Source organism: Pseudomonas sp. rhizo25 (assembly GCF_031931935.1).
In the GTDB taxonomy this organism is placed as follows: domain Bacteria; phylum Pseudomonadota; class Gammaproteobacteria; order Pseudomonadales; family Pseudomonadaceae; genus Aquipseudomonas; species Aquipseudomonas synxantha.
In genome coordinates this window covers 172,573-230,243 of sequence record NZ_JAUJXA010000008.1, presented here as the reverse complement: position 1 = coordinate 230,243, position 57,671 = coordinate 172,573, and the positions used below count along the sequence as shown (strand labels likewise).

Below are 57,671 nucleotides of genomic sequence, written 5' to 3'. Positions count from 1 at the left end.
GACCCCAGAAGCACTCGCTACCTTGCACGCCCACCTGCTCACCACCCTGGCCGACGCGCCGGTGGAAACCCGGCGCCTGTTCCATGGCCGTGGCCGCTGCTGGCCGGGGTTGGAACAACTGACAGTGGATTGGCTGCAAGGCGTGGTGCTGGTGGCCTTGTTCAAGGAAACCGAGCAACTGGAAGCCTTGAGGCAGATGCTGCTGCAGATCGACTGGGCCGGCGTTGGTGTACGTACCGTGGCCCTGCAACATCGTTACCTGCCGCAAAGCACCACCGAGTGGCTGGTGGGCGATGCCATTGACGAGCTGACCATCACCGAAGGCGGCCTGCGCTATTTGATCGACCTGGGTAGAAAACAGAACAGCGGGCTGTTCCTCGACATGCGCTACGGGCGCAACTGGGTGCGTGAACAGGCCAAGGGCCAACGCGTGCTCAACTTGTTCGCCTATACCTGTGGCTTCTCGGTGGCTGCCATCGAGGGCGGCGCTGACCATGTGGTGAACCTGGACATGGCCCGTGGCGCGCTCAGCCGGGGTCGCGACAACCATCGCCTGAATGGGCATGACTTGGGCAAAGTCACCTTCCTGGGCCACGACCTGTTCAAGTCGTGGGCAAAGGTCACCCACAGTGGCCCCTATGACCTGGTGATCATCGACCCGCCGTCGTTCCAGAAAGGCAGCTTCCTGCTGACCAAGGACTACCAGCGTGTGCTACGGCGCTTGCCGGATCTGCTCACGGCACAAGGTACAGTGCTGGCGTGCATGAACGATCCGGCGTTCGGCGAAGACTTCCTGATCGACGGCGTAACCCGCGAAGCGCCGGGCCTGCGCTTTGTGCAGCGCCTGGAAAACCCACCGGAATTCCCCGACATTGACCCGCAGAGTGGCTTGAAGGCACTGGTTTTCCGTCAGGGTTGATGCCGAAATGTCCTACCCTTGCTACCCTAACGGATACGCCGGGGTGGTGAACCTTATCCCCCCCTTCCCGGTCGATACCTGCATTCCCTGGCCAGACTCGACGGCGTTACGTTGTCGGCTGCCCCGTTTGACCTTTTGGAGAACCGCCCGTGATATCGACCCTGCATGTAGCCAGAATCAAAGCCTGGGGCGCCCACGGCTTTACCGCCACGGGTGTGGTCTTGGCCTTCCTGGCCACCCTGGCGCTGCTGGAAAACTCCCCCAAGGCATGCCTGCTGTGGCTGGGCCTGGCGCTGGTAGTGGATGGCGTCGACGGCTCCCTGGCCCGCCGGCTCAATGTCAGCACGGTACTGCCCAGCTTTGATGGCTCGGTCCTGGACCTGGTGATCGATTACCTCACCTACGTATTTATCCCTGCACTGTTTATCTACCGCTACATCGACCTGCCGGAATTTACCCATCTGTTTACGGTGTCGGTGATCCTGGTGTCGTCGCTGTTCTGCTTCTGCAATGTGAACATGAAGAGCAAGGACAACTACTTCGTCGGCTTCCCCGCCGCCTGGAACGTGGTCGCCCTGTGCGTGTACATCATCCAGCCAGACGCCTGGGTCACCCTGCTGACGGTGATCGGCCTGGCATTACTGACCGTGACGCCGATGAAGTTCCTGCACCCGTTTCGGGTCAAGCGCTTCATGCCGATCAATATTGCAGTGACCACGATCTGGCTGTTGTGCAGCTTCCTGATGGTAGTGGATTACCCCAACACCAACCCGTGGACGTTTGGCTTGTGGTCGCTGATGTCGGCGTATTTCCTGGGGATTTGTATCTGGCGTACGGCGCTGGAGTGGATCGGAACCCACAAATAACCAAGCGGGCACGGTAAAAAATGTGGGAGGGGGCTTGCCCCCGATAGCGGTGGATCAGTCAGCGTATTGGTGACTGACACACCGCCATCGGGGGCAAGCCCCCTCCCACATTTGGTTATGCGTGCATTCGGCAGGTAAGATGGCAGCCTTTCGCATAGCGCACCCCCAACAATAAGCCCTGCCCATGCCCTTCGAACTCAGTGTTGACCTCACTACGCTGGCCATCCTGGCCGTCGTCGCCTTTATCGCCGGTTTCATCGACGCCATTGCCGGCGGTGGCGGCTTGCTGACCACCCCCGCGTTGCTCACCGCCGGCATGCCGCCTCACCTGGTACTGGGCACCAACAAACTCAGCTCCACCTTCGGCTCGGCCACCGCCAGTTTCACCTTTTACCGCCGCAAGCTGTTCCACCCGCGCCAATGGGTGCACGCCATCGTCGGCACCTTGGTCGGCGCGCTGACGGGCGCAGTGGTTGCCCACTACCTGCCCGCCGAGGCCTTGAACAAGATGCTGCCGGTGATCGTCTTCGCCTGCGGCGTGTACCTGTTGTTCGGCGGCACGCCAAAGGCGCCACTGGACGTGGATGCGCCGATCAAGAAGAAGTGGCAAGCCACCCAGGGTTTTGGCCTGGGCTTCTACGACGGCGTGGCCGGCCCCGGCACCGGGGCGTTCTGGACCGTCAGCACCATGCTCCTGCACCCCATCGACTTGGTAAAGGCCAGTGGCGTGGCACGCAGCATGAACTTCGTCAGCAATGCGGCGGCGCTGACGGTGTTTATCATCAATGGTTCGGTGGATTGGATCGTCGGCCTGGCGATGGGTGTGTCGGTGATGGGTGGCGCATTCTTTGGCGCCCGCAGCGCAATCAGCGGTGGCGCCAAATTCATTCGCCCGGTGTTTATCACCGTGGTCCTCGGCCTGACGGTGCGCCTAGCCTGGCAGCACTGGTTCAGCGTGGCCTAGGCGGCGGGCCACGTAGAGGTCGATCAGGTATCGCGCAATCGAACGTGACGCCGGCAACGGTGGCAGCTCATGGATATTGAACCACTGCGCGTCTTCGATCTCGTCGACCTGGGGCACGATATCGCCACCGGCGTACTCGGCATGAAAGCCCAGCATCATTGAATGGGGAAACGGCCAGCACTGGCTCCCCATGTACTCGATGTTCTTGACCTCCACCTGCACCTCTTCGCGCACTTCGCGGATCAGGCAGTCTTCGGCCGACTCACCCGGTTCGGCAAAGCCGGCCAAGGTGCTGTAGACCCCGGTCACAAAGCGTGGCGAGCGTGCCAGCAGAATCTCATCGCCACGGGTCACCAGCACGATCATGCTCGGCGAAATCCGTGGGTAGCTGCGCAGGTCACAGGCCTGGCAGTACATCGCCCGTTCCCGCGGCATCTGGACCATGGCCTGGCCGCAACTCCCGCAGAACCGATGCTCTCGCGCCCAGGTGCCGATCTGCGCGGCATAGCCCAGCACCTTGTACAGGGTGTGATCGCCTTGCAGCATGAAGCCGCGCAGGCCTTGCCAACTGCACCCGGGAACCTCTGCCGGCGCATTAAGCTCCAGCAGGTACACCGGCTCGCCGTCGAGGTGGCCAATGCCGTGCTCGGCAAACACCGACAGGTCCTGGCGCTTAAGCCATTCACGCGGGAATAGCGGGCCATTGGTGTCGTGCAAAAAGCCCTCGCGGCTGCGGGCAACAGCCCAGCCGCCCGGGGTGTCGTTGTCCAGCAGCGTTGTGGTAATCCAGCCTGGGGTCATGTCAGTCAATCCACGAATTCGGGTTTCTGCTTGCTCATATGGGCCGCGATGGCCACGCGCAGGTCGTTGGATTGCAACATAGCCGAGTTCCAGGTGGCAACGTATTCCAGGCCGTCATTGATGGTGTGGTCGCGCATGTAGCTGATCATCGCCTTGGTGCCGGTCACGGCAATCGGCGATTTGGCGGCGATTTCCTCGGCGATCTGCATGACCCCGGCCAACAGGCTTTGCTGATCGGCAAACACCCGGTTGACCAGGCCGATGCTGCGCGCTTGATCGGCGCCGAACTGGCGACCGGTATAGGCCAGCTCACGCAGCATGCCGTCGCCGATGATGCGTGGCAGGCGCTGCAAAGTGCCGACGTCGGCGGCCATGCCGATGTCGATTTCCTTGATCGAGAATTGCGCGTCCTCGGCGGCGTAACGCATGTCGCAGGCGCTGATCAGGTCGATGGCGCCGCCGATGCAATAACCCTGGATCGCCGCCAGCACCGGCTTGCGGCAGTTGTCGACCGCATTGAACGAAGCTTGCAGCTCGAGGATCTTGCGCCGCAGCAGGCGTGCGTTGCGTCCCACGTCTTTGCCGAGCTCATTGGCCACCGAAGCCAGCAGCATCAGGTCGATACCCGAGGAAAAGTGCTTGCCATTGCCGCTGAGCACCACGACGCGCACGGCATCGGTATCTTCGACCCATTGGAAGATCTCGATGATTTCGCTCCAGAACGCCGCGTTCATGGCGTTGATCTTTTCCGGGCGATTGATCTGCACATGGGCAACGTTGCCGCTGAGTTCGACAACGAAGGCTTGGTATTCGGACATGGCAGTGATCCCTGACTGGCGATTGAGGAAGGCCAGACTATATCAAGGGTGCGCCACGGCGCATCGGCCAAAAGCGGGACCGGCCGCGCAAAAGGCGCTGGATAAAATGCCGCGTACACGCCATCCTGCGCGCTTTAAGCCGCCTGACCCGCGGCGTTCGACGCTTAAGGATATGCCATGCACGCCCAGCCCCTCACATCCGCCGAATTAGACCTGATCGACGAAACCCTGCTCAAGTACGGCGATGACCATTCGGTGCTGAACCTGGCCGAACTCGACGGCTACTTCACCGCCCTGGTGTCTGGACCGGCCCAGGTTGACGTGGCTCAATGGTTCCCAGCCATCTGGGGTGGGCAGAACCCGGAATGGGAAAGCATGGACGAGGCCCAGGGTTTTCTGGAACTGTGCGTGCGCCATATGAATACCTTGGCTGCGCAGTTGGCCAGCGATTCCCAGGCGTTCAAGGCGCGCTTCGACGAAACCGAGCATCAGGGCCAGGCGGTGACCCTTGCCGAGGAATGGTGCTTTGGCTACGTGCGAGGCGTGACGATCGCCAACTGGCCTGAATTGCCCGCCGAACAAGCCGGGCAATTGGAGAGGATCTCCTGGTGCGCTGAGCAGGACAATTTCGAATTGCCGGCGGACCTGGATGTAGACGCCCATCAGCAGCGGGTCAGTGCAATCGAACCGGCTGCGCGGGCGCTGCATGACTACTGGCTGAGCCAGCGCTGAGGCGGGCTTATTTCGTCTACAAACGCTAGCCGCAGACCTGTGGGAGGGGACCACTAAAAAGTCATGCCGATCACCAGCTCACTCGACAAACATGGCGTGTTTGCCTGATTATTCGGGTCCGCACGTCGGCCACTCCATGCCATCTCGCCTTGACCAGGAGCCTTGTCCCTTGAGTTCGCAGAAAACCGTGACCGTTACACCGCCCGACTTTCCCCTCAATGGCAAGGTTGCGCCCCCCGGCTCCAAGTCCATTACCAACCGCGCCCTGTTGCTGGCGGCATTGGCCAAGGGCACCAGCCGCTTGAGCGGTGCGCTGAAAAGCGACGATACCCGCCACATGTCGGTCGCCCTGCGCCAGATGGGCGTAAGCATCGATGAACCGGACGACACCACCTTCGTCGTCACCAGCCAAGGTTCGCTGCAATTGCCGGCCCAGCCGTTGTTCCTCGGCAACGCCGGCACCGCCATGCGCTTTCTCACTGCGGCCGTGGCCACCGTGCAAGGCACCGTGGTACTGGACGGCGACGAGTACATGCAAAAACGCCCGATCGGCCCGTTGCTGGCTACCCTAGGCCAGAACGGTATCCAGGTCGACAGCCCCACCGGCTGCCCACCGGTGACCGTGCACGGCGTGGGCAAGGTGCAAGCAAAGCGCTTTGAAATCGATGGCGGCCTGTCCAGCCAGTACGTATCAGCCCTGCTGATGCTCGCAGCCTGTGGTGAGGCGCCGATTGAAGTGGCGCTGACCGGCAAGGACATTGGCGCCCGTGGCTACGTGGACCTGACCCTCGATTGCATGCGCGCATTCGGCGCCCAGGTCGAAACCGTGGACGACACCACCTGGCGCGTGGCCCCGACCGGCTACACCGCCCATGACTACCTGATCGAACCCGACGCGTCCGCCGCCACCTACCTGTGGGCCGCCGAAGTGTTGACCGGTGGACGTATCGATATCGGTGTCGCGGCACAGGACTTCACCCAGCCGGACGCCGAGGCCCAGGCCGTGATCGCCCAGTTCCCGAATATGCAGGCCACGGTAGTGGGCTCACAAATGCAGGACGCCATCCCGACCCTGGCCGTCCTCGCCGCATTCAACAACACCCCGGTGCGTTTCACTGAACTGGCCAACCTGCGCGTCAAGGAATGTGACCGCGTACAGGCGCTGCACGATGGCCTCAATGAGATCCGCCCAGGCCTGGCGACCATCGAGGGTGATGATCTGCTGGTCGCGAGCGACCCTGCCCTGGCCGGCACCACGTGCACGGCGCTGATCGATACCCACGCCGACCATCGCATCGCCATGTGCTTTGCCCTGGCCGGTCTGAAAGTCTCGGGCATTCGCATCCAGGACCCGGACTGCGTGGCCAAGACCTACCCTGAGTATTGGAAAGCCTTGGGTAGCCTTGGGGTTCAGTTAAGCTACTGACCCTTGCGACTCGCCGGAAGCGCCTATGACCCTTCGCCAACCCTGCCCACCTGGCGCCTGTGTCTGCAACCGTGAACAACTGCTGGAGGCTGCCGGCGCTGACCTGCGCATCCTCCAATTGACGCGACAGCAGGAAAAAATCCTGCTCGAGCGCCTTGAAAACCTCAAGAGCCTGCAAGACCTGGAACATATGCAACGGCGGATGTACGAGCAACTCGGCATCCGCGTGCATATCGCGCCGGGGCACACCGAGGTCAAGAGCATGCGCGGGATCCAGATCGTCATCGACGAACTGCCGGGCATGTGCCGCAAGACCCGGCAAGCGATCCCGGCATCGATCCGCCGCGGCCTGGAGAAACGGCCGGAGATTGCCTACCGTTTGCTGGATGCCCACGACCTGTTTCGCGACGTTTGAATCATCCGGCTACCGTCTCGCGCTGAAACACCCCCTGCCCTACCGCCCTGGCCCTGTGCAGATGCGCTTGGGCAGCACCGCTTTCCGAATCCAGCAGCAGCTCGGATGTCAGCACCTGCGCCCCGCAGTAATCAAAGATGCCGTAGTCGATCTGGGTGCGCATGGCCTTGGCATAACCGTGTCGATCAAAAGCGCTTTCATCCGCGCCACCGAGGGCCAGCAGGTGCACCTGCAAGTGCCGCAATTTTTTCTCCACCGCTGTGTCAGGGCCATAGTCGATCGCCCAGCCATTGACAAACACGCGGTCCACCCAGCCCTTGAGCAAGGCCGGCATTGACCACCAGTAGATCGGGAACGCCAGCACCAGGGCATCGGCGCGCTCGATGCGAGCCTGCTCGGCCAGCACATCGGCTGGCGGCGTTGCGTGGTTGCGGTGCACCTGGTGATCGGCGGCGGTGTAGCGAGGGTCGAAGCCTTCTGCGGCAAGGTCGGCGATTTCAAAAGTGTGGCCGGCGGCGGTCAAACCGGCACCGACCTGGGCGGCCACGCTGTGGGTGAGGGATTGCGGGTCGTGATGGGCAACAACAATCAGTGCGTGCATGACTTTGACTCCCTTTTGGCTTAATCTACTTTTAGTAAGTTAAGTCGAATAAGTTACTTTTGGTATATAAGCATGTCAAGCACTGAATCCCCTTCCCCGCGTCGGCGTTTATCCCGTGAAGGTCGCCTGCGCCAGTTACTCGATGTGGCCTGGCAACTGGTCCGCGCAGAGGGCACCGACGCCCTGACCCTGGGCCGTCTGGCAGAACTGGCGGGCGTTACCAAGCCGGTGGTCTACGACCACTTCACTACGCGTGCAGGGTTACTGACCGCGTTGTATGCAGATTTCGACGAGCGTCAGGACCAGGTGTTTACCAATGCCATTCAGACCAGCAACGCAACCCTGGAGGACCGGGCCTGGGTGATCGCCTCGTCCTATGTCGATTGCGTGTTGTTGCAAGGCCGGGAAATCCCGGGGGTGATTGCAGCGCTGAGCGGTTCGCCGGAGCTGGAGGCGCTCAAGCGTGAATATGAGGCGATCTTCCTGGAGAAATGCCGCGACGCGCTGGCCCCCTTCGCCTCAGGTGGCAGTATTTCCCAGGCTGGCCTGCGGGCCATGCTCGGCGCAGCAGAAGCGTTGTCCCATGCGGCGGCCAATGGCGAGATCAGCCGCGAGGAGGCGCAACAGGAATTGCTGGCGACCATCCTGGGGATGGTCAATCGCGTCAGGCGGTAGGAGAACGGCCCTGGATAAACAGCTGGACCTTGCGCGCCAACTGATCCAGGTGCCGGTCGCGCTGCTTCTCCGCGTCGACCATGGCGCGCTTGCCGTGCTTTTGCAGCAGGTAGGTATGGATCTGGCGTACTTCCAGCGAGCTATAGATCGGCGCTACATCCAGCACGCCCATCAGCCCGTCGGTGCCGTAGTCGCGGGTGTTCATCAACACTTGCGTACCCCGCGCCCCGCGCACTCGGAACCCAATGGCCTCGAAGACCGGGACCTTCTCCACCGCACAGGCCAGCTCAGCATGGGGATAGCGCGCCAGCACCTCGCCCAGCATGCCCCGCGCCACACCCTGGCGACGAAAGCCAGCCTGCACCGCCATGAAGGCTATGCCACACGCCTCTGGATCGTCCTTCACCGGCAGGTACAGGCAAAAACCAATAACGGTCTCTGCCTGCATCGCCACGACCAACTCGACGGCAATGCCCTTTGTGCCATTCAACGCCTCAAGATACAGATGCACCTCAAAGCCGATGGCGTACTGGTAGATGTTGTACAGCAGGTTGCTTGGCGCCAACGCCACGCTGCTGATGTCGGTGAGGTTGTCCACCACCATCTGCAGGATCTGGCTGTTGACCGATTCGGCGCACGGTGTGGTGTAGCGGGTAAGGCTGAACATGCAAATTCCTGGAGTTTCGCGTCAAGGCAGCGGCGATTGTACCCGTTGCGGCCCCCTCATGGCCCGCATACCTCGCGCAGGCAACCGCGCAGCCAGCGATGGGCCAGGTCGGCATCCTGGCGTGGGTGCCAAAGCATTGCCACGGTGAACGTCGGTAACGTGACCGGCAGTTCAAAGCAGTGCAGCCCTCGGGCCGGTACGGTGATGTAGCGCTCAGGCACGCTGGCGATCAGGTCAGTCTCGCGGGCCAGGGCGATGGCAGTGTTGAAGCCGGCGACCACGATACCGACCTGCCGTACAAGACCCAGGGCCTGCAGTGCAGCGTCGATCTGATCACGATCCTGCCCACGCCGCGACACATAGACATGTTGCCCCTGGGCAAAACGCGCGGCGCTGATCTTGCCGCCGCTCAAGGCATGGCCATCGCGCACCACGCCCACCAGGCGGTCACGAAACAGCGCCTGGGTCAGCACCTCAGGGCTGGCATCGGCATCGACCACACCGGTTTCCAGGTCGACACCTCCTTCACGTAACGGCGCGCTGTCTTTATCGCTTTTATTGACGAAACGCAAACGCACACCTGGGGCCTCACGTGCGATGCGCGCCAACAGCGCCGGGCCGAAGCTTTCGACAAACTCCTCACTGGTGCGCAGGGTGAAGGTGCGCACCAACCCACCCAGATCCAGGCTGTGAGCCGGACGCAGCACGGCGTAGGCGTCCTGCACCAATTGGCTGACCTGCTCGCGCAATTGCAACGCCCGTGGCGTCGGCACCAAGCCGCGCCCGGCGCGTACCAGCAACGGATCACCAGTGGCCGCACGCAAACGCGCCAAGGCCCGGCTCATGGCCGAAGGGCTCAGGCGCAGGCGCTTGGCGGCACGGGCGACGCTGCCTTCGGCCAGCAAAATATCCAGGGTGATCAGCAAATTGAAGTCGGTCATGCGGGCTCCGATGAGTATGGGTATTGCCGAAGGCGCTCACCCTCGCGACGCTCTAAATGGGGGAGCGGCTTGCCCTAAAGCCGGTCAGTTAAGCGCAGATCCCCTGTGGGAGGGGGCTTGCTCCCGATGGCGGCCTGACAGCCGAACAGAATGTTGGATCAGACCGAGTACATATCCGTTATTTGGGCAACGGCCACTATGGGTTCCGCTTTTACAGCGGGTCACTTTGAAAAGCGCAAAGTAACCAAACGCTCTTGCCCCACCACTCGGCACCTCGCCCAGGCTCGGTGTGCCCGTAATCCGCCATGGATTTGGGGGGCCGCCGCCACGCGCCATCCATGGCGCGGGGCGGCTAAACCGGCATCCCTGCCGGTTTACCCCCCAAATCCCTGTCGAATTCCGGCCAGCGTGGTTTAACGGGGCGCCTAAGATCAAGATTAAAAGCCAGATCAAGAGCGACTCGCTGCGCATCGTGGTTATCGGCGGTCGCTACATCAAAGATGTGTAGATACCCATGGCCATCGGGGGCAAGCCCCCTCCCACAGGTCCGGTGGCGTACCAGTAGTTGTGGAACACCATGCCCCGATGAGGCGTTCTGTGCAGCTATAACCTGCAACCTGGGCACCAGCATCGCCAATGTCGGCCTGCCAAGCCTGGCGCACGCATTCGCGGCATCGTTTCACGCGGTGCAATGGGTGGTGCTTGCCTATCTGTTGGCCATTACTGCAGTGATCGTCAGCGCCGGGCGCCTGGGCGACTACCTGGGGCGTCGACGCCTATTGCTGGCCGGGTTGTTGCTGTTTGCCCTGGCATGCGCAGGCTGTGCCGCCTCGCCCTCCTCGGTGTGCCATTGGCTGGGTTGGCGGCCGCCCTCGCCTATCGCTATTTGCCGGTGGATGCTTGCCGCCCTGACGCGTCAGTCCGGGATACATTCTGGTCGCCCTTGCGCGATGTGGGGTTGCGCGCCGGGCTGGCAATGAGCGCCTTGGTGTCGGCGGTGATCATGGCCACGTTTGTGGTGGGCCCGTTCTATCTCTCCCGTGGCTTGGGCCTGGATCCCGCCTGGATGGGCCTGGCGATGGCGGTTGGCCCGGCGGTCGCGGCCATTACCGGCATACCGGCGGGCTACCTCACCGACCGCCTGGGTACCCGGCGCCTGACCCTGGTGGGCATAGGCACGATGCTGTGCGCTGCCCTGTGGTTGTCGCAGGTCTCGGGGCTCGTCGCCTACACCGCTGCACTGACGGTGCTTACGACGGGCTACAGCCTGTTCCAGGCGGCCAACAATACCGCAGTCATGAGCGATGTGTCGGCGACACGCCGGGGCACCGTTGCCGGCCTGTTGAATCTGTCGCGCAACCTGGGCCTGATTTTCGGCGCATCGGTCCTGGGCGCGGTCTTCGCCCGCAGCAGCCCGGATGTCACCCAGGCTACGCCACAGACCGTGACCGCCGGCCTGCATGCCACCTTCGCCACAGCAGCGGGGTTGATCCTGCTCGCCGGTGTGATTGCCTGGAATCGCGCGCGCACACGGGCCGGCTCGGAGCAGACAAATATTGACAAGTTAAAATCGTAACGACTATTGTCTGACAACCTGATTACCAAGGTTTCATCATGCTTGAGCTCCAGCGCCCCGATTCGCTCGTCGTACGGGTTGTCAGCGCGATTCGCGCAGAAATCGAATCCGGCCAGTTGGGCCCGGAGTCGCGCCTGCCTACCGAACAGCAACTGGCTGAGCAGCTCAACGTCAGCCGCTCCGTGGTGCGCGAAGCCATTGCCCAGCTCAAGGCCGACGGCGTCCTCACCGCCCGCCGCGGCCTGGGCTCATTTATTTCGCAGACGCCCGCTGGCACGGTGTTCCGTTTCCCGCAGCCGAACGGGCGCCGGCCTGACCTGGCACAGATGTTCGAAGTGCGCCTGTGGATCGAAACCCAGGCCGCCTCGATTGCGGCCCAGCGACGTGACGCTGCCGACCTGCAACGCATGAAAAGCGCCTTGCAGGCCATGCAGGACAATCGCGACGATTTCGAGGCGGCGGCCCTTGCCGATGTGGAGTTCCACCGCGCCATTGCCGACGCCAGCAAGAATGACTACTTCGTGGCCTTCCATGACTTCCTCAGGAGCCAGTTGGCCAGTGCCCGCAAGACCGCGTGGGAAAACTCCGCGTCGCGCTTCGCTACCGGCTCGGCCGATGCGACTCAGGAACACCAGCAGCTCTACCAAGCCATTGCCGACGGCGACGCTCAACGCGCAGCCGCCAGCGCCGAGGCGCATTTGCGTGCAGCAGCACGCCGCCTGCAACTGGAATTGCCGACCACGAATTGATCCACTGTGTTTATAGCGTGTCCTGGGACACGCCATTTTTTTAACAAAAACATTAGTCTGACAACCTGATAAGCAGACTGAAATGTGTGACTTGGGAACTCCTGCAATGATTCACGATTTTTGCATCATCGGTGGCGGCATCGTTGGCCTGGCCACCGCCATGGAATTGCTCAAGCGCCAGCCAGGCGCGTCGCTGGTGATCCTGGAAAAAGAGCCGGTGCTGGCCAAGCACCAGACCGGGCACAACAGCGGCGTGATCCATGCAGGTATCTACTACGCACCCGGCAGCCTCAAGGCCGACCTGTGCAAGCGCGGTGCCGAAGCCACCAAGCAGTTCTGCCGTGATCACGGGATCAAGTTCGAGGTGTGCGGCAAGCTGCTGGTGGCGTCCAACCCGCTGGAAATGCAACGGATGGAGGCGTTACACGCCCGCGCCCAGCTCAACGGCATGCAGGTCGAGCGCCTGGATGCCGAGCAATTGCGCCAGCGTGAACCGAACATTGTCGGCCTTGGCGGGTTGTTTCTCGACGCCACCGGGATCGTCGACTACCGCCAGGTGTGCGAGACCATGGCCCAGGTGATCCGTCGCGGCGGCGGGCAGATCTGCCTGGAGCGCACAGTGACCGCCATTCACGAAGACACCGATAAAGTCACCGTCAATACCCATGGTGAAACCTGGCAAGCCCGCCACCTGGTGGTGTGCGCCGGCTTGCAATCGGACCGCCTGGCCCGCCTGGCCGGGATCAGCATTGATCATCAGATCATCCCGTTCCGCGGCGAGTACTTCCGCCTGCCGGCATCGAAGAACAACATCGTCAACCACCTGATCTACCCTATTCCCGATCCGGAGCTGCCGTTCCTCGGCGTCCACCTGACCCGCATGATCGACGGCAGCGTCACCGTCGGCCCGAATGCCGTACTCGGGCTGGGGCGCGAGAACTACCGCAAGTTCTCGGTGAACTGGCGCGACGTGGCGCAGTACGCCAGTTTTCCGGGTTTCTGGAAAACCCTTTGGCAAAACCTCGGCTCCGGTACCACCGAGATGAAGAACTCGCTGTTCAAGTCCGGTTACCTGGAGCAGTGCCGCAAATACTGCCCGTCCCTGACCCTCGAAGACCTGCTGCCCTACGAGGCCGGTATCCGCGCCCAGGCAGTCATGCGCGATGGCAGCCTGGTGCACGATTTCCTGTTCGCCCAGACCTCGCGAATGCTCCATGTGTGCAACGCGCCCTCGCCGGCCGCCACGTCAGCCATGCCCATCGGCGCGATGATCGCCGACCGCCTGTTCCATCCCGAGTAATACCCGCTCTGCCCGCTCACCCAACAATAACTACAAAGACCCAGAAGGAAGTCCAGCATGACGGCAACCGCCTCCATCCCCGGCACCGAAACGCCTGTGCAAACCCGAAAGCGCCTGCGCAAAGTCGCGGCCGCCACCATTTTTGGCTCGATGCTGGAGTGGTACGACTTTTACCTGTACGCAACCATGGCGGCCATTGTGTTCTCGAAGATCTTCTTCGATAACAGCGACCCCAAGACGGCCACGCTGATGGCCTTTTCCACCTTCGCCATCGGCTTTATCGCCCGCCCGTTCGGCGGCATCCTGTTTGGCTACCTGGGCGACAAGTTCGGACGCAAGCAGGTGCTGGTGCTGACCTTCTGCCTGATGGGCGTGTGCACCACGCTGATCGGCCTGATCCCCAGCTACGCCTCCATCGGCATCTGGGCCCCGATCCTGCTGGTGTTCATCCGCATCATCCAGGGCCTGGGCGCCGGTGCCGAGTTGTCAGGCGCCGCAGTGACGTCCTACGAACACGCAGCCCAGGGCAAGCGCGGCAGCCAGGGTGCCTGGCCGGCACTGGGCCTGAACCTGGGCCTGCTGCTGTCCTCGCTGACCATTTACCTGCTGACTATCAACGGCAACGAGTTCCTGCTGGCCGGCGGCTGGCGCATTCCGTTTGTCTGCAGCATCGTACTGGTGGGCGTGGGCCTGTGGGTGCGTAACAGCATTCCGGAAACCCCGCAGTTCCAGGAACTGAGTAAAGAGGCCGTCAAGGCCAAGCCGTCCCCGCTCAAGGCGCTGTTCAAGAACGATCTCAAGGGCCTCGCGGTGGTGTTCTTTGTTGCCATTGGCTACAACGCCCTGAGCTACATTTTCAAGACCTTCTCCCTGGCCTACCTGACTCAATTCAAAGGTGTGGATGTGCATGTCACCTCCCTGTCGGTGACCATCGCCAGCCTGGTTGCCATCGTCGCGGTGCCCTGCTTCGGCTGGCTGTGCGACAAGTGGAGCAGCAAGACCGTGCTGATGCTGGGTGGCCTGTGCTCGTTGCTGTTCGCCTACCCGTTCCTGGCGCTGCTCAACAGTGGCGAAAGCCTGATGATCTACCTCGCCATCGGCGTAGGCACCGGCATCCTCGCGCCGATGATGTTCGCTCCCCAGGGCTCGTTCCTGAGCCGGCAGTTCCCGACCCAGACGCGCTCATCGGGCTTCGGCACCGGGCGTGAAATCGGCACGGCCATTGCCGGTGGCCTGGCACCGCTGGGCGCGCTGTCGATGGTGGCGGCCTCGGCCACCCATTCCACCGATGGGGTGGTGATCATCCTTGCGGTTTCTGCGCTGTTGGTGGTGGTGTTTGCCCTGTGCGATCAGGGCGCAAAACACTCGACATTCAAGAACTGAAGAAAAAAAGTTCGGACCAACGGGTGCATGGATGCACCTGGATCGCGCATCATGGGCACTTTCAAGCTCAAGGGTAACGTCCATGCGCGTTCTGTCATTGATGATGGGTCTTACGACGCTGGCCGCCAGTACGGTGTTCTGCGCCAGCGCGATGGCGAATGAAGAAAGTCAGTTGATACAACAGATCAATCAGTACCGCAGCCAGCTGCAACGCTGCGGTGACCAAGGCTCCCAGGAGTTGCCGCCACTGACCAGCGACACACGCCTGGTGCTGCCGGCCTCCAACGTCGGCGACTTGCAGCAGTCCCTGGCGCGGGCCGCGTACCCGATGGTCAACGTGCAGGCCATCAGCCTGTCCGGGCCCAAGGACGCCGACGCCGCCATGAAAGCAGTACGCGAAAGCTTCTGCCGGGTAGTGCTGGACCCGCAATTTGTCGACATCGGCGTGAGCAACAGCGGCCAGGACTGGCGCATCGTATTGGCCCGCCCGTTGGTGACCAGTGGCCTGGGCGACTGGCAGACCGAGGGCAGGCAACTGCTCAACCTGGTCAACGCCGCTCGCGCAGAACCGCGCACTTGCGGCACCCAGGCGTTCACCGCCGCCGCCCCGCTGTCGTGGAGCGATGCACTCGCCAGCGCTGCCAACAGCCACACACGTAACATGGCCAACGGCAATTTCTTCGACCACCTGGACCACGACGGCCGTACCCCTGGCGACCGCGCCGAACTGGCCGGGTATATCGCCAAGAACATCGGCGAGAACATTGCCGCCGGCCTCGATACCCCACGCAAGGTCGTCGACGGTTGGCTCGCCAGCCCTGGTCATTGCGCCAACCTCATGAACCCGCAATTTCGCGATTTGGGTGCCGCCTACGCGATGGATCCCAAGAGCGACGCGGGCATCTACTGGACCGGAGTATTCGCCGCCCAATAAGCCTTGGGGGAGCGCCTGGAAAGCGCTGAATTTATTCATCCATATGCAGATATGTTCAACTGCTATCACCTGCATGGTCGCGCTGAACTGGTTGCGATCATGCAGGTCTGTTGCTTGCGACCTGACGTTTCAGGCAATAGTTGAGCCGTGGCAAATAAGGTGTTGACCCAATGATGAATTGGCTGCAAGACGGCAGCGACATGGCCGAGCGGGTCCGCCAGCATGATTGGGCCAGTACGCCCCTGGGGCCGCTGGAGCAGTGGCCCGACGTATTGAAGACCACCGCCGCGCTGTGCTTGGCCTCCCGGTTTCCCCAGGCCATCGTCTGGGGGCCTGAGTTGATTACGCTCTATAACGATGCGTTCGCGCCGATCCTGGGTAACAAGCCTGAGGCATTGGGCCGCCCGTTCAACGAGGTGTGGCATGAGGTGTGGAGCGATATCAGCCCCATCGCCAGCGCTGCATTCGATGGGCATGCCACCTACATCGAAAACTTCCCGCTGCTGATCCAACGCAATGACGCACCGGAACAAGCCTACTTCACCTTCTGCTACAGCCCCATCCGTGACTCCCGGGGCAAGGTGGTCGGCATGCTCGACACGGTGACCGAGACCACCGCCACTGTGTTTCTCGCCCGGCGCCTGGAAGTACTGGATGCCATCGGCAGCACTGTAGCCAACGCCACCGACGCCGAAACAATCATGACCGCCACCACCCGGTTATTGGCGCAACACCTGCAGGTGTCCATTTGCGCTTACGCCGACATGGATGCCGATGAAGACGGCTTCACCATCCGCGGCGACTGGGCGTCGAACGGTTCGCCAAGCATCATCGGCCATTACAGCCTGGCGCAGTTCGGCGAACGCGCCGTGAGCTGCCTGCGGGCCGGCGCGCCGCTGGTGATTTGCAATAACTTGGTCGAACTGCCGGCCGATGAGTCGGCGACCTTCCAGGCCCTGGGCGTAACCGCCACCATCTGCATGCCGCTGATCAAGGATGGGCGCCTCACCGCGTTGATGGCTATACATGACAAGCAGCCCCGCTACTGGTCTTCCTACGACCTGGCGTTGTTGGGCGAAGTCACGGAGCGCTCCTGGGCGCACATTGAGCGCGTGCGCGCCGATGCCGCCGTACGCGAGGGGCTGGCGGCGTACACCGAACTCAACGCCACCCTGGAGCAGCGGGTGGAAGAACGTACCCTCGCCCTGGCCCAGGCCGAGGCTGCACTGCGCCAATCACAAAAGCTTGAAGCCATCGGCCAGCTTACTGGCGGCGTGGCCCATGATTTCAACAACCTGCTGACCATCATTCGCTCGTCCGTGGACTTCCTGCGCCAGCCGGGGTTGGCGCAGGAACGTCGCCAGCGCTACATGAGCGCAGTTTCCGATACAGTGGAGAGGGCCAGCAAGCTGACCAGTCAACTGCTCGCCTTTGCCCGTCGCCAGCCGTTGAACCCGCAGGTGTTCGATGTCGGCCAGCGGGTGCAGAACATCGGTGAAATGCTTGAAAGCGTCACCGGCGCACGTATCCACGTGAAGGTGCAATTGCCTGATCAGCCTTGCTACGCACGCATCGACCCGAGCCAGTTCGAGACTGCATTGATCAACATCGCACTCAACGCTCGCGATGCCATGGAAGGCCAGGGCACACTGACGTTGAAAGTCACCGGGCACCAGCCCCTGCCGCGCATCCGCGGGGATGCCGGGTCGCACCTGCCCTACGTGACGATTTCTCTGGCAGACACCGGCCCCGGCATTCCCAGTGACACCTCCGAACGCATTTTCGAGCCGTTCTTTACCACCAAGGCGGTGGGCAAAGGGACAGGCCTGGGTCTATCCCAGGTGTTTGGCTTTGCCAAGCAATCAGGTGGCAATATCGACGTATCCAGCGCCCCAGACCAAGGCACGGTGTTTACCCTGTACCTGCCACAGGTGGACAGCCAGGACCCACCGCCACCGCCCACGCCCGAGCAATTGGTGCCATTGCCGAACAACATCCAGTGCCATGTGCTGATCGTGGAAGACAACCTGGAAGTGGGACGCTTCGCCAAACAGATCCTCCAGGACCTGGGCTACCAGACCACTTGGGCCACCGACGCTCGCCAGGCACTGGCCCTCGCAGGCCCCGACGCCGGGGCGTTCGATGCGATTTTTTCGGATGTGGTGATGCCCGGGATGACCGGCGTGGCGATGGCCAAGTTACTGCGAGAGCGCCGTGCCGACCTGCCGGTGGTGCTCACCTCGGGCTACAGCGAAGAACTGGCCGACAGCGGCTACGAAGGTTTCGAATTCCTCGCCAAGCCCTACTCTGCCGAACAGGTCGCACGCGCCCTCGCCAGGGCCATGTCCAAGGATTGAACCTACTGCGCGATCACGACCTGATTGCGACCCAGGGATTTGGCGCGGTACAGCGCCTGGTCGGCATCGTTCATCAGGCCGGGCAGATCGTGCTCGTTGCCCTCGGTCGTCGCCACCCCGAGGCTCGCGGTCAGGCCCTGCACCGGTTCAGCACTCAAGCCGGCAATCGCTTCGATCAATTGCTCACCGATAGTCCGCGCAGTCTCCAGGGACGTGTTGGGCAGCAGCACAGCGAACTCTTCACCGCCCAGGCGTCCGGACACGTCGGCCTGACGAAACGAAGCACTGATCACACCGCCGACCTGGCGCAACACCTGGTCACCGGCCTGGTGGCCGTAGGTATCGTTGATGTATTTGAAATGGTCCATGTCCAGCATCAGCGCACACAGCGGCTGCAGGTTCTGTTGACACTGCGTGTATAACAACTGGGCATGCTCGAAGAAAGCACGACGATTCTTCAGGCCGGTGAGTTCATCGGTCTGTGCGGCATGGGTTGAAATGTTGTGGGCCTGTTCCATTTGCCGGGTCAGGCGAAAAGCTTTTTCCAGGGCATCAGACAGCTTGCGCGTGGCACTGACCACAAAAGTCGAGAACACCAGCACCGCAATCGCCACGCCCACCTGCATCGATGAAGGCTGGAACAACAGCCACAGCGTACACGGCAGCAGCACCAGGGCCATGGCCCCCAGCGTCATGTAGCGATACGCCGAGTAACAGGACACCGCGCTGACCGACATGCCCACGGTAAACAGCATGACCAGTACCTGGGACACGCGGTCGTCGTTGGGCATGACCGCTAACGCACCGCCACCCCAGATGCCAGCCGATAACATCAGTGTGACCCAGTAACGCCGCTCCCAGCGAGCGGGCGTGCGCTCGCTGTCGGGGCACCCAAACCAGCCCATGAACATCTTCAGCCGCAGCAGCGACGCCCCCGCCAGCAACACCAGCCACACCAGCATGACCCGGTGCTCAAAGCGATCCCAGCACAGCCAGCAGAGCATGGCCGCGCCTAGGTAGCTGCCGAACACCGCGGAGAACGACTGGCGAAACAGCTGATGCAAACGATCAGTTCGCACCTGCTCCTCGATCACGTCGTCCTGGTCCTGCGCACGACTGGAGCTGTTCATGCAAACCGCCTGTTTGGACTGCTACGACAAAGGCGCCATTGTGGCACCCTGCCAGTAGCCTGGACAACTGCATCCAGCAACGTAGAGCCCTTATAGCCCTTGCGGGCGCAGAATCAGTACGCCCAACGGCGGCAGGTTCAACGACAATGACGCTGGTTGCCCATGGCGTGGCTCATCCTGGGCAAGCACCTCTCCACCGTTGCCAAAGTTTGACCCGGCGTAGGTATCCGCATCACTGTTGATCACCTCGCTCCAGCGCCCGCCGAAGGGCACACCCACCGCATAGCCTTCACGCGGTACCGGGGTGAAGTTGGCGACCACCAGCACCGGCTTACCGTCCTTGCTCCAGCGCAGCCAGGCGTAGACGCTGTTGATCGCGTCATCGCCAATCAACCATTGGAAGCCCTGGGGTGCATCATCCTGTTCGTGCAGCGCCGGCTCCTCGCGATACAGGCGGTTCAAGTCACCCACCAGCTTCTGCACGCCGCGGTGCTCGGGGTATTGCAACAAGTACCAATCCAGTTGCTGGTCATGGTTCCACTCGCGCCACTGGCCAAACTCACAGCCCATGAACAAGAGCTTCTTGCCCGGGTGCATCCACATGAAACTCAGGTAGGCGCGCAGGTTGGCGAACTTCTGCCAGCGGTCGCCAGGCATCTTGTCGATCAGCGAGTGCTTGCCGTGCACCACCTCGTCGTGGGAGATCGGCAGGATAAAACGCTCGGACCAGGCGTAGACCAGGCCAAAACTCAGTTCGTTGTGATGATGGGCGCGGTACACCGGGTCTTGCTGAATGTAATGCAGCGAGTCATGCATCCACCCCATGTTCCACTTGTAGTTGAACCCCAGGCCACCCTGTTGGGTCGGCTGGCTCACCCCGGGCCAGGCGGTGGACTCCTCGGCAATCACCAAGGCCCCCGGCGCTTCCAGGGCGACCACGTCGTTCAAGTGCCGCAGGAAGTCGATGGCTTCCAGGTTTTCCCGGCCGCCATGGCGATTGGGCACCCACTCTCCAGCCTTGCGCGAGTAGTCGCGGTACAACATCGACGCCACCGCATCCACTCGCAGACCGTCGACATGGAAATGCTTGAGCCAGTGCAACGCCGACGCCAACATGAAGCCATGGACCTCGGTGCGGCCCAGGTTGTAGATCAACGTGTCCCAATCCTGGTGGAAGCCTTCCAGCGGGTTGGCATATTCGTACAGCGCCGTGCCGTCGAATTGCGCCAGGCCGTGGGTATCGGTGGGAAAATGCGCCGGCACCCAGTCAAGGATCACGCCGATATCTGCCTGATGGCAGGCATTGACGAACCAGGCGAAGTCTTCCGGCGAGCCAAAGCGCGCACTGGGCGCGAACTGCGACAGGGCTTGATAGCCCCAGGAACCGCCAAAGGGATGCTCCATGATCGGCATCAGCTCGATATGAGTGAAGCCCAGTTGCTGCACATAGGGAATCAGGCGCTCGGCCAGTTCACGCCAGCCGTACTGGCGGGCGACTTCGCCGGCCTCGTCCAGTTCGCACTGCCAGGAGCCCACATGCAGCTCATAGATCGACAACGGCGCAGTGGATTTCTGCTTGTCGCCACGGGCCTGCATCCAGTCATGGTCCTGCCAGTCCACTTGCAAGGGCGCGGCGACTTTAGAGGCGGTATCGGGCGGCAATTGGGTGGCCAGGGCCATCGGGTCGGCTTTGAGCGGCAGGATCCCATGGGCTCCGAGGATTTCATATTTGTAGGCGGCACCCGGTTGCAGGCGAGGGATAAAAATTTCCCAGACGCCAGACGGATGGCGCAGGCGCATCGGATGACGGCGACCGTCCCAGATATTGAAGTCGCCCACCACCGAGACCCGCCGTGCATTCGGTGCCCATACCGCAAAGCGCACGCCCGCGACGCCATCGACGCTGGTCACCTGGGCGCCGAGGCAACTGCCAAGGTCACGATGATTGCCTTCGGCAAACAGGTAGAGGTCCATTTCCCCCAGCAACAATTGGCTGAAGCTGTAGGGGTCTTCGGTGATCTGCTCACCGCCGGCCCACTGGATTTTCAACAGGTAAGGTTGACGCGTACCGAACTGCCCGACAAATAAACCCGGTACCTGGTTGGCCTCCAGGCTGCCAAGGGTCTCGCTGCCATCGCGGCTGAGCACTTGGACGCTCAACGCCTCCGGCAGAAAGACGCGGATAAACTGCCCCCCCTGCTCGTCGTCATGGGGCCCCAGGATCGAGAATGGATCGGGGTGCTCGGCGCGCACCAGCGCTTCGACGTCCTTGGACGCCGGCAATGCCGTCAGCTTGGGCTGCAGCGGTTCTTTATGTGTAAAACTCATGAGGTCTCCCCACCGCGTACAGGTTTCGATTTAGGTGTTAGCCCGCTGAGCAAACCGTGCAGCCCTTGCAGGGGCACCGGCAACCAGGTCGGGCGATTTTCCGCTTCGTAGGCCACTTCGTACGCAGCCTTCTCCAGGCTGAACAACGTCAGCGCTGCGTCCTGGCCCTTGGCATCCTGCCAATCATGCGCCAGTGTAGCCGTCGCCGCCTGGTAAGCCTGGGTAAATGCCTGGCGGGCTTCATTCAGGTAGCGATCGGTCACGCGTTTACGCGCGTTGTCCGCTTCCGGCGAGTGATCCACTCCTTGCACATTCAGGGCCATGGCCGCCGCGTAATCGAAGGAGCGCAACACACCACTCACATCTTTATAGGGGCTGTGTTTGCCACGCCGTTCATGCAGTGGTCGCGCCGGTTCGCCTTCAAAGTCGATCAGGTAGGCATCGCCCTTGACCACCAATACCTGGCCCAGATGCAAGTCTCCATGCACCCGGATACGAAACCCGCCTAGCGTGGCCTTCGCCAGCGCCTGGACATGCCCGGCGATGGCTTTTTTCTGCGCCAGTAATTCACTGACCAACGCCTGATCAGCGGGGTTCAACTGGCTTTGATGAAGTTTGAGCAGTTGCAGGGCGCGGTCGATCTGGGCGCCGACATCCTTGGCCCAGGCCTGGGTATCCTTGGCCGTGGTGAGTTCGGGCTTGAAAGCCTTGTCGGCGGTCGGCGCGCCCAGCACCAGGTGCATTTCCCCCAGGCGCTGGCCAAGCAGCCCGGCGAAATCCGCCAGTTCCCCCAAGGCGTTGTAGTGCTGCTCCTGTTCGGAGATGGCCTCGGCCAGTTCGTCGCGGATCGCCCGCTCCAGGTTGTTCTGGGTCCAGCTCCAGGCATCGCCCTGATTGCTGAGGTAGCCTTGGGCAATCATCAGCAGGTTGTCCTGGCCTTGCCCATCGCGGCGACTCATCGAACCCAGCAATGGCGAAATATTCGGGTAGCCGGCGGCGGTCAGGTAGGCACTCATTTCCAGCTCCGGGTGCACCCCGGCGCTGACTTTGCGGATCAACTTGAGCACCAGGCTCTCGCCCACTACCACCGAGCTGTTGGACTGCTCGGCGGACAAGTAGCGCACCGGCGATTCGCTGCCCAGTTGCAGCCCGGCCAAGTGTTGGGTCGACTCGAAACGCAGATCGCCCTCAACGGAACTGAGCACGGTACCGGCCTGCATGGCCTGGATCACCTCACGGATAAACTGCTCAAGGCTGAACGCATCAGTCACCAACCCTACCTGGCGGGTACGCCGCACGCGAGCCAGGGCCAATTGCTGGGGCAAGGCACTGGTGAACTGGTCTTCGCCCAGAAAGCCCAACGGCAATTGATAACGGCTGACCTGGCCGCCACTGGTTACCTCGATTTCACTGAGCAGCACCGGGTGCTGCGGGTCGCCGAAGCGAACACCGTAAGCGATGTGCACGCTGTCAATGGCCGTGTCTTTGCCGGCAAACCAGCGACGCTTGGGCAGCCAGGCTGGCAATGAGGTTTGCTCAAGACTGGTGCGGCAAGGTTCTTCCAACAATTCTTCCATGCGTTTTTTCAGTACCAAGGTGGTGAAGTCAGGCATGCTTTGCGCCGGTTCCACATGCCAGCTGGGCATTTGGTTCTCCGCCGCCAGCACAAACCAGTAGAAGCCATAGGGCGCCAGGGTCAACAGGAAATTCAGCTGGCCGATGGGTGGGAACGCATTACCGCCAAGCATTTCCACCGGCACCATGCCGGCAAACGCAGACAGGTCCAGCTCCGCAGCCTGGGCGCTGCGCGACACGTTGGCCACGCACAGGATGATCTCGCTGCGGCCATCTTCGCCGGTGTACTCACGGGTATAGGCAAGAATGCGGCGATTGGTTGGCGAAAGCATTTTCAGGCTGCCACGGCCAAACGCCTTTGACTGCTTGCGCACGGCGAGCATGCGTCGGGTCCAGTTGAGCAGCGAGTGCGGGTCCTGGGCCTGGGTTTCGACGTTGACCGACTGATAACCGTATTGCGCGTCCATGATCGGCGGCAACACCAGGCTGGCCGGGTCGGCGCGGGAAAAACCGCCGTTGCGGTCGATGGACCATTGCATCGGTGTACGCACGCCGTCGCGGTCGCCCAGATAGATGTTGTCACCCATGCCAATTTCATCGCCGTAATACAAGGTCGGCGTGCCCGGCATCGACAGCAACAGGCTATTGAGCAACTCCACACGGCGGCGATCGCGCTCCATCAGCGGCGCCAGGCGCCGGCGGATGCCCAGGTTGATACGCGCGCGGCGGTCGGCGGCGTAGTAGTTCCACAGGTAGTCGCGCTCCCTGTCGGTGACCATTTCCAGGGTCAGTTCATCGTGGTTGCGCAGGAAGATCGCCCATTGGCAATTGGCGGGAATCTCCGGGGTCTGACGCAAAATATCAGTGATGGGGAAGCGATCTTCCTGGGCCAATGCCATGTACATGCGCGGCATCAGCGGAAAGTGGAAGGCCATGTGGCATTCATCGCCGTCATCGCCCTTGCGGTCGCCAAAATACAGCTGGGTGTCTTCCGGCCATTGGTTGGCCTCGGCCAGCAGCATGCGGTCAGGGTAATGGGCGTCGATTTCGGCACGGATCTGCTTGAGGACGTCGTGGGTTTCCGCAAGGTTTTCGTTATTGGTGCCGTCGCGTTCGATTAGGTAGGGGATCGCATCCAGGCGCAAGCCGTCGATGCCCAGGTCGAGCCAATAGCGCATCACCGACAGCACCGCTTTCATCACTTGCGGGTTATCGAAGTTGAGGTCGGGCTGGTGCGAATAAAAGCGATGCCAGAAGTACTGGCCCGCCACCGGGTCCCAGGTCCAGTTGGACTTTTCGGTGTCGAGGAAAATAATGCGCGTGCCGTCGTACTTCTGGTCATCGTCCGACCACACGTAGAAATCCCGTGCCGCCGAGCCCGGCTTGGCCTTGCGCGCACGCTGGAACCAGGGGTGCTGGTCGGAGGTGTGGTTGATCACCAGCTCGGTGATCACCCGCAGCCCACGCTTGTGGGCTTCGGCAATGAAGCGCTTGGCGTCGGCCATGGTCCCGTAGTCGCTGTGTACGCCACGGTACTCGGCAATATCGTAGCCGTCATCACGGCGTGGCGAAGGGTAGAACGGCAACAGCCAGATGGTGTTCACACCGAGGTCGGCAATGTAGTCGAGCTTGGCAATCAGCCCGGGAAAGTCACCGATGCCGTCGTTGTTGGAGTCAAAATAGGATTTGACGTGAACCTGATAGATCACCGCATCTTTGTACCAGAGCGGGTCTTTGATAAAGGTGGCTGCCTTGGGTTTCTTCGCCATTGGAAACTCCTGAAATTCTGCAGACGCAAATGCAATCAATGTGGGAGGGGGCTTGCCCCCTCCCACACTCTGATCTCCACTTGCCTAGGAAACAGTGATACGCCAGATCCCAAATGGCATCTGCGGTTCTAGCCGTGTCCATTGGGTCTTGCCGTACCAGGTCCAGCGATGGCCGTTCATAAGGTCCTCACCCTGGGTCTGGGCGTCGTCGGGCAGGCCCATCTCCCATAGCGGCAACTCGAAATGAGCTTCCTGGGCATTGAAGGGGTCGAGGTTGACCGCCACCAGGATAAAGTTGCTGCCGTCTTCGCTGCGCTTGCCGAAATACAGGATGTTGTCGTTCCAGGCGTTGTAGAGCTTCAGCCCCAGATGGGTCTGCAACGCCGGGTTCTGCCGACGGATACGGTTGAGCTGGGCGATCTCGGCAATGATGTTGCCGGGCGCGGTAAAGTCCCGAGGGCGGATTTCGTACTTCTCCGAATCCAGGTACTCCTCTTTACCCGGCACTGGCGCGGCTTCACACAGCTCAAAGCCCGAATACATACCCCACAGGCCCGAGCCCATGGTCGCCAGGGCGGCACGGATCAAGAAGCCGGGGCGCCCGGACTGGTGCAAGAAGCCTGGGTTGATATCCGGTGTATTGACGAAGAAATTCGGCCGGTAGCATTCGCGCCACGGCGATTGGTTCAGTTGCGTCAGGTATTCGCTCAACTCGGCCTTGGTGTTGCGCCAGGTAAAGTAGGTATAGCTCTGGGAGTAACCGACCTTGCCCAGGCGCGCCATCATGGCCGGGGTGGTGAAAGCCTCCGCCAGGAAGATCACCTCAGGATATTTGGCCCTGACGTCGCTGATCAGCCACTGCCAGAATGGCAGCGGCTTGGTGTGGGGGTTGTCGACGCGAAAGGTCTTGACGCCCTCTTCCACCCAGCCCACCACAATGTCGCGCAGCTCGGTCCACAGGCCGGGGATCGCATCCGCCGCATAGAAATCGACGTTAACGATGTCCTGATATTTTTTTGGCGGGTTTTCCGCATACTTGATCGTGCCGTCCGGGCGCCAGTTGAACCAGCCTGGGTGCTGCTTGAGCCACGGATGGTCCTGGGAACACTGGATGGCGAAGTCCAGGGCGATTTCCAGACCGTGGTCGGCGGCGGCCTTGACCAGCCGGCGGAAATCATCGCGGCCACCCAACTGCGGGTGGATCGCCTCGTGACCGCCCTCTTCACTGCCGATGGCATAGGGGCTGCCGGGATCATCGGGGCCGGCCGTCAGAGAATTGTTCTTGCCCTTGCGATGACTGCGGCCGATGGGATGGATCGGTGGGAAGTACAGCACGTCAAAGCCCATGTCATGAATCATCGACAAGCGCGAGTGCACATCGTTGAAGGTGCCGTGGCGCGCCGGATCGTCGGTGATCGAGCGGGGAAAAAGTTCGTACCAACTGGCAAACTGCGCCGCTTCGCGTTCCACATCAATCGGGTATACCGGGCTGACGCTCAGGTAGGCGCGGTGATCGGCCTGGGTCATCAAGTGTGCACTGTTTTCATGCAGAAACAGCGCCACCTGCTCGGTTTCCAACAGGCCCGACAGTTCGTGGTGCAACAGCATCAAGCGGTCGCGCAGTTCGTTGTCACTGCGTTCGGCGGCCTGCAGCACCAGGCTGCGGCCTTCCTGCAGCTCGAGGCTGACCGGCACTCCGGCCTCATGTTTCTTGCGCAGTTCGTAACAAAAGCTGGCGAAGGTATCGATCCAGGCTTCAATGCAGTATTGATGCGGGCCCTGCTGGGCGACGCTGAACGCCCCTTCCCAGCCATTGTTGCCCACATCGTTCATGACCACGCTGTGCCAGCTTTCATCCTCCCGCGCTCGCCAGCGGATCAGCACCGCCAGTTTGTCGTGGCCATCGGCGAACACTTTGCTGGTGACATTGATCCGCTGGCCAACCACCGCCTTGACGGCGAACTCGCCATTGTCGATCACCGGCATGGTGCTTTCGATAGCGATCCTGGGTAACAAAAGCGCCTGGGACAGCGGCAATACGGAATCTTCTGGAGCCAGTGTTTCAGCAGTCATCGAGCATCTTCCCCTTACGCCCCGTGGACGCCCTTTGCTTGATCCGAATTCAGAAACGGCGACGCTCTCCCTGAGCAGGGCCGTATAAGGTCCGAGCATGGGCGCTGTTCAAAAGTTCAGGTGGATATACCGCCACTGGGCGGGAATCATTTCCCGCAGGCAAGGGTCCACCGATAGAGCAAAGCACAAACGAGGCCATACCCATGAATATCCCGATACCCCCTGAACCCGAAGATCCAAATATCGACGAGCCCCCGCTGCCGCCCACAGAACCCCGACCCGTTCCTGAACAAGACCCCCCTGAAAACGAGCCACCGCCCGTCCAGGAACCCCCCGCAACGATGCCGCCCGTTATCGTCTGATTGACAGGCCGGCAAGCGCTTGCTTGCGAACCAAACATCGCGAGCAAGCGCCGCTGATTTTTCCCACTCGCATTACAGACGGCGCCGAACTCCCCCCTCCCAAGGTCAAGATAGATTCACTACTCGTGCGCTGACCCGCCTTGTTGCTGGCCGCAGACTATTCCGTCCGTAACGCGAGTACCTTCTATGTCCATTTCGCTACTGCCACCAACGTCCACTATCCAGGGCATACAACAACCGTCCGCCAACGATTATCGACAGAAACTGAACGATTTATTAAGGGCCGGCCCCAGCGGAATCATGCGCAGGAAAGAGCCTGACAGGCATCCATCGGACCTCCCCAGGGCACCGCAAGCTTTTACCCCGCCCAACCCTAGCCCCTCGACAAGCCTAAAACCGCAGGCGCCCGGTACCGATGCGCCCGAGGAGCAAGCCTCAACTGCGCCCAGCACTGCACCTAATACAGACGTGGAGCCGCAGGCGCCCGGTGCAGACGCCCCCCGGCTCGCCCAACTTCGTGCGCTCGCCAGCCGGGAGAGTATTACCCAGATGCTGCGCGAGCCAAACTCGCAGGAGACCGCCCAGAAGTTGGCCGAGATCCGAAGTCTGTTAAGCAAGGAAAATGTCAAGTCGATGCTGCAAGGCCCCGATGCAGACGAAGCGCGCAAGCTGATTACCGAAGTGAAGGAGCGTCTAGGTCAGTCAAGCCTGCAGAAGATCCATGACCAATCCTCGCACATCGAGCGACCGGGCTTGAGCCCTCAAGAGATCCGCGACCGCACTGCCAGTTCTGACCCCGAGGAGAGTTTCAGCCAATCCATGCAAGTCTTTGATGAGCTACGCGTTGAGGAATCCTACGCCAAACAGCGAGTGCGCCAGAGTACGCCACTCGCCTCGGCCCTCTTCGAGATCGGCAAGGAAGTGGACCTAGGCGAGCCGACCCCGCAACCGGACAATTCATCGGCTGAGGCAGACAGCCTCAAACCCGACAACAACAACAACAACAACAACAACAACGACAACAGCAACAGCAACAGCAACAGCAACAGCAACAGCAACAGCAACAGCAACAGCAACAGCAACAGCAACAGCAACAGCAACGATTCCAGGATTGACATTGGTCAGACCTTCACCTTCCACAGTACCCGCGACTCGAACTTCGATGCGCCTAAGGAGGTGATGGATTTTGACCACAACAGAGACAAGCTCGATGTAACGGCCATTCGAAACCAACTCGGCAACAAGCCGTTGAAATTGGTAGAAAATTTCTCAGGCGCCAGTGGCGAAGTGCAGGTTCACTACAACCCGGCCAATAACACGAGCGTGGTAATGATTTCCGGCAACCCGGGAGAGCCGCCCTTCGTGGTAAAAGTCTTCGGCGAGGTCAGGTACAGCAACCTCAGCACCTGACCCTGTCACTCATTCTTGTCCAGCAGCTTGACGACCCGTGGCATCACACTGAATACCATCAGTGCCAGCAGCGTACTGAGTACCGCCGTCGATTCCCGCCCCATCCCCGCCGCCACCCCAATGGCGGCGGTCATCCATAACCCGGCCGCCGTGGTCAGGCCCTTCACGTGCTGGCCCTCCTCGTCTTCCTTGCCCTTGAGGATGGTACCGGCGCCAAGGAAGCCAATCCCAGCAATCACCCCCTGCACCACGCGGCTCATGGCGTCCGCCTGGCTGCCGGACACTTGCGGCACCAGCACAAACAACGCGGCGCCCAAGGCCACCAGCATATGGGTGCGCACCCCTGCCGCCTTGCCCTTTTGTTCACGTTCAAACCCCAGGATGCCGCCTAAAAGCGCGGCGATCAGCAGGCGCACAGTGATTTGCGTCAACTGCCGAGCGTCGCCGATGTCGGCAAATTCAGCCTGCAGGGTTTGCCACACTTGATGCCACCAGGCGTCCATGGATCTGTCCTTTCTTATTGTGAATGAAAGATAGACAGTGCAGACCGCCAGTCAGTTGCCTGGAACCCGGCAGCGTTACCGTCGCCTAACGGGACATAGCCCATGAACAGGAGATCGCCATGTCTGTACGCATCGAAAATCATTTGTGCTACTTCACGCTCGACGAGACCGGCCAGGAACAGAGCCTGCCGGCTACTCGGGTAAATATTCTTACCGACAATGAAAAAGCCATGTCTTATGTGGAATTGGCCGGCCAGCAGATCTACATCACCGAAGCCGAGGCCGACGCCCTCACCGTAGAAGGCGCCAAGGATGGTCGTAACCACGTAAAGGCCGATAAACCGGGTTCGGTGATTTGATTGATCTGTATCAATAGACATCTAAGCACCCCTGCACCCCAGTGAGCCTGGGGTGCAGCAGATCGGCAAAGACGGTTGAATCAAACCCATCTGATCCGCTTTTTATCACCATGCCTGAGCCTGTTATGCGAACAGACTGTCGCCCATAGTTCCCCGGCCTGATGGAGGCTGATGAGCGAACGACCATGAGCGAACGAATCCCAACCGTGGAAACCTTTGAGCCCAACCACCCAAAGAAGGTGAAGGCCAAATCCAGCGACAACCTGATCCATACCCGCAGCTTCACCGGCGTATTCCGCACCTTGCGCGTCGGCGGCGCCGGCCTGCTGTTCCTGGCCTTCTTCGGCACCGTATGGCTGAGCTGGGGTGGCCGCCAAGCCGTGCTATGGGACCTGGCCGAGAGTAAGTTCCACATCTTCGGCGCTACTTTCTGGCCTCAGGATTTCATCCTGCTCTCGGCGCTGCTGATCATCTGCGCCTTTGGCCTGTTTGCCATCACGGTGTTTGCCGGCCGCGTATGGTGCGGCTACACCTGCCCGCAAAGCTCGTTCACTTGGCTGTTCATGTGGTGTGAAAAGGTCACCGAGGGCGAGCGCAACCAACGCATCAAGTTGCAAGCCGCACCGTGGAGCTTGAATAAACTAGCGCGGCGCTCGGCCAAACATACGTTGTGGCTGGGTATCAGCGTGCTGACGGGGCTGACGTTTGTTGGCTACTTCACACCGATCCGCCCGCTCGCCACCGAATTGCTGACCTGGCAGATGGGCGGCGTAAGCCTGTTCTGGGTGCTGTTTTTTACCGGTGCCACTTACATCAATGCCGGCTGGCTGCGAGAAGCGGTGTGCATGCACATGTGCCCCTATGCACGGTTCCAGAGTGTGATGTTTGATAAAGACACCCTGACCATTTCCTACGACGCCGCCCGTGGCGAACGCCGTGGCCCGCGTAAACGCGAGGTGCAGCCCGCGGACGTCGGCCTCGGCGATTGCATCGATTGCCAACTGTGCGTGCAGGTATGCCCCACCGGCATCGATATTCGCGACGGCCTGCAAATGGAATGCATCGGCTGCGCGGCATGCATCGACGCCTGCGACTCGATCATGGACAAAATGGGCTATGCACGCGGCTTGGTGAGCTACACCAGCGAACACCAATTGCAAGGTGGCAAGACTCACCTGCTGCGGCCCCGCCTGATCGGCTACAGTGCCGTGCTGTTGGTGATGATCGCAGCGTTGGTGGTGGCCTTGGTCGAACGGCCGATGGTATCGCTGGACGTGACCAAGGACCGTGGTATGTTCCGCGAAAACAGCCAGGGCTTGATCGAAAACATCTACAGCCTCAAGGTCATCAACAAGACCCAGCAACGCCAGGACTACCGCCTGGAACTGGTGGACGCCGACAGCTTCCAGTTGCAGGGCAAGACCCAGGTCAGCCTGGCACCCGGGGAAATCGTCGATGTACCGGTGTCGGTGGCATTGCTGGCGGACAAACCGGTGAGCAGTTCGCAGACTATCCGCTTCAAAGTCACGGATGTGGATGAACCCTGGATCTACAGCGCTGCAGACAGTCGTTTTGTTGCACCGTTGAATCGCTGAAATCTATCTGGATAGATAGAGATGCAAATGTGGGAGCAGGCTTGCTCGCAAAAGCGCCGGGTCAGGTTATATCTGCGTCACTGACACACCGCTTTCGCGAGCAGGCCCGCTCCCACATTTACCCAGCGTACACACAGAAAAACCTGTTTAAGGCCCCCATGAAACGCTACGAAAAATTCGCCGACGACATCGCAGAACTGATCCGCTCCGGCGTCCTCGGCCCTGGCCAGCGCGTACCATCGGTGCGCTACGCCAGCCAGACCTACGGCGTCAGCCCGTCCACAGTGTTCCAGGCTTACTACCTGCTGGAGCGCCGCGGCCTGATTCGCGCACGGCCGCGTTCCGGCTACTTCGTCAACACCCATGCGCCCAGCCCGTTTTCCGAACCGGTGGTGAGTGAGCAGGTGCATGAATCCACCAACGTAGACGTGAGCGAACTGGTGTTTTCGGTCCTTGACTCCATCAAGGACCCCAACACCGTGCCCTTCGGCTCGGCGTTCCCCAGCCCGATGTTGTTCCCACTGCCCCGCCTGGCTCGATCCCTTGCCAGTGCCAGCCGCGAAATGGACCCGCGCCTGGTCGTCACCGACATGTCGCCGGGCAACCCGCAACTGCGCCGACAGATCGCCCTGCGCTACATGGTCGGCGGCCTGATGCTGCCCATGGAGGAGCTGCTGATCACCAATGGCGCCCTTGAAGCACTGAACCTGTGCCTGCAGGCCGTGACCGAACCCGGCGACCTGGTCGCCATCGAAGCCCCGGCGTTCTATGCCTGCCTGCAAGTGCTGGAGCGCCTGAAGCTCAAGGCCGTGGAAATACCGGTGCACCCACGCGACGGCATTGACCTCGACGCCCTTGCCCAATGCCTTGAGCGCTATCCGATCAAGGCCTGCTGGACCATGACCAGCTTCCAGAACCCCATGGGCGCGACCCTGCCGGAGGCGAAAAAACAGGCGCTGGTGGAACTGCTGCGCGGTCATCAGGTGCCGTTGATTGAAGATGATGTCTATGCAGAGCTGTATTACGGGCAGCAAGCGCCGAAGCCGGCCAAGGCTTTTGACACTGAAGGGTTGGTGATGCATTGCGGTTCCTTTGCCAAAAGCCTGGCACCGGGTTACCGCGTCGGTTGGGTCGCGGCCGGGCGCTTCGCGCAGAAAGTCGAGCGCCTTAAACTGATGACCTCATTGTGCCCATCGATGCCGGCCCAGGCGGCAATTGCCGACTACCTGCAGCACGGCGGTTATGACCGGCACCTGCGCAAACTGCGCTATGCCCTGGAAGAACAGCAAAGCGCCATGCTGGCAGCCATCGCCCGTTACTTCCCGACCCAGACACGGGTCAGCCAGCCGGCCGGCGGGTATTTCCTGTGGCTGGAACTGCCGGAACAGACCGACTCGCTGAAATTGTTCCAGATGGCCTTGGCCCAAGGCATCAGCATTGCCCCGGGGCCGATTTTCTCGGCGACCCGACGGTTCAGCAATTGCATTCGCTTGAACTATGGCAGCCCGTGGACCGAGGCGTCGGAAAAGGCCATGGAAACGCTGGGGCGGATTGTGCGGTCGTTTTAACGATGGGATACACAGCCTTAGGAACCCTGCGCCCCAAGGAGACACTCAGGTGTGTGTATCTTCACTTCGAGACCGCCATGCGCATCAACATGCTTCCCGCATCGACCGCCTACCAGCTTGGCGAAGGGCGCCCGGAAAACAACTGGCTTGCGGTGCCTGCAGCGCCCGAAGAACCGCCTTTCGCGGATCGTCGCTCCGCCAGGCAAATCATCAACGCCAATCCAGGGTTGAAACACCTGCTCAGGCGCAGGGACAGCTATCCGGTGACCGACTTGCTCAAGCGACAACTGGGCGACTGGACATCCGCCAACCCTGATGCCAAAGCCAGGGCGCGCGCGGCCTATAACCTGGCGCGAGTGATCAATGTCCTCGACAACGTAAATGATCGTCGCGTCGGTAACAGTGAACGGCATGACGGCAAGATCAACGGCTTTTACAACGCGGGCTATTCCACCCGTAAAAATTCCGAGGCGCGCCTACTCGTAGCATTCGCGCAAGACGGCTATGACGTACTGCAAAGCCTGGGGCGCTAGCCAGGAAATTTAACGTCCTCCACCCAGATCCAGGAAGGTTCCGGTGGCGTATGAAGCCTTGTCCGACAGCAGCCAGATAATCGCCTCCGCCACCTCATCCGGGCGCCCACCACGGGCCATGGGAATGCCGGACTCCAGCTTGCTGACCCGGTCCGGATCACCGCTGAGGGCGTGAAAATCGGTAAAGATGTAGCCGGGACGTACCGCGTTGACACGAATGCCTTCACCCGCGACCTCTTTCGACAGGCCAAGCGTGAAAGTGTCCAGGGCCCCCTTGGACGCAGCATAGTCGACATACTCACCCGGCGATCCCAGGCGCGCCGCCACCGACGATACGTTGACAATGCTGCCACCCTGCCCGCCATGCCGAGGCGACATGCGCAGCACCGCATGCTTGGCGCACAGGATCGGGCCCAGCACATTGGTCTTCATGATTTTCAGGAGACGAAATTCGGACATTTCATCGACCCGCGACTTATGCCCAACGGTACCAGCATTGTTGACCAGCGCCGTGACCCGGCCCAGTTCGGCATCCACGCGATTGAACAACGCGATCACCTCATCTTCGCTGCTGACATCGGCGCGCACCGCAATGGCCTGGGCGCCCAGGCCGCGCACTTGCTCAAGCATTGCATGAGCGGCCTTCTCATCAGACTGATAGTTAATGCAGATACGATACCCCTCGCGAGCGGCCAGCAATGCCGTCTCGGCGCCAATCCCACGGCTGCCTCCGGTGATGATAACGACTTTATCCATGGCTGCGGTCTCCAGATTCAACCTGATGTCTAGGGTTGGATCCAAGAATACCCGTCACTCATAGCTCTTGTCAGGCGCTACCGTTTGTTCGGCGCTCCGGATATCTGCCATGAAACTATCGGCGGGCAATGGGTGCCCCAACAAGTAGCCTTGCAACGAATCACACCCCAAACGCGTGAGAAAATCCTGCTGCACATTGGTTTCCACACCTTCGGCCACAATTCGCAAGCCCAGGGCCTGGCCGAGTGCCACGATGGCCGAGACGATCGCCGCGTCATCGCTGTCGTGTTCCAGGTCGCGCACAAAGCCTCGGTCGATCTTCAACTCGTTGGCCGGTAGGCGCTTGAGGTACATCAGGCTGGAGTAGCCGGTGCCAAAGTCATCGATGGACAGATCCACGCCCATGTCCGAGAGCTGCTGCAACACGGTCATGCTCGCGTCGGCATCGCTCATGGCGGTGGTCTCGGTAATTTCCAGGGTCAGGCTGTTGGCGGGCAATTGGTGACGCTCCAGGGCGGCCGCTACGCTGTTGACCAACCCGGCGTGACAGAACTGCAACGCCGAGAGATTTACGGCAATGCGCCAACTCTCATAACCCTGTGCATACCACAGGCTCATCTGGCGGCAGGCTTCGTTGAGTACCCACTCGCCGATGGGAATGATCAGCCCGGTTTTCTCTGCCAGTGCGATAAAAGTCGCCGGCAGCAACAGGCCCTGCTGCGGGTGTTCCCAGCGCAGCAAGGCCTCGGCGCCCACCGCAATACCGCTGACAGCATTAAACTTGGGCTGGTAGTACAAGCGAAACTGCCCATGTTCGAGGGCATTGCGCAGGTCCTGCAACAGTTGCAATTGCTTGCGCGCATTGGTGTTCATCGATACATCGAAGAAGCTGTAGCCGTTCTTGCCCATGCCCTTGGCGTGGTACATCGCCGCATCAGCGTTCATCAACAACTCCTGAGGGCTGCTGCCGTTGCCCGGGAACAGGGCGATGCCAATGCTGGCCGAGATGTTCAACTCATGCTCGGCGACCTTGAAGGTGCGGTTGATCAGGCCGACCTGGCGCTCGGCCAAGCCCATGGCATCGTCCGGCTGGGTCAATTGCACCAGCAACACAAATTCGTCGCCACCGATACGGGCCAGGGTGTCCTGGCTGCGCAAGTCCTCGCGCAAGCGCAGGCCGACCTCGCGCAGCAACTGATCGCCCATGTGATGACCAAAGGCATCATTGACCGGCTTGAAGCCATCCAGGTCGATAAACATCAAGGCAAAGCAGCCGCCCCGCTCATTCACCGCCTGGATACCTTGCTGGATGCGATCCGCCAGCAGCGTGCGATTGGGCAGGCCGGTGAGCATGTCATGCAGCGCCAGGTGGGTCAGCTCCCGGTTGGCCAGGGTCAGGGAATCGGCGAGCACGGCAGTGCGCGCTTCCAGGCGTGCGTCGAGCAGCGAGGTCAATAGCGCAATGACCAGCACCGCCAAAGAGGTCACTAAAACTAGGTTATCCAGGCCCCTGCCGCTCAGGCCCGTCAGTGCGGCACCGCAAAAGCTGTCGTCGGCAAAACGCGCCGCGGCCATCCCGGTGTAGTGCATGCCGACGATAGCCACGCCCATCACCACCGCCGCCCCACCCCGTGCCAGGCGCACATAAGGCGTGTTGCGCCGCAGGTTGAAGGCGATCCACAGTGCCGCACCGGAAGCCACCACTGCAATCAATAATGAGGCGCCAAACAAAGTGGGATCGTAGTCAATGCCCGGCGTCATGCGCATCGCAGCCATGCCGGTGTAATGCATGCTGGCGATACCGGCGCCCATGATCAACGCACCGAATGCCAACTGCCAGGCCGGCAGGCGTGGCTGACTGACCAGCCACAAGGCGAAGCCACTGGATAACATCGCGATCAACAGCGACAGCGCAGTGATGCCCAGGTCAAACCCGAGGGCAAACGGCAGGCGCAGGGCCAACATGCCGATAAAGTGCATGGACCAGACACCGACGCCCATCGCCAATGCACCGCCGCTGATCCATAGATAAACGGCGCGCCCCTTGGCGGTAGCGATACGCCCGGCCAGGTCCAACGCGGTATAGGACGCCAGTACAGCGACGCACAGGGAAATCACGACAAGGGAGGTTGAATAGCTACCGATCAGCATGGGACTTCTCGCGGGCTACCGGGGTGTAAAAGCCCGTGCCGGGTGGCAAAGCGCGCGATTGTAGCGAGAATGAATCTGGGGCAGGTGATTAATTATCAGAAGGCCATTAGTGATTTTTTGGCGTCAATCGGATGGCCTCATGAGGCAGTTTCTGGATCCACGGAGATCAAAATGTGGGAGAGGCGGTGCTACGATTCGACTCGCCCCCGAGGGCCATGGGTATCTACACAGCTGTGTAGCAGCCGACGGTAACCACGATGCGAAGCGAGCCGCTCTTGATTTTGCTTTTGATCTTAGGCGCCCCGTCAAACCACGCTGGCCGGAATTCGACAGGGATTTGGGGGGTAAACCGGCAGGGATGCCGGTTTAGCCGCCCCGCGCCATGGATGGCGCGTGGCGGCGGCCCCCCAAATCCATGTCGGATTACGGGCACACCGAGCCTGGGCGAGGTGCCGAGTGGTGGGGCAAGAGCGTTTTGGTTACTTTTGGGCTCTTTTCAAAAGTGACCCGCTGTAAAAGCGGAACCAATAGTGGCCGTTACCGCAGGAATGGATATGTACACGGTCTGATCCAACATCCTGGTCGGCTGTCAGGCCGCCATCGGGAGCAAGCCCCCTCCCACATTTGGACCGAGACCATCAGTCAAATACTGGTCGGCTGTCAGGCCGCCATCGGGGGCAGGCCCCCTTCCACATTTGGGCCGGGTCACTCCTTTTCGGCCAGGGAGGTCTGGCCGTCCCAGCCGCCCCCGAGTGCGGCAATCAGCTGCACACTTGCCACCAAGCGCGACTGCAGCAAGTTCAACACCGTACGCTCGTTACTCAGGGCCGTCGCTTGCACGGTAACCACGTCCAGATAGGCAATCAACCCCGCCTTGTACTGGTTCTCGGTCAGGCGCAACGACTCTCGCGCTGACTCCAGCGCTTCATTGCTGACCACCGCCTCGTCCGCCAGTACCTTGAGTTGCACCATGTAGTTTTCCACCTCACGGAAACCATCCAGCACCGTCTGGCGGTACTTGGCCACGGTCTCGTCATAGCTGGCCACGGTGCGGTCGACTTCCGCCGAGCGCTGGCCGCCATCAAAGAGGGTCATCGCCAATTTGGGCCCAACCGACCAGAAGCGGTTCGGCAGGCTGATCCAATCCTCATAGGTGCTGCTGGAATAGCCGCCCTGCAGGCTCAGGCTGAGGTCCGGGTAGTACGCCGCCTTGGCTACGCCGATATTGGCGTTGGCGGCGATCACCGAACGTTCCGCCGAAGCGATGTCGGGGCGGCGTTCGAGCAACTGGGATGGCAGGCTCACCGGTATCTGTGGCAGTGCCGGGATTTCCTTGCTCACGGCCAGGTTGAAGTTGGCCGGGGCTTCCCCGATCAATACGGCGATGGCGTTTTCCAGTTGGGCGCGCTGCCAGATCAGGTCGATCAGACTGGCCTGGGTAGTCTTGAGCTGGGTTTGCGCCTGGGCAATGGCGTCCTTGCCGGCTACACCGGCGCGGTATTGGTTTTCGGTCATCTTCAATGAGCGCTGGTAGGTGTCCAGCGTGGCTTGCAGCAGGCGTGTCTGTTCGTCCATGACCCGCAGTTGCAGGTAGCTTTGCACCAGTTCCGATTGTTGGCTCAAGCGCATCGCGGCCAGATCGGCTGAGCTGGCCTCGGCGCTGGCTTCATTGGCCTCCAGACCACGGCGCAACTTGCCCCAGATATCGGCCTCCCAACTCACGCCCAACTGCGCATTGAGGGTGTCGCGAATACCGCTGCTGGAGCTGCTGAGGCTCGCGCTGCTGCTGCCGGTGCCCTGGCTGGCGCGGGTTTTACCGACGCTCAGGTCGACGCTGGGGTAGAACGCCCCGCGTGAACTGCGCACCAGTGCCTGGGCCTGGCGAAAACGTGCTTCGGCCTGGGCGACGGTCTGGTTGGAGGTGTTGAGGCGCACCACCAGGTCATTCAGTTGGCGGTCGCCGTACAGCTCCCACCAGGCGCCACGGGCCAGGGAGTCACTGGGGTTGGCCTGGCGCCAGCCCTGGGCCTCCTTGAATTGCACCGGCTCGATGACCTCCGGGCGCTGGTAGTCAGGGCCGATGGCGCAAGCGCTGAGCAACATGGCCAGGCCCACTGTAGGAGCGAGCTTGCTCGCGAAGGCCGTTAACGATAACGCGTTCCTTCTGGATGAACGCGGCGTATGGGCGTTCTTCGCGAGCAAGCTCGCTCCTACAGGGATCGCAGGGGCGTTGATTGAATCGGTCATAGCGCAGTGTCCAGGGCAGCATCGGTACGCACGCCGCGCCACGCGTTGAAACGATGGCGTGCGCGGTCGAGATAGAGGTAGACCACCGGGGTGGTGTAGAGGGTCAGGATCTGGCTGAAAACCAGGCCGCCAATGATGGTCAGGCCCAGGGGGCGACGCATTTCCGCACCATCGCCGGTGCCGAGCAACAACGGCAAGGCGCCGAGGATCGCGGCGAGCGTTGTCATCAGGATCGGTCGCAGACGCAGCAGGCAGGCGCTGCGGATTGATTCCAGCGGGCCCATACCGTCGTTGCGTTCCAGTTGCAGCGCCAGGTCGATCATCAGGATCGCGTTCTTCTTCACCACTCCGATCAGCAGGAACAAGCCCAGCAATGAGATCAGGCTGAACTCGCCCCCCGTCAGGTAGATGGCCAGCATGGCGCCCACCCCGGCCGAAGGCAGCGTCGACAGGATCGTCAGCGGGTGGATATAGCTTTCATACAAGATGCCCAGCACCAGGTACACCGCGACCAATGCGCCCAGGATCATGAACGGCTGACCCTTCTGTGTGGCCGCAAAGGCATCGGCGGTGCCGGCCATCTTGGCGATCACATCTTCGGGCAAGCCGACCTTGGCAATCGCCCGCTCGATAGCGGCCGTGCCCTGCTCTACCGTGACGCCGGGAGCCATGTCGAAGGCGATATTCTCCGAAGCGAATTGGCCTTCATGGCTGACGCGATCGTCTGCCAGGCTGTTTTCATAATGGGCGATGGTCGACAACGGCACCCGCGCACCATCGGCAGTGATCACCTGTACCTGATTGAGGGTGATCGGGTCCTGCGCATATTTGGGGTTGACCTCCATCACCACCTGGTACTGGTTGAGGCTGTCGTAGATGGTGGAAATCTGCCGCTGGCTGTAGGCGTTGTTCAGCACGGCGGTGACCATGTTCATGTCGATACCCAGACGCTTGGCCTGGTCACGGTCGACAATCAGCGTGACCTGGGCCGCGCCTCGCCCCTCGCGGGCGTCGATGGCGGTCAGCTCCGGCAGCTCACGCATGGCCGCAACCACTTTCGGGTACCACAGGCGCAACGCGGCCAAATCACCACTTTGCAGGATGTAGGAGTACTGCGCGCTGGTCTGGTCGCGGCTGCCACCAAACTGCAGGTCCTGGTCGGCCATCAGGAACAGACGCCCGCCCGGCACCAGCGGCACATCCTTGCGCAAGCGCTCGATTACCGCCTGGGCGGAGATCTTGCGCTCGCTGATCGGCTTGAGGCGCACCAGCATCACCGCATTGTTGGTGCCGTTGTTGCCGCCGATAAAGCCGGCCACGCTGAGCACTGCCGGGTCCTTGAGCACCGCCTGGCGGAAGATCTCCATCTTCGGCTGCATCACGCTGAACGACAGGCCATCGTCGCCACGCACAAAGCCGATCAACTGGCCGGTGTCCTGCTGCGGCATAAAGGTCTTTGGCACCACCACATACAGCGCCACGTTCAAACCGATGGTCAGCAACAGGCTCAGCAAGGTCAGGCGCCGATGGCGCAGCACCCAGTCCAGGCTGGTGGCGTAGCCGGCGACCATACGGTCGTTGACCTTCTGGCTCCAGCGTTGCAAACCGGTTTGTTTGTGCTTGTCATGGGGCTTGAGCCAGCGGGCGCAGAGCATCGGCGTCAGGGTCAACGAGACGATCAGCGAGACAATGATCGCCGCCGACAAGGTGATGGAAAACTCGCGAAACAGGTTGGTGACAATCCCGCCCATGAACAGGATGGACAGGAACACCGCCACCAGCGACACGTTCATCGACAGCAAGGTAAAGCCGACTTCCTGGGCTCCCAGGTAGGCGGCCTTCATCGGCGGCACACCTTCATCGATATGCCGGGAAATATTCTCCAGCACCACAATGGCATCGTCCACCACCAGCCCGGTGGCCAGGATCAGCGCCATCAGCGAAAAGTTGTTCAGCGAAAAACCGTACAGGTACATCACCGCAAAGGTGCCCACCAGCGACACTGGCACCGCCAGGGTCGGGATCAGCGAAGCGCGGAAGTTGCCCAGGAACAGGTAGACCACCAGGATCACCAGGCCCACGGCAATCAGCAAGGTCATCTCGGCTTCGTGCAGGGTGGCGGCGATCACCGGCGAGCGGTCCATGGCCAGGCTGAGCTTGACGCTGGACGGCAGCACCGCCTGCAACGCTGGCAACTGGGCCTTGATCTGCCTGACCGTCTCGATGATGTTGGCGCCGGACTGGCGGTTGATCACCAGCAGCACCGCCGAGTCATTGTTGAAGAAACCGCTGTTGTAGCGGTCCTCCACGCCATCGGTGATCTTCGCTATGTCGCGCAGGCGCAGGGCCGCGCCATCCTGATAGCGAATCAACAGCGGCTCGTAATCCTTGGCTTTTTCCAACTGGTCGTTGGCCTGGATCTGCCAGTTACGCTCAGCGTCTTCCAGGGAACCCTTGGGGCGGCGCTGGTTGGCGTTGGCGATGGTGTTGCGCACATCGTCCAGGGCGACGCCGTACTGGTCGAGGGCCTTGGGCTCCAGCTCGATGCGCACCGCCGGCAGCGAACTGCCGCCGATCTGCACTTCGCCTACGCCGGGCACTTGGGACAGGCTCTGGGACAGGATGGTCGAGGCCAGGTCGTACAACTGGCCCTTTTGCAACACATCGGAAGTCAGCGACAACACCATGATCGGTGCCTGGGACGGGTTGATCTTCTTGTAGGTTGGCATGCTGCGCATACCGCTGGGCAGCAGGTTGCGCGAAGCGTTGATGGCCGCCTGCACTTCCCGCGCCGCGCCGTTGATATCACGGTCGGAATCGAACGCCAGGATCACCCGCGTGGAACCCTGGCTCGACGAACTGCTCATGGTGGTGATGCCGGCAATCGAACCGAATGAACGCTCCAGCGGCGTCGCTACGCTGGACGCCATCACCTCGGGGCTGGCGCCGGGCAAACTGGCCGACACCACGATCACCGGGAAGTCGATCTGCGGCAGCGGCGATACCGGCAACAGGTTGAAGCTGACGCCACCGAGCAACATGATCGCCAGGCTCAGCAGCATGGTGGCTACCGGCCGGCGAATGAAAGGTCCGGACAGGTTCATGACTCAACCGGCTCCAGGCGTTGCGGCTCTTTGCGCCAGCGCCGGCCAAGACGATCAAAGTACAGGTAGATCACCGGCGTGGTGAACAGGGTCAACACCTGACTCACCAGCAAGCCGCCGACCATCACCAGGCCCAGCGGTTGGCGCAGCTCTGCACCGGAACCGGTGGCGAGCATCAACGGCACTGCGCCGAACAAGGCGGCCAGGGTGGTCATCAGGATCGGTCGAAAGCGCAGCAGCGCCGCCTGGTAGATCGCGGTCTGCGGGTCAAGGCCCTGGTTACGCTCGGCGTCGAGGGCGAAGTCGATCATCATGATCGCGTTCTTTTTCACGATACCGATCAGCAGGATAATGCCGATGATCGCGATCATGCCCAGGTCATTGCCACTGAGCAGCAGTGCGAGCAAGGCCCCTACCGCTGCCGACGGCAAGGTCGAGAGGATGGTGATCGGGTGGATATAGCTCTCGTAGAGCACCCCGAGCACGATGTACATGGTGACCACCGCGGCCAGGATCAGCAGCAAGGTGCTCGACAGCGACGCCTCGAACGCCTGGGCCGCACCCTGGAACTGGGTCTGCACGCCCACCGGCATGCCGATGTCCTTCTGGGTCTGGTTGATCAGCTCCACGCCTTTGCCCAGGGCGACGCCGGGGGCCAGGTTGAACGACATCATCACCGCCGGGAACTGGCCGATATGGGCAATCGCCAGCTGCGCCTGACGCTGCTCCACATGGGCCAGGCTCGACAACCGCACCTGGCCGCCATCGGTGGTCTTCACATGGATCTGGTTGAGGGCAGCCGGGCCGAGGGTCTCGCCGGACTGCGCTTGCAACACCACGCGGTACTGGCTGGCCTGCGTGTAGATAGTGGAAATCTGCCGCTGGCCGAAGGCGTCATACAGCGCGTCGGTGATGGTCGCAACGTTGACGCCCAGGCGCGAGGCCGCGTCGCGGTCGATCACCAGGTACACCTGCAGGCCCTTGTCCTGCAGGTCGCTGGCAACGTCGGTGAGTTCCGGCAACTGGCTGAGGGCTTGCACCAGCTTGCCGCTCCACAGCGCCAGCAACTCGGCATCCGGGGACGACATGCTGAATTGGTACTGGGTACGGCTGACACGGTCTTCAATGGTCAGGTCCTGCACCGGCTGCATGAACAGGCGGATGCCCACCAGCTTGTCGATTTCAGGTTGCAGTCGCGTAATCACCTGCGCTGCGCTCAAATCGCGCTGGCCGTGGGCCTTGAGGTTGATCAACAAGCGGCCGCTGTTGAGGGTGGCGTTATCGCCATCCACGCCAATATAGGAAGACAGGCTTTCCACCGCCGGATCGGCGAGGATGATCTTCGCCAGCTCCTGCTGGCGCTGGCTCATCGCCGCAAACGAAATCGATTGCGGCGCTTCGGAAATCCCCTGGATCACCCCGGTGTCCTGCACCGGGAAAAAGCCCTTGGGCACCACCAGGTACAGCACCACCGTGAGGCCCAGGGTAGCGATGGCCACCAGCAGGGTCAGCGGCTGGTGCTTGAGCACCCACTGCAACTTACGCCCGTAGGCTTCGATCAGCCAATCGATCCAGGCGCCGCTGGCCTTGTAGAAGCGCCCCTGTTCCTCTTCCTTGGGTTCACGCTTGAGCAGGCGTGCACACATCATTGGCGTCAGGGTCAGGGACACCACCAGGGAAATCAGGATCGCCACCGCCAGGGTGATGGCGAATTCACGGAACAGCCGCCCGACCACGTCGGCCATGAACAGCAGCGGGATCAATACCGCAATCAGCGATAGGGTAAGGGACACCAGGGTAAAACCGATCTGCTTGGCGCCCTTGAGTGCCGCCGCCATCGGCGTCTCGCCCTCCTCGATATAGCGGGAGATGTTTTCCAGCATGACGATGGCGTCATCCACCACAAAGCCAGTGGCAATGGTCAGGGCCATCAGCGTCAGGTTATTGATGGAGAACCCCGCCAGGTACATCACGCCAAAGGTGCCGACCAGGGACAGCGGCACGGCGATAGACGGAATGATCGTGGCGCTGACCCGACGCAGGAACAGGAAGGTCACCATCACCACCAGGGCAATGGCGATCAGCAGTTCATGCTGCACATCCTTGACCGACGCGCGGATGGTCTGGGTACGGTCAGTGAGCACGGTCACATCGAGCCCGGCCGGCAGGTTGTCGGTGATGCTCGGCAGCAGCGCCTTGATGCGGTCGACCACCTCGATCACGTTGGCGCCGGGTTGGCGCTGGATATTCAACAGCACCGCCTGGTTCTGATTGGCCCAGGCCGCGAGGCGTTCGTTTTCGGCGCCGTCGACGATCTGCGCCACATCCTTGAGGCGCAGCGGTGCGCCATTGTTGTAGGCCAGGATCAGTTCGGCATATTGCTCGGGCGAGACCAACTGGTCGTTGGCATCGAGCATCGACACCCGGGTGGGGCCGTCAAAGTTGCCCTTGGGCTGGTTGACGTTGGAAGCGGCGATCAGGCTGCGCACATCCGACAGGTTCAAGCCATTGGCCGCCAGGGCCTCGGGGTTGACCTTGATGCGTACGGCCTGGCGCTGGCCGCCGGCGATGCTGACCATGCCGACGCCGCTGATCTGCGCGATTTTCTGCGCCATACGCGTGTCGACCAGGTCATTGAGCTTGGGCAGCTGCATGGTCTTGGAAGTAATCGCCAGGGTCAGCACCGGGGTATCGGCCGGGTTGACCTTGTTGTACACCGGCGGCGCCGGCAAATCCTTGGGCAGCAGGTTGGTGGCGGCGTTGATTGCGGCCTGCACCTGTTGCTCGGCGACATCCATATTGATGTCGAGATTGAAACGCAGGGTCAGCACCGAGGCGCCGCCGGAGCTGGTGGACGCCATCTGGGTCAGCCCGGGCATCTGCCCGAACTGGCGCTCCAGCGGTGCGGTGACCGCACTGGTCATCACATCGGGGCTGGCCCCGGGGTACAGGGTCATCACCCGAATCGTCGGGTAGTCCACCTGGGGCAAGGCCGACACTGGCAGCAAGCGGTATGAAATGATACCGGCCAGCACAATGGCCAGCATGCTCAGCGTGGTGGCGACCGGGCGGAGGATGAACAGGCGTGACAGGTTCATGAACCGACCTTTTGCGCCTTGCCGGCGTCAGCGCCGGTCTCCCCTTTTGCCGCAGGCTTGCCTTGCAGGTGTTCGGTCGGCGTGGTCGGCACTTCGCTGCTGTCATTGACCACTTCGATTTCGCTGCCGTCCTTGAGACGGTCGGTGCCTTCCAGCACCACGCGGTCGCCGGCGACCAGGCCCTCCTTGATCACGGTGTTGTCGCCGTCGGTATCACCGAGCACCAAAGGCTGGACCTTGACCTTATTGTCGCCGTCGAGCTTGTAGACAAAGGTGCCGGTATTGCCGAACTGGATCGCCGCAGACGGTGCCAGCACCACGTTATGCAGGGTGTCGGCGAGCAAGTGCACATTCACGAACTGGTTGGGGAACAGCGCCTGGTCCTTGTTATCGAAGCGCGCCTTGAATTTCAGAGTGCCGGTGGTGACATCGATCTGGTTGTCCAGGCTTTGCAGCACGCCGACGGCCTGCTTTTTCGTGTCGCCACGGTCCCAGGCTTCCACCGGCAGCTTGTTGCCAGCGTGGTAACGAGCGAGCACAGTTTCCAGGGTATTTTCCGGCAGGGTGAAGGCCACGCTGATCGGCTGGGTCTGGGTGATCACCGCCAGGGCCGTGGTGTCGTTGGCGGCGACCAGGTTGCCGACGTCAAGCTGGCGCAAGCCGACGCGGCCGCTGATCGGCGCGCGGATCTTGGTGAATTCGAGGTTGAGCTTGGCGTCGTCTACCGCGCCCTGGTTGGTCTTGACTGTGCCCTGGTATTGCAAGACCAGCGCTTCGGCGGTGTCCAGCGTCTGCTTGGCGATACTGTCCTGGGCATACAGGCCGCGATAACGCTCGACGTCGACCTGGGCGTTTTTCAGCTGGGCCTGGTTCTGCAGCAGCGTGCCCTGGGCCTGGAGCAAGGCGTTCTGGTAGCTGCGCGGGTCGATTTCTGCCAGCAGGTCGCCGGCCTTGACCATCTGCCCTTCTTCAAAGGCGATCTTCATCAGCTCACCGCCCACCCGGCTGCGCACATTAATGGTGTTGAGCGCAGTGACCGTACCCAGGGCCTTGTAGTAAACCGGGAACTCCCCCAGCACCGCCGGCGCCACACGCACCGGAACCGGGCCGGTGGAACCGCCGAAGCCCGGGCGCGCCATACCGGTTTTACCGGTGTGACCGGCCGGCGCGTCTTTATGGGCTGCGCCACCGGGCCAGAATTTCCAGCACAAGCCGGCGATAACCAGCAGCACGAGCAGGCCAAACAACCAGCGGCGGGATTTGCGGGGGGAGGATTGCATGGAGTGGTCAACCATTGGGGGTGAGAGCTTCTTCTTCGGGAGGCTGAAAGATAAGCACTGGGGTGCGTTTAGAAAAGCACCTTTACCGGCTATTTACCTTGGGCTTACAACTTTTAACGTCTGAGCTTAGTCCGCTGGCTATTTCGCTAAACCGCTGACGCTCAAATAAAAACGGCCTGGACTAGGCCAGGCCGCAATCATGCATCATACGTGTTACTGCCAAACGACAGTTACGCGCAGAAACAGTTACTTCAACACAGCCAGGGCTGCATCGTAATTTGGCTCTTCAGCAATTTCCTTGACCAACTCGCTGTGCAGCACGTTGTCGTTTTCGTCCAGCACTACGACAGCACGAGCGGTCAGGCCCTGCAGCGGGCCGTCGGCGATGGAAACACCATAGTCAACGGCGAAGTCGGCGTTGCGGAAGTCCGACAGGTTCTTCACGTTTTCCAGGCCTTCGGAACCACAGAAGCGTGCCTGGGCGAATGGCAGGTCGGAGGAGATGCACAGCACCACGGTGTTAGCCACATCGTTGGCTTGGGCGTTGAACTTGCGCACGGAAGTGGCGCAGGTTGGGGTGTCAACGCTTGGGAAGATGTTCAGCACTTTGCGCTTGCCGGCAAAGGTAGCCAGGGTGGCGTTGGACAGGTCGCCGGCGGTCAGGGTGAAGTCTGCGGCTTTGGCGCCGACTTTCGGCAGTTCGCCTTCAACCTGGACCGGGTTGCCTTTAAGGGTGACTTGAGCCATGAACGGAATCCTTATGCTGGGTTTTGGTTAAACGAATTCGAGAGGCCGAAGTTAACCACAAAGTGCCGACGCTACCTACCGCCAGACACAAATTGTCATGCCACCGGTTGTGGTTTAATTGCGCGCTTTTCACCTGCCCTTCAAGGAAACCGTCGTCGATGAATCAGCCTGCCACCAAAGTCCTGGTCATTGGTTATGTCTGGCCAGAGCCCCGCTCCTCGGCTGCGGGCGGGCATATGATGCAGATCCTTGAGAGTTTTCTTACGCAAGGTTGGGACATTACCTTCAGCAGCCCAGCGACCATCGGCGAACACAAGGCCGACTTGCCGGCACTTGGCATCGCCGAATGCGCCATCGAACTGAATAACAGCAGTTTCGATGACTTTATCCGCGAACTGGCCCCGGATATCGTACTGTTCGACCGTTTCATGATGGAGGAGCAATTCGGCTGGCGCGTGGAGCAATGCTGCCCCGACGCCCTGCGCGTGCTGGAGACCTCTGACCTGCAAAGCCTGCGCGACGCACGCCATCAGCGGTTCAAGGAGCATGTGAAAGCCCATCCCGACGGCGACGACTTCACCGCCCTGTTCGCGCCGGCGCTGGAGGACGAGTTCCAGCGCATGGCCGATACCGACCTGGCCAAGCGTGAAATCGCCGCGATTTACCGCTGCGACATCAGCCTGATGATCTCCGACGTGGAAATCCGCCTGCTCACCGAACACTTCAAGGTGCCCGCAGCCCTGCTGCACTGGTGCCCGCTGATGCTGCAGCCGCCCACCCGCGCTTTTGCGCCCTTTGAAGACCGTGCGCACTTTCTCAGCATCGGTAACTTCCGCCACGCGCCAAACTGGGATGCGGTGCTATGGATGAAGAACAGCCTGTGGCCGCTGATCCGCCAGCAACTGCCGGGCGCCCAGTTACATATCTACGGGGCCTACACGCCGCCCAAGGCCACTGCCCTGCACAACCCGGCCCAGGGCTTTCATGTGATGAACTGGGCCGAAGATGCACTGCAAGTGATGACAGCGGCACGTATCTGCCTGGCGCCCCTGCGCTTTGGTGCGGGGATCAAGGGCAAGCTGGTCGACGCGATGCTGTGCGGCACGCCCAATGTCACCACCCCCATCGGTGCCGAGGCCATGGGCGATGATCAACCCTGGCCCGGTGCGCTCGAGCACAACGCCCCGGCCCTGGCGGCCGCTGCCGTGGCTCTTTATCAAGACCGCGAAGGTTGGACCCAGGCCCAGGAACGTGGGCGTCAGCTCCTGGCTCGGCGCTACGACCAGGCCTTCCACGGGCCAGCCTTGGTCGAATGCCTGGAGCGATGCCGCCGCAACCTCGCAGCTCATCGCCGGGACAACTTTACCGGCAGCATGCTGCGCCATCACGCGCATAAAAGTACCCAGTACATGTCCCAGTGGATCGAAGCGAAAAATCGCAACATCTAGACAATCGACGCAAAGAGCATGAAAAGCGTGATTCAGACTTGTCGCCGCTGCGCGGCAAGTCGAATCGGACATCCCTGAGCCCTAACGCTCCCAAACGTACCTCACCTCCTCCAGGGACACCCCGCCACGCACGAGCGTGCGACGGCTGCCAAGCTCTTCCCTTCCCCCGAGCCCTTGATAGAAGCGCACAGCTCTTTGGTTTTCAGCTAGAACCCATAAGGTAATCACCTTATAACCCTGGTCAACCAAACGCTTTAAACCTGACGCCCATAACTGGGCGCCTATACCCTTGCCCCAGTATTCTGCCAACACGTAGATGGCCATGACCTCTCCCGCTTCTGCGCAAGCCTCGTCTTCATCCCGGCAAGGCCCCACTGAAATCCAACCAGTAACTTTTCCATCCACCTCTGAAACTAAAACGTCAGACTCTTTGCTTTCAATCGCATGAGTCCAATGCGCTTCCCTCTTGGGCAAAGTCGCAGTAAGGGAGGCCAAAAAATCAGCGGGCATCAGATCAAGATAAGCTTGTTGCCAGCTACTGACGTGAACGCTGGCGATGCTATGTGCATCGCTGGGACGTGCATCGCGAATCATGAATAAGCCCTCGCTCGTGTCTGTTTCAGATAAAAATCTTCTGTAATCCTACTCGTACAGGATGCAGCGGCGCACGCTCAGACGCTTGAAGCTGGCAGGGCCGTGCACAACGGGGCATTATTCGGGTCGCAACCACAATAAAGCGACGGCAGCATGACCCGAGCAACGCGTATCACCGACCCTTCCTACGAGCTGATGGACGATCACAACGGTCTGTCCATCATCTATCGCCAGCACGGTTTCCCCTGCCCGCTGGTGCGCTGGCATTTTCACAAGGAATACGAACTGCACCTGATCGTCGCCAGCTCGGGCAAGGTGTTTATCGGCGACTACATCGGCAACTTCTACCCCGAAAGCCTGTTCCTCACCGGCCCCAACCTACCGCATAACTGGATCAGCCAGGTGGAGGAAGGCGAAGTAGTGCCCAAGCGCGACATGTTGGTGAACTTCACCGATGAGCTGTTCGAGCAAGGCAGCCATACGTTTGCCGAGCTCAAGAGCCTGGCGCCCTTGCTGGAGCGTGCGCAATACGGCATAGAATTCCGCAGCAAAAAAACCATCGCCCAGGCCATGGCCCTGATGCAGCGCATTGAGGAGGCCCAAGGCATGGCGCGCCTGGGGCATTTTTTCATTTTGCTGGAAGTGCTGAGCGCCTGTGACGACTACCAACTGCTCTCCGGGGTGACCACGCCACAGCAAGCCGATGAACACAGCATCGACCGCACCAACCGTGCGGTGGACTACATCTTTGCCCACTACGCGAGGGATTTGCCCTTGGAAGAAGTCGCGGAATACCTGGGCATGAAGCCGACGTATTTTTCCCGGGTATTCAAACAGGCCACCGGGCGTACGTTTATTGAGTTCGTCAATCGGCTGCGAATCAGCAAGTCCTGCGAATTGCTGGCCGATGGCGATAAGGCCGTTACGGATGTGTGCTTTGAGTCGGGATTCAATAATATTTCCAACTTCAATCGGCGGTTTCAGCAGCTTAAGGGGATGACGCCGTCTCACTATCGGCGGTTGGCGGTGCAGCGGTTGACTGAGCAGAATTTGGCTTGAACCGATTGCCAGCGTGATCCAATCGTCAGATCGGTTGAGCGTAAAAGTTAACGTCTACCAATAAGCCTGTGAAATACTTTTTGTCCTCTGGCTTTAATCTCGGCATCAAGCAAACCAAGCACACTCGTTAAAAAATCATACAAATCACCCTCGAAATATTCTTCAGGGAATGAGGTATCTTGATTAAAAGGCGGATCCACATAGGCCAAGCCATCCAGAGACATATTTCTCTTAATGCAACTCCTTATTTGCACACCAAGAATAACTGAACTCAACAAACCTCTTTCATCAATATAACCGCACACTACTTCCCTCAACCCCAAGACGCAATGGTGGGATTTTTCTTCATCGCCTAAAAACTCTCCAACACCGTCACCAAAACAATAGATAAAACCACTTAAGTAACTGTAATTCATCATCCCTCCTGCACACCATTGCATATCATCACGCCACGTCATTTCATGACAGATGCCATCACTAACGTTTCCCAATTAACCCAGAAAAGAATTTCCGTCGCCGGGCTTTCATTTCACTATCGAGCAGCTCCATTACGCTAGTTAGAAACGTGTATAGATCCCCTTCAAAATAATCTTCAGCGAAAGATGTTTCTTGATCAAATGGGGGATCTACATACTCCAAACCTTCAGCCCCCATGTGATTTTTTATGTAATGTGCTATTTGTTTTTTAAGAATAACTGCATGCACTAAACTGAGCACGCCCCCCTCACCGAAAGAATCCTTGACTATTTCAGGCAAGGTCAAAGGTTGAAAATGCTTTTTTTCATCATCTGATAAAAACTCGCCAACCCCTTCACCAACCTCATACATAAAACTGTGCAAATGCATATACTTGCTCATAACCTTACCTTACAAAGCCGAAAATGCAGTAATTATATAATATGGCATACGATTGTATTCAGCATATTTAATTGTCACCTTGAGCTTTGACATCGTGACAATCTTGGATTGATCTTGCCTAGTGACACCCCAACCAACGGCAGTTTCTAACTGCGTGACGAAACTGTATTGCCCGTGCTTCAATACGAATCTCGCTTTCGAATACATGAGTATTTTAAGTTTATTCCTTTGGAGCGCTTGACTCACAGCCCATTCCGCCACATCAAGATTATAAAAAGTCGACGAGACGTGGACTTTTCTTGAAGCAAATCGTGATTTCAGATACTCCATATCTTTATCAACATGCTTGGATATGGTATGCCCACCACCAAATTTTTTAGGAGCTTGCAGCGGTTTTTCGCTGGTAATAACGGTTATCCGACCTCCCCGCACAGACGAAACTCTGAAGGCGTTGTATAAAGAGGCAGTCGACAGCGGAACTGCAAATTCCGCCGCTAAACCAATAACCTGGCCTGTGGCTCTCGATGCACCAAGCGCTTGAGTTGCAGATGAACCTGCCTTAAAGGCAAACGAATCCGTCTCTTTACCTGTCAGAAGCTGTGTCGCGCCGGCTGAAAGCTGATCGGAGGCATGTATACCCATTGCGATACATCCCGCCTTGCTAAGCAGCGTCGGTTCAGGCACTGCGTACAGTACGCCAGCCCCGGCAAGCTCCACGACACCGCCGACAAGACGCAAGCTACCCACTATACGATTCGACATTATCTCCGCAGGCGAAAGCGACTCTTGAGTCAATATTGCGGCCATCTGCGCGAAGCTTAGTGCTATACGAAACTCTCCATCGTCAGGCATGTGGCGCGGCCCTATGCGAATGGCTTATCGGTGGCCCTGTCCCAACCGCCGGAGATTTTTCCCGCACTGGCGCCTTCAGATCGGCGTTGCTGGGTGTACTCGAATTTGATACGACGATAATTCAGATTGATGACCTCCATAGGAAGGCCGCCTTGATCAGCACCTTGCCCACTTACAGTGGACACCAAAACATCCTCAAGAACGATATCCATATATTTAAACTTTTCACCTCCAGCGCGATGTATGCGGATGGTCACTGTCTTGATTTGTGAGCCTCGGCAACACAACTCGAATAGCTTTGGCGTAGCTCTATCCACGTACTTGCTTATTTGAAAATCACCCAACATCACCCGTCCAGCAGATGCACCACCATTGGAGTGAGTCGATTGGCTGATCGACTGAATTGCGTCGTAATGGTAAGACAGTAATTCGACCCAGCCTTTATGCTCAGCGTCCAATGACTCACCTTCTACACCATCTAAATGCATGAATGCGTCAAAAGCCATTATCAGCTGCCTGGTCGGAATTGAATGAGAGGTCAGTTACCTGACGTATTGCAGCTGATTGCTCGCTTTGACTATTAGTGTCTTTCATGCTTGCTCCTTTTTAAGTGCAACGGGCACGCGATGTCGCACCGCAATGACGCCCAAAAGATGTTGCTGACGAATACACAGCCAAACAACTGTCCGTTCGGCTAGGTATTGGGAAACGCAGAAACGTCTGACAAGGATTTGAGGTTGTCCCTAGGACACTCAATCTCTAGTCTCCGTACACCGCTGCACACGCAGCGGTTGGGCGTCGCGGCCCGGTGTAATCAGGCGCAAAGTGCCATTTCTGCTTTCAGTTGACGCCTTTTTATCGTCTACTGTGCGGCCTTATGGTGGCTGTGCGCGGGATACCTTCGGGTATGCCGGTTTCCTGATTCCGGTCCGCGAACCTGCGTACAGCTACCACCCAATCGCGTCGCGGCGATCAGTGGTAGCTCCATTTAAATCAGGAGTTTCACCATGATCAAACCCACCCCAAATCCCCCAATCGATCCAGCACCCAGCGTGCTATTCACCGTGAAAGACGGTATCTCCACTCAAGACCTTCTGGTCAACCTCAGCGAATCCCTCGCCTCTGCCCACGCCCTCACCTGCGATTTCGCCTTTGAGCTCGACGGCTCGCGACGCGAAGGCGCGCTGGGTATTGCCCAGTTGATCGAGGTGTCTCGATTGTTGGCTGAGCGGGTACTGGCTGATATCGAGCGTTAAATACGGCATCGATCGTCCCCACGCGTCACGGGGACGAACATCGAGTGCAAAAAAGTATCAGTGAGCGTGCGCCCAAGGATTTGTCACAACACCATTTCAAGGCTGTAATCGACGCACACTCTTCCTGGCTACCTGTAGGAAGACACAACAACAATAACTGTCCTTCCGTCGCCCCTGGGCGCGGAAATGGAGTGCGCGATGAAGTTCACAGCAAAAGTACTGCTTGCCTCGACCTGCATGACAGCATGCATGACCCTCAGCGCCGTCAGCTTTGGCGCGCAAACCCTGACCATTGCCACCGTCAATAACAGCGACATGATCCGCATGCAGAAACTCTCGAAAACCTTCGAGGCCGAGCATCCGGAGATCAAGTTGAATTGGGTGGTGCTCGAAGAAAACGTACTGCGCCAACGCCTGACCACCGACATTGCTACCCAGGGCGGGCAGTTCGATGTGTTGACCATCGGCATGTACGAAGCCGCACTGTGGGGTGCCAAGGGTTGGCTGGAGCCGATGAAGGACCTGCCGGCCTCCTACGACCTCGACGATGTGTTCCCTTCGGTGCGTGACGGTTTGTCGGTCAAGGGCTCGCTGTACGCCCTGCCGTTCTATGCCGAAAGCTCGATCACCTATTACCGCACCGACCTGTTCAAGGACGCCGGGCTGAGCATGCCTGAGCACCCGACCTGGACCCAGATCGGCGAATACGCGGCCAAACTTACCGACAAATCCAAAGAGCAATACGGTCTGTGCCTGCGCGGCAAAGCTGGTTGGGGTGAGAACATGGCGCTGATCACCACCCTGGCCAACGGCTACGGGGCGCGCTGGTTCGATGAGAAATGGCAGCCGCAATTCAACGGCCCGGAGTGGAAGGATGCGCTGAACTTCTACGTCGACAACATGAAGAAATCCGGCCCACCGGGCGCCTCCAGCAACGGCTTCAACGAAAACCTGGCGCTGTTCAACAGCGGCAAGTGCGCGATCTGGGTGGATGCCAGCGTGGCCGGCTCGTTTGTTACCGACAAGAGCCAGAGCAAGGTCTCCGAGCATGTGGGCTTCACGTTCGCGCCCCACGAGAAGACCGACAAGGGCACGTCGTGGTTGTATTCCTGGAGCCTGGCGATCCCGACCAGTTCCAAGGCCAAGGACGCCGCCAAGGTATTCACCAGTTGGGCCACGTCCAAGGAATACGGCCAGCTTGTGGCCAAGACCGATGGCATTGCCAATGTGCCGCCAGGTACGCGCAAATCCACCTACAGCGACGAGTACATGCAGGCCGCGCCGTTTGCCAAGGTGACCCTGGAATCGCTGAAAGTGGCCGACCCGACCAAGCCGACCGAGAAGCCCGTGCCGTATATCGGCATCCAGCTGGTGACCATTCCTGAGTTCCAGGCGATTGGTACCCAGGTCGGCAAGTTCTTCTCGGGTGCGTTGACCGGTCAGCAGACGGTAGATGCCGCATTGACCGCCGCGCAGACCACCACCGAGCGTGAAATGAAGCGGGCTGGTTACCCCAAGTAACCCCGGCCTTCACCACAGTCAAATGTGGGAGGGGGCTTGCTCCCGATAGCAATCTACCAGTCGATGATTGTGTGACTGATACACCGCTATCGGGAGCAAGCCCCCTCCCACACTGACCGCGCTCCGATTCGTATCTGACTGGTCTTGATTCTAATGAATACACCCGCCAAAAACCGCCTGGCCAACCCCGGCTGGTTCCTTGTCAGCCCCTCGGTGGCCTTGTTGCTGCTGTGGATGATCGTGCCCCTGGGCATGACCCTGTACTTTTCGCTGATCCGCTACAACCTGCTCTACCCCGGTGAAAACCAGTTCGTGGGGCTGGAGAACTTCACCTACTTCATCACCGATTCGGGCTTCCTGCCCGGCGCCACCAATACGCTGTTGCTGGTGGGCAGCGTATTGCTGATCAGCGTGGTCTTTGGTGTGCTGATCAGTGCCCTGCTGGAGGCCAGTGAGTTCCTCGGGCGCGGCATCGTGCGGGTGCTGCTGATTTCGCCGTTCTTCATCATGCCCACCGTCGGGGCGCTGATCTGGAAGAACCTGATTTTCCACCCGGTGTCGGGGATTCTCGCCGCGGTGTGGAAGTTCTTCGGGGCCGAGCCGGTGGACTGGCTGGCGCATTACCCGCTGCTGTCGATCATCATCATTGTCTCGTGGCAATGGCTGCCCTTCGCGATCCTGCTGCTGATGACCGCGATGCAGTCCCTGGACCAGGAACAGAAGGAAGCCGCCCGCCTGGACGGTGCCGGCGCCATTGCGATCTTCTGGCACCTGACCCTGCCGCACCTGGCCCGCCCGATTGCCGTGGTGGTGATGATCGAAACGATCTTCCTGCTCTCGGTGTTCGCGGAGATCTTCACCACCACCAACGGTGGCCCGGGTTACGCCTCGACCAACCTCGCCTACCTGATCTACAACCAGGCGCTGGTGCAGTTCGATGTGGGCATGGCCTCGGCCGGCGGCCTGATTGCCGTGGTCATCGCCAATATCGCGGCGATCATCCTGGTGCGGATGATCGGCAAAAACCTGACTGACAAGCCTTGAGGGCCGCGCCATGACACTTCAACAATCCCGCCGCCTGCAAAGCCTGCTGCTCGGTACGTTGGCCTGGGCCATCGCGATCCTGATTTTCTTCCCGATCTTCTGGATGGTGCTGACCAGCTTCAAGACTGAAATCGACGCGTTCGCCACCCCGCCGCAGTTCATCTTCACGCCGACGCTGGAGAACTACCTGCACATCAACGAACGCAGCAACTACTTCGCCTACGCCTGGAACTCGGTGGTGATTTCCTTCAGCGCCACTGCCCTGTGCCTGCTGATCTCGGTGCCGGCCGCCTATTCCATGGCGTTCTACGAAACCCAGCGCACCAAGGGCACGCTGCTGTGGATGCTGTCGACCAAGATGCTGCCGCCGGTGGGCGTGCTGATGCCGATCTACCTGCTGGCCAAGAGCTTTGGCCTGCTGGATACGCGTATTGCGCTGATCATCATCTACACCCTGATCAACCTGCCGATTGTGGTGTGGATGGTGTACACCTACTTCAAGGACATTCCCAAGGACATCCTCGAAGCCGCCCGCCTGGACGGCGCCACCCTGTGGCAGGAAATGATCCGCGTGCTGCTGCCGATTGCCAAGGGTGGCCTGGCCTCCACGGTGCTGCTGTCGTTGATCCTGTGCTGGAACGAGGCGTTCTGGTCGCTGAACCTGACCTCGTCGAGCGCCGCGCCGCTGACCGCACTGATCGCCTCCTACTCAAGCCCCGAAGGTTTGTTCTGGGCCAAGTTGTCCGCCGTCTCGACCCTGGCCTGCGCGCCGATCCTGATCTTTGGCTGGATCAGCCAGAAACAGCTGGTGCGCGGTTTGTCCTTCGGCGCCGTCAAATAACGGCTTCTTATAAAAATTGCGAAAAGGAGGCCCATCATGGCCAACCTGAAAATCAAGAATCTGCAAAAAGGCTTCGAAGGCTTTTCCATCATCAAGGGCATTGACCTGGAAGTGAACGACAAGGAATTCGTGGTGTTCGTCGGCCCGTCGGGCTGCGGTAAATCCACCCTGCTGCGGCTGATCGCGGGCCTTGAGGAAGTCAGCGACGGCACCATCGAACTCGATGGCCGCGACATCACCGAAGTGACCCCGGCCAAACGTGACCTGGCCATGGTGTTCCAGACCTACGCGCTGTACCCGCACATGAGCGTGCGCAAGAACATGTCGTTCGCCCTGGATCTGGCCGGCGTCGACAAGAAGCTGGTGGACAGCAAAGTCAGCGAAGCGGCGCGCATCCTCGAGCTCGGTCCGCTGCTGGAGCGCAAGCCCAAGCAACTGTCCGGCGGCCAGCGCCAGCGCGTGGCGATCGGCCGGGCGATTGTGCGTAACCCGAAGATCTTCCTGTTCGACGAGCCGCTGTCCAACCTCGACGCCGCGCTGCGCGTGCAGATGCGCCTGGAACTGGCGCGTCTGCATAAAGAACTGCAAACCACCATGATCTACGTGACCCACGACCAGGTTGAAGCCATGACCCTGGCCGACAAGGTGGTGGTGCTCAACAGTGGCCGTATCGAACAGGTCGGCTCGCCGCTGGAGCTGTATCACCAGCCGGCCAACCTGTTCGTGGCCGGGTTTCTCGGCACGCCGAAGATGGGTTTCCTCAAGGGCAAGGTCACCCGCATCGAGAGCCAGGGCTGCGAAGTTCAACTGGACGCCGGCACCCTGATCAGCCTGCCGTTGAGCGGCACCACCTTGAGCGTCGGCAGTGAGGTGACCCTGGGGATCCGTCCGGAGCACCTGGAAATCGCTGCGCCGGGGCAAACCACCCTGACCGTCACCGCCGATGTCGGCGAGCGCCTGGGCAGTGACACCTTCTGCCACGTCATCACTGCCAATGGCGAGCCGCTGACCATGCGCATCCGCGGCGACATGGCGAGCCAATACGGCGAAACCCTGCAGCTGCACCTGGACCCGGCGCACTGCCATCTGTTCGACACAAACGGTGTAGCCGTGGCCCGCCCACTGCGCGCTGCCGCCTGATCCCGAGTATTTCCCGATGAAACTGAATAAAGCCAACCTCACGCAGCTGGCGCCGGAAGTGAAAACCCCGGCCTACGCGATTGCCGACACCCGCCAGGGTATTGCCCACATCGGCGTCGGCGGCTTTCACCGTGCGCACCAGGCGTATTACACCGACGCCCTGATGAATACCGGCGAGGGCCTGGACTGGAGCATTTGCGGCGTCGGCCTGCGTGCCGAAGACCGCAAGGCCCGCGACGATCTGGCCGGCCAGGACTACCTGTTCACCCTGTACGAACTGGGCGATACCGACGACACCGAAGTACGTGTGATCGGCGCCATCAGCGACATGCTGCTCGCCGAAGAC

At 60.4% G+C, this 57,671-nt stretch carries 47 protein-coding genes and 1 pseudogene (2 of these 48 only partly in view); 26 read left to right on the top strand and 22 right to left on the bottom strand.

The genetic code is table 11. The features are described 5' to 3' along the window. The 3 genes from QZR30_RS18890 to QZR30_RS18880 form a co-directional block, all read left to right on the top strand. Positions 1-919 carry the 3' portion of a class I SAM-dependent methyltransferase gene (locus QZR30_RS18890; RefSeq protein WP_046067980.1) on the top strand. The gene continues 2 nt to the left of window position 1, outside the view, so 919 of the gene's 921 nt are visible here — the last part of the coding sequence; its start codon straddles the left edge of the window (only 1 of its three bases is visible, at position 1); it ends in the stop codon at positions 917-919. Between the two features lie 149 nt (positions 920-1,068). Continuing rightward, entirely contained in the window at positions 1,069-1,785 is a 717-nt protein-coding gene (gene pcsA / locus QZR30_RS18885; protein ID WP_046067979.1) for a phosphatidylcholine synthase, read from the top strand. A gap of 184 nt (positions 1,786-1,969) precedes the next feature. Continuing rightward, positions 1,970-2,749, top strand: coding sequence for a TSUP family transporter (locus tag QZR30_RS18880; RefSeq protein ID WP_056845863.1), 780 nt, complete (start codon positions 1,970-1,972; stop codon positions 2,747-2,749). Here the strand turns inward: QZR30_RS18880 and nudC are convergent. Together nudC and QZR30_RS18870 are read right to left on the bottom strand one after the other, a co-directional pair. Then, on the bottom strand, positions 2,717-3,550 hold the full coding sequence (gene nudC, locus QZR30_RS18875) for an NAD(+) diphosphatase (RefSeq protein ID WP_068967095.1): 834 nt from the start codon (positions 3,548-3,550) through the stop codon (positions 2,717-2,719). The genes QZR30_RS18880 and nudC overlap by 33 nt on opposite strands. A gap of 5 nt (positions 3,551-3,555) precedes the next feature. Next, positions 3,556-4,368 carry a crotonase/enoyl-CoA hydratase family protein gene (locus QZR30_RS18870; RefSeq protein ID WP_311903926.1) on the bottom strand — a complete coding sequence of 271 codons (813 nt, stop codon included), beginning with the start codon at positions 4,366-4,368 and terminating at the stop codon, positions 3,556-3,558. 177 nt (positions 4,369-4,545) lie between these two features. Between QZR30_RS18870 and QZR30_RS18865 the strand changes: the two genes are divergently transcribed. The 3 genes from QZR30_RS18865 (at position 4,546) to QZR30_RS18855 (ending at position 6,941) form a co-directional block, all read left to right on the top strand. After that, a complete protein-coding gene (locus QZR30_RS18865; RefSeq protein ID WP_311903924.1) occupies positions 4,546-5,100 on the top strand; it encodes a UPF0149 family protein in 555 nt (184 codons plus the stop codon). 169 nt (positions 5,101-5,269) lie between these two features. After that, positions 5,270-6,526: a 3-phosphoshikimate 1-carboxyvinyltransferase gene (gene aroA / locus QZR30_RS18860; protein WP_311903922.1), complete on the top strand. Its 1,257-nt coding sequence runs from the start codon at positions 5,270-5,272 to the stop codon at positions 6,524-6,526. Between the two features lie 25 nt (positions 6,527-6,551). Further along, positions 6,552-6,941: a hypothetical protein gene (locus QZR30_RS18855; protein ID WP_046067974.1), complete on the top strand. Its 390-nt coding sequence runs from the start codon at positions 6,552-6,554 to the stop codon at positions 6,939-6,941. 1 nt (position 6,942) lies between these two features. On the opposite strand, the gene QZR30_RS18850 is transcribed toward QZR30_RS18855, so the two are convergent. Then, positions 6,943-7,542, bottom strand: a complete 600-nt coding sequence (locus tag QZR30_RS18850) for an NAD(P)H-dependent oxidoreductase (protein ID WP_046067973.1) — start codon at positions 7,540-7,542, stop codon at positions 6,943-6,945. A 72-nt stretch (positions 7,543-7,614) separates the two neighbouring features. Between QZR30_RS18850 and QZR30_RS18845 the strand changes: the two genes are divergently transcribed. Further along, positions 7,615-8,217 carry a TetR/AcrR family transcriptional regulator gene (locus tag QZR30_RS18845; protein WP_059397542.1) on the top strand — a complete coding sequence of 201 codons (603 nt, stop codon included), beginning with the start codon at positions 7,615-7,617 and terminating at the stop codon, positions 8,215-8,217. On the opposite strand, the gene QZR30_RS18840 is transcribed toward QZR30_RS18845, so the two are convergent. Further along, a complete protein-coding gene (locus tag QZR30_RS18840; RefSeq protein WP_311903919.1) occupies positions 8,207-8,884 on the bottom strand; it encodes a GNAT family N-acetyltransferase in 678 nt (225 codons plus the stop codon). The genes QZR30_RS18845 and QZR30_RS18840 overlap by 11 nt on opposite strands. 56 nt (positions 8,885-8,940) lie before the next feature. Further along, complete coding sequence (locus QZR30_RS18835; RefSeq protein WP_311903918.1) at positions 8,941-9,825, bottom strand: LysR family transcriptional regulator; 885 nt, start codon at positions 9,823-9,825, stop codon at positions 8,941-8,943. Between the two features lie 500 nt (positions 9,826-10,325). Here QZR30_RS18835 and QZR30_RS18830 point away from each other — a divergent pair. From QZR30_RS18830 to QZR30_RS18805, 6 genes and pseudogenes are all read left to right on the top strand, one after another. Continuing rightward, positions 10,326-11,401 (top strand): annotated as a pseudogene (locus QZR30_RS18830) (MFS transporter). Between the two features lie 38 nt (positions 11,402-11,439). Next, positions 11,440-12,150, top strand: a complete 711-nt coding sequence (locus QZR30_RS18825; protein WP_311903916.1) for a FadR/GntR family transcriptional regulator — start codon at positions 11,440-11,442, stop codon at positions 12,148-12,150. Positions 12,151-12,256: 106 nt separating this feature from the next. Further along, the gene (gene lhgO, locus QZR30_RS18820) at positions 12,257-13,450 is read left to right on the top strand and encodes an L-2-hydroxyglutarate oxidase (RefSeq protein ID WP_068967092.1); all 1,194 of its coding nucleotides are present in this window, start codon (positions 12,257-12,259) and stop codon (positions 13,448-13,450) included. 57 nt (positions 13,451-13,507) lie between these two features. After that, complete coding sequence (locus QZR30_RS18815) at positions 13,508-14,833, top strand: MFS transporter (protein ID WP_046067967.1); 1,326 nt, start codon at positions 13,508-13,510, stop codon at positions 14,831-14,833. 82 nt (positions 14,834-14,915) lie between these two features. Further along, on the top strand, positions 14,916-15,767 hold the full coding sequence (locus QZR30_RS18810) for a CAP domain-containing protein (protein ID WP_046067966.1): 852 nt from the start codon (positions 14,916-14,918) through the stop codon (positions 15,765-15,767). Between the two features lie 170 nt (positions 15,768-15,937). Continuing rightward, the gene (locus QZR30_RS18805) at positions 15,938-18,124 is read left to right on the top strand and encodes a GAF domain-containing hybrid sensor histidine kinase/response regulator (RefSeq protein WP_068967091.1); all 2,187 of its coding nucleotides are present in this window, start codon (positions 15,938-15,940) and stop codon (positions 18,122-18,124) included. A gap of 2 nt (positions 18,125-18,126) precedes the next feature. Here QZR30_RS18805 and QZR30_RS18800 read toward each other — a convergent pair whose 3' ends face one another. From QZR30_RS18800 to QZR30_RS18785, 4 genes are all read right to left on the bottom strand, one after another. Continuing rightward, positions 18,127-19,254, bottom strand: a complete 1,128-nt coding sequence (locus QZR30_RS18800) for a GGDEF domain-containing protein (RefSeq protein WP_068967090.1) — start codon at positions 19,252-19,254, stop codon at positions 18,127-18,129. Between the two features lie 90 nt (positions 19,255-19,344). Continuing rightward, complete coding sequence (gene glgB, locus QZR30_RS18795) at positions 19,345-21,582, bottom strand: 1,4-alpha-glucan branching protein GlgB (protein ID WP_046067963.1); 2,238 nt, start codon at positions 21,580-21,582, stop codon at positions 19,345-19,347. Beyond that, positions 21,579-24,926, bottom strand: a complete 3,348-nt coding sequence (gene treS / locus QZR30_RS18790; protein ID WP_311903911.1) for a maltose alpha-D-glucosyltransferase — start codon at positions 24,924-24,926, stop codon at positions 21,579-21,581. The genes glgB and treS overlap by 4 nt, the downstream gene beginning before the upstream one ends. An 84-nt stretch (positions 24,927-25,010) precedes the next feature. Further along, positions 25,011-26,999 carry an alpha-1,4-glucan--maltose-1-phosphate maltosyltransferase gene (locus tag QZR30_RS18785; protein WP_311903909.1) on the bottom strand — a complete coding sequence of 663 codons (1,989 nt, stop codon included), beginning with the start codon at positions 26,997-26,999 and terminating at the stop codon, positions 25,011-25,013. Positions 27,000-27,547: 548 nt separating this feature from the next. Here QZR30_RS18785 and QZR30_RS18780 point away from each other — a divergent pair. Continuing rightward, positions 27,548-28,771 (top strand): M10 family metallopeptidase C-terminal domain-containing protein, encoded by a 1,224-nt coding sequence (locus QZR30_RS18780; protein ID WP_311903907.1) that lies wholly within the window; start codon positions 27,548-27,550, stop codon positions 28,769-28,771. 5 nt (positions 28,772-28,776) lie between these two features. Here the strand turns inward: QZR30_RS18780 and QZR30_RS18775 are convergent, their stop codons facing one another. Further along, positions 28,777-29,274 (bottom strand): MgtC/SapB family protein, encoded by a 498-nt coding sequence (locus QZR30_RS18775; protein WP_046067960.1) that lies wholly within the window; start codon positions 29,272-29,274, stop codon positions 28,777-28,779. 119 nt (positions 29,275-29,393) lie between these two features. On the opposite strand from QZR30_RS18775, the gene QZR30_RS18770 reads away from it, so the two are divergent. From QZR30_RS18770 to QZR30_RS18755, 4 genes are all read left to right on the top strand, one after another. After that, the gene (locus tag QZR30_RS18770; protein ID WP_056845851.1) at positions 29,394-29,633 is read left to right on the top strand and encodes a DUF3203 family protein; all 240 of its coding nucleotides are present in this window, start codon (positions 29,394-29,396) and stop codon (positions 29,631-29,633) included. A gap of 185 nt (positions 29,634-29,818) precedes the next feature. Next, entirely contained in the window at positions 29,819-31,228 is a 1,410-nt protein-coding gene (ccoG, locus tag QZR30_RS18765; protein ID WP_311903905.1) for a cytochrome c oxidase accessory protein CcoG, read from the top strand. Positions 31,229-31,386: 158 nt separating this feature from the next. Further along, positions 31,387-32,796: a GntR family transcriptional regulator MpaR gene (gene mapR / locus QZR30_RS18760; RefSeq protein ID WP_059397550.1), complete on the top strand. Its 1,410-nt coding sequence runs from the start codon at positions 31,387-31,389 to the stop codon at positions 32,794-32,796. 53 nt (positions 32,797-32,849) lie between these two features. Continuing rightward, entirely contained in the window at positions 32,850-33,329 is a 480-nt protein-coding gene (locus QZR30_RS18755) for a hypothetical protein (protein WP_311903902.1), read from the top strand. Between the two features lie 9 nt (positions 33,330-33,338). Here the strand turns inward: QZR30_RS18755 and QZR30_RS18750 are convergent, their stop codons facing one another. The 7 genes from QZR30_RS18750 to tpx all read right to left on the bottom strand — a co-directional run bounded on the left by QZR30_RS18750 (position 33,339) and on the right by tpx (position 46,712). Continuing rightward, positions 33,339-34,085, bottom strand: coding sequence for an SDR family oxidoreductase (locus tag QZR30_RS18750; RefSeq protein ID WP_046067955.1), 747 nt, complete (start codon positions 34,083-34,085; stop codon positions 33,339-33,341). A gap of 54 nt (positions 34,086-34,139) precedes the next feature. After that, on the bottom strand, positions 34,140-36,236 hold the full coding sequence (locus QZR30_RS18745; protein WP_311903899.1) for a putative bifunctional diguanylate cyclase/phosphodiesterase: 2,097 nt from the start codon (positions 36,234-36,236) through the stop codon (positions 34,140-34,142). 705 nt (positions 36,237-36,941) lie between these two features. Next, positions 36,942-38,483 (bottom strand): efflux transporter outer membrane subunit, encoded by a 1,542-nt coding sequence (locus QZR30_RS18740; protein WP_080944604.1) that lies wholly within the window; start codon positions 38,481-38,483, stop codon positions 36,942-36,944. After that, positions 38,480-41,587 carry an efflux RND transporter permease subunit gene (locus QZR30_RS18735; protein ID WP_056845847.1) on the bottom strand — a complete coding sequence of 1,036 codons (3,108 nt, stop codon included), beginning with the start codon at positions 41,585-41,587 and terminating at the stop codon, positions 38,480-38,482. Before QZR30_RS18735 ends, QZR30_RS18740 begins: the two co-directional genes overlap by 4 nt. Beyond that, a complete protein-coding gene (locus QZR30_RS18730) occupies positions 41,584-44,685 on the bottom strand; it encodes an MdtB/MuxB family multidrug efflux RND transporter permease subunit (RefSeq protein ID WP_059397552.1) in 3,102 nt (1,033 codons plus the stop codon). The genes QZR30_RS18735 and QZR30_RS18730 overlap by 4 nt, the downstream gene beginning before the upstream one ends. Next, a complete protein-coding gene (locus tag QZR30_RS18725) occupies positions 44,682-45,980 on the bottom strand; it encodes an MdtA/MuxA family multidrug efflux RND transporter periplasmic adaptor subunit (protein WP_046067951.1) in 1,299 nt (432 codons plus the stop codon). Before QZR30_RS18725 ends, QZR30_RS18730 begins: the two co-directional genes overlap by 4 nt. Before the next feature lie 231 nt (positions 45,981-46,211). Further along, positions 46,212-46,712 (bottom strand): thiol peroxidase, encoded by a 501-nt coding sequence (gene tpx, locus QZR30_RS18720; protein WP_003190967.1) that lies wholly within the window; start codon positions 46,710-46,712, stop codon positions 46,212-46,214. 158 nt (positions 46,713-46,870) lie between these two features. Between tpx and QZR30_RS18715 the strand changes: the two genes are divergently transcribed. After that, positions 46,871-48,160: a glycosyltransferase gene (locus QZR30_RS18715; protein ID WP_068967084.1), complete on the top strand. Its 1,290-nt coding sequence runs from the start codon at positions 46,871-46,873 to the stop codon at positions 48,158-48,160. Positions 48,161-48,241: 81 nt separating this feature from the next. On the opposite strand, the gene QZR30_RS18710 is transcribed toward QZR30_RS18715, so the two are convergent. Further along, positions 48,242-48,754 (bottom strand): GNAT family N-acetyltransferase, encoded by a 513-nt coding sequence (locus QZR30_RS18710; protein ID WP_059397554.1) that lies wholly within the window; start codon positions 48,752-48,754, stop codon positions 48,242-48,244. Between the two features lie 153 nt (positions 48,755-48,907). On the opposite strand from QZR30_RS18710, the gene QZR30_RS18705 reads away from it, so the two are divergent. Continuing rightward, positions 48,908-49,813, top strand: a complete 906-nt coding sequence (locus tag QZR30_RS18705; protein ID WP_046067948.1) for an AraC family transcriptional regulator — start codon at positions 48,908-48,910, stop codon at positions 49,811-49,813. Between the two features lie 47 nt (positions 49,814-49,860). On the opposite strand, the gene QZR30_RS18700 is transcribed toward QZR30_RS18705, so the two are convergent. The 4 genes from QZR30_RS18700 to QZR30_RS18685 form a co-directional block, all read right to left on the bottom strand. After that, complete coding sequence (locus QZR30_RS18700; RefSeq protein WP_311903895.1) at positions 49,861-50,229, bottom strand: hypothetical protein; 369 nt, start codon at positions 50,227-50,229, stop codon at positions 49,861-49,863. Between the two features lie 61 nt (positions 50,230-50,290). Beyond that, the gene (locus QZR30_RS18695) at positions 50,291-50,671 is read right to left on the bottom strand and encodes a hypothetical protein (RefSeq protein WP_232923788.1); all 381 of its coding nucleotides are present in this window, start codon (positions 50,669-50,671) and stop codon (positions 50,291-50,293) included. A gap of 9 nt (positions 50,672-50,680) precedes the next feature. Then, positions 50,681-51,523, bottom strand: coding sequence for an RNase A-like domain-containing protein (locus tag QZR30_RS18690; protein WP_311903893.1), 843 nt, complete (start codon positions 51,521-51,523; stop codon positions 50,681-50,683). A gap of 11 nt (positions 51,524-51,534) precedes the next feature. Beyond that, positions 51,535-52,029 carry an Hcp family type VI secretion system effector gene (locus QZR30_RS18685; protein ID WP_046067945.1) on the bottom strand — a complete coding sequence of 165 codons (495 nt, stop codon included), beginning with the start codon at positions 52,027-52,029 and terminating at the stop codon, positions 51,535-51,537. 501 nt (positions 52,030-52,530) lie between these two features. Between QZR30_RS18685 and QZR30_RS18680 the strand changes: the two genes are divergently transcribed. From QZR30_RS18680 to QZR30_RS18655, 6 genes are all read left to right on the top strand, one after another. Next, positions 52,531-52,779, top strand: coding sequence for a DUF6124 family protein (locus QZR30_RS18680; protein WP_046067944.1), 249 nt, complete (start codon positions 52,531-52,533; stop codon positions 52,777-52,779). A gap of 198 nt (positions 52,780-52,977) precedes the next feature. Then, the gene (locus QZR30_RS18675; protein WP_046067943.1) at positions 52,978-54,300 is read left to right on the top strand and encodes an ABC transporter substrate-binding protein; all 1,323 of its coding nucleotides are present in this window, start codon (positions 52,978-52,980) and stop codon (positions 54,298-54,300) included. Between the two features lie 153 nt (positions 54,301-54,453). Continuing rightward, the gene (locus QZR30_RS18670) at positions 54,454-55,344 is read left to right on the top strand and encodes a carbohydrate ABC transporter permease (RefSeq protein ID WP_043051067.1); all 891 of its coding nucleotides are present in this window, start codon (positions 54,454-54,456) and stop codon (positions 55,342-55,344) included. 10 nt (positions 55,345-55,354) lie between these two features. After that, positions 55,355-56,185, top strand: a complete 831-nt coding sequence (locus QZR30_RS18665; protein ID WP_068967081.1) for a carbohydrate ABC transporter permease — start codon at positions 55,355-55,357, stop codon at positions 56,183-56,185. A 36-nt stretch (positions 56,186-56,221) separates the two neighbouring features. Then, positions 56,222-57,325 (top strand): ABC transporter ATP-binding protein, encoded by a 1,104-nt coding sequence (locus QZR30_RS18660; RefSeq protein WP_311903887.1) that lies wholly within the window; start codon positions 56,222-56,224, stop codon positions 57,323-57,325. 16 nt (positions 57,326-57,341) lie between these two features. Next, positions 57,342-57,671 carry the 5' portion of a mannitol dehydrogenase family protein gene (locus QZR30_RS18655; protein WP_311903884.1) on the top strand. Its footprint extends 1,152 nt past the window's final position, so 330 of the gene's 1,482 nt are visible here — the first part of the coding sequence; it begins with the start codon at positions 57,342-57,344; the stop codon falls past the right edge of the window.

What these genes read in the sequence shown, in the direction of transcription:
- QZR30_RS18700 (WP_311903895.1), bottom strand. Translation starts at nt 50,229, where the DNA reads ATGAATTACAGTTACTTAAGTGGTTTTATCTATTGTTTTGGTGACGGT.
- mapR (WP_059397550.1), top strand. Translation starts at nt 31,387, where the DNA reads ATGAAACGCTACGAAAAATTCGCCGACGACATCGCAGAACTGATCCGC.
- QZR30_RS18670 (WP_043051067.1), top strand. Translation starts at nt 54,454, where the DNA reads ATGAATACACCCGCCAAAAACCGCCTGGCCAACCCCGGCTGGTTCCTT.
- QZR30_RS18740 (WP_080944604.1), bottom strand. Translation starts at nt 38,483, where the DNA reads ATGACCGATTCAATCAACGCCCCTGCGATCCCTGTAGGAGCGAGCTTG.
- QZR30_RS18855 (WP_046067974.1), top strand. Translation starts at nt 6,552, where the DNA reads ATGACCCTTCGCCAACCCTGCCCACCTGGCGCCTGTGTCTGCAACCGT.
- QZR30_RS18730 (WP_059397552.1), bottom strand. Translation starts at nt 44,685, where the DNA reads ATGAACCTGTCACGCCTGTTCATCCTCCGCCCGGTCGCCACCACGCTG.
- QZR30_RS18680 (WP_046067944.1), top strand. Translation starts at nt 52,531, where the DNA reads ATGATCAAACCCACCCCAAATCCCCCAATCGATCCAGCACCCAGCGTG.
- QZR30_RS18805 (WP_068967091.1), top strand. Translation starts at nt 15,938, where the DNA reads ATGATGAATTGGCTGCAAGACGGCAGCGACATGGCCGAGCGGGTCCGC.
- QZR30_RS18710 (WP_059397554.1), bottom strand. Translation starts at nt 48,754, where the DNA reads ATGATTCGCGATGCACGTCCCAGCGATGCACATAGCATCGCCAGCGTT.
- lhgO (WP_068967092.1), top strand. Translation starts at nt 12,257, where the DNA reads ATGATTCACGATTTTTGCATCATCGGTGGCGGCATCGTTGGCCTGGCC.
- QZR30_RS18715 (WP_068967084.1), top strand. Translation starts at nt 46,871, where the DNA reads ATGAATCAGCCTGCCACCAAAGTCCTGGTCATTGGTTATGTCTGGCCA.
- treS (WP_311903911.1), bottom strand. Translation starts at nt 24,926, where the DNA reads ATGGCGAAGAAACCCAAGGCAGCCACCTTTATCAAAGACCCGCTCTGG.
- QZR30_RS18665 (WP_068967081.1), top strand. Translation starts at nt 55,355, where the DNA reads ATGACACTTCAACAATCCCGCCGCCTGCAAAGCCTGCTGCTCGGTACG.
- QZR30_RS18800 (WP_068967090.1), bottom strand. Translation starts at nt 19,254, where the DNA reads ATGAACAGCTCCAGTCGTGCGCAGGACCAGGACGACGTGATCGAGGAG.
- QZR30_RS18870 (WP_311903926.1), bottom strand. Translation starts at nt 4,368, where the DNA reads ATGTCCGAATACCAAGCCTTCGTTGTCGAACTCAGCGGCAACGTTGCC.
- QZR30_RS18675 (WP_046067943.1), top strand. Translation starts at nt 52,978, where the DNA reads ATGAAGTTCACAGCAAAAGTACTGCTTGCCTCGACCTGCATGACAGCA.
- QZR30_RS18685 (WP_046067945.1), bottom strand. Translation starts at nt 52,029, where the DNA reads ATGGCTTTTGACGCATTCATGCATTTAGATGGTGTAGAAGGTGAGTCA.
- QZR30_RS18845 (WP_059397542.1), top strand. Translation starts at nt 7,615, where the DNA reads ATGTCAAGCACTGAATCCCCTTCCCCGCGTCGGCGTTTATCCCGTGAA.
- QZR30_RS18880 (WP_056845863.1), top strand. Translation starts at nt 1,970, where the DNA reads ATGCCCTTCGAACTCAGTGTTGACCTCACTACGCTGGCCATCCTGGCC.
- tpx (WP_003190967.1), bottom strand. Translation starts at nt 46,712, where the DNA reads ATGGCTCAAGTCACCCTTAAAGGCAACCCGGTCCAGGTTGAAGGCGAA.
- ccoG (WP_311903905.1), top strand. Translation starts at nt 29,819, where the DNA reads ATGAGCGAACGAATCCCAACCGTGGAAACCTTTGAGCCCAACCACCCA.
- QZR30_RS18660 (WP_311903887.1), top strand. Translation starts at nt 56,222, where the DNA reads ATGGCCAACCTGAAAATCAAGAATCTGCAAAAAGGCTTCGAAGGCTTT.
- QZR30_RS18775 (WP_046067960.1), bottom strand. Translation starts at nt 29,274, where the DNA reads ATGGACGCCTGGTGGCATCAAGTGTGGCAAACCCTGCAGGCTGAATTT.
- QZR30_RS18695 (WP_232923788.1), bottom strand. Translation starts at nt 50,671, where the DNA reads ATGAGCAAGTATATGCATTTGCACAGTTTTATGTATGAGGTTGGTGAA.
- glgB (WP_046067963.1), bottom strand. Translation starts at nt 21,582, where the DNA reads ATGAGTTTTACACATAAAGAACCGCTGCAGCCCAAGCTGACGGCATTG.
- QZR30_RS18780 (WP_311903907.1), top strand. Translation starts at nt 27,548, where the DNA reads ATGTCCATTTCGCTACTGCCACCAACGTCCACTATCCAGGGCATACAA.
- QZR30_RS18705 (WP_046067948.1), top strand. Translation starts at nt 48,908, where the DNA reads ATGACCCGAGCAACGCGTATCACCGACCCTTCCTACGAGCTGATGGAC.
- QZR30_RS18840 (WP_311903919.1), bottom strand. Translation starts at nt 8,884, where the DNA reads ATGTTCAGCCTTACCCGCTACACCACACCGTGCGCCGAATCGGTCAAC.
- QZR30_RS18735 (WP_056845847.1), bottom strand. Translation starts at nt 41,587, where the DNA reads ATGAACCTGTCCGGACCTTTCATTCGCCGGCCGGTAGCCACCATGCTG.
- QZR30_RS18810 (WP_046067966.1), top strand. Translation starts at nt 14,916, where the DNA reads ATGCGCGTTCTGTCATTGATGATGGGTCTTACGACGCTGGCCGCCAGT.
- QZR30_RS18785 (WP_311903909.1), bottom strand. Translation starts at nt 26,999, where the DNA reads ATGACTGCTGAAACACTGGCTCCAGAAGATTCCGTATTGCCGCTGTCC.
- QZR30_RS18745 (WP_311903899.1), bottom strand. Translation starts at nt 36,236, where the DNA reads ATGCTGATCGGTAGCTATTCAACCTCCCTTGTCGTGATTTCCCTGTGC.
- QZR30_RS18825 (WP_311903916.1), top strand. Translation starts at nt 11,440, where the DNA reads ATGCTTGAGCTCCAGCGCCCCGATTCGCTCGTCGTACGGGTTGTCAGC.
- QZR30_RS18815 (WP_046067967.1), top strand. Translation starts at nt 13,508, where the DNA reads ATGACGGCAACCGCCTCCATCCCCGGCACCGAAACGCCTGTGCAAACC.
- nudC (WP_068967095.1), bottom strand. Translation starts at nt 3,550, where the DNA reads ATGACCCCAGGCTGGATTACCACAACGCTGCTGGACAACGACACCCCG.
- QZR30_RS18750 (WP_046067955.1), bottom strand. Translation starts at nt 34,085, where the DNA reads ATGGATAAAGTCGTTATCATCACCGGAGGCAGCCGTGGGATTGGCGCC.
- QZR30_RS18850 (WP_046067973.1), bottom strand. Translation starts at nt 7,542, where the DNA reads ATGCACGCACTGATTGTTGTTGCCCATCACGACCCGCAATCCCTCACC.
- QZR30_RS18725 (WP_046067951.1), bottom strand. Translation starts at nt 45,980, where the DNA reads ATGGTTGACCACTCCATGCAATCCTCCCCCCGCAAATCCCGCCGCTGG.
- QZR30_RS18865 (WP_311903924.1), top strand. Translation starts at nt 4,546, where the DNA reads ATGCACGCCCAGCCCCTCACATCCGCCGAATTAGACCTGATCGACGAA.
- QZR30_RS18835 (WP_311903918.1), bottom strand. Translation starts at nt 9,825, where the DNA reads ATGACCGACTTCAATTTGCTGATCACCCTGGATATTTTGCTGGCCGAA.
- QZR30_RS18770 (WP_056845851.1), top strand. Translation starts at nt 29,394, where the DNA reads ATGTCTGTACGCATCGAAAATCATTTGTGCTACTTCACGCTCGACGAG.
- QZR30_RS18690 (WP_311903893.1), bottom strand. Translation starts at nt 51,523, where the DNA reads ATGCCTGACGATGGAGAGTTTCGTATAGCACTAAGCTTCGCGCAGATG.